Origin of the sequence: Vitiosangium sp. GDMCC 1.1324, assembly GCF_003044305.1 — a bacterium.
Taxonomy (GTDB): Bacteria; Myxococcota; Myxococcia; order Myxococcales; family Myxococcaceae; genus Archangium.
In genome coordinates this window covers 285,160-340,131 of the sequence record NZ_PZOX01000015.1, presented here as the reverse complement: position 1 = coordinate 340,131, position 54,972 = coordinate 285,160, and the positions used below count along the sequence as shown (strand labels likewise).

57 protein-coding genes (2 of these 57 cut by a window edge) are annotated in these 54,972 nt (G+C 67.8%); 30 read left to right on the top strand and 27 right to left on the bottom strand.

Translation table 11 applies throughout. The features are described 5' to 3' along the window. Positions 1-761 carry the start of a Na+/H+ antiporter gene (locus DAT35_RS36780; RefSeq protein ID WP_108073918.1) on the bottom strand. Its footprint begins 850 nt before the window's first position, so only the first 761 of its 1,611 coding nucleotides appear in the window; its start codon is at positions 759-761; the stop codon falls past the left edge of the window. Positions 762-1,362: 601 nt separating this feature from the next. On the opposite strand from DAT35_RS36780, the gene DAT35_RS36775 reads away from it, so the two are divergent. From DAT35_RS36775 to DAT35_RS36760, 4 genes are all read left to right on the top strand, one after another. After that, entirely contained in the window at positions 1,363-2,217 is an 855-nt protein-coding gene (locus tag DAT35_RS36775; RefSeq protein WP_108073917.1) for a hypothetical protein, read from the top strand. A gap of 30 nt (positions 2,218-2,247) precedes the next feature. Then, positions 2,248-3,528 carry a hypothetical protein gene (locus DAT35_RS36770; protein WP_108073916.1) on the top strand — a complete coding sequence of 427 codons (1,281 nt, stop codon included), beginning with the start codon at positions 2,248-2,250 and terminating at the stop codon, positions 3,526-3,528. An 86-nt stretch (positions 3,529-3,614) separates the two neighbouring features. Continuing rightward, the gene (locus DAT35_RS62185) at positions 3,615-5,585 is read left to right on the top strand and encodes a HEAT repeat domain-containing protein (RefSeq protein WP_108073915.1); all 1,971 of its coding nucleotides are present in this window, start codon (positions 3,615-3,617) and stop codon (positions 5,583-5,585) included. A 145-nt stretch (positions 5,586-5,730) separates the two neighbouring features. Beyond that, the gene (locus DAT35_RS36760) at positions 5,731-6,219 is read left to right on the top strand and encodes an SMI1/KNR4 family protein (RefSeq protein WP_108073914.1); all 489 of its coding nucleotides are present in this window, start codon (positions 5,731-5,733) and stop codon (positions 6,217-6,219) included. A gap of 411 nt (positions 6,220-6,630) precedes the next feature. On the opposite strand, the gene DAT35_RS36755 is transcribed toward DAT35_RS36760, so the two are convergent. Next, the gene (locus DAT35_RS36755; protein WP_108073913.1) at positions 6,631-7,236 is read right to left on the bottom strand and encodes an SRPBCC family protein; all 606 of its coding nucleotides are present in this window, start codon (positions 7,234-7,236) and stop codon (positions 6,631-6,633) included. 809 nt (positions 7,237-8,045) lie between these two features. Then, positions 8,046-8,663 (bottom strand): TIGR02265 family protein, encoded by a 618-nt coding sequence (locus DAT35_RS59420; protein ID WP_158502062.1) that lies wholly within the window; start codon positions 8,661-8,663, stop codon positions 8,046-8,048. Positions 8,664-9,672: 1,009 nt separating this feature from the next. Here DAT35_RS59420 and DAT35_RS58430 point away from each other — a divergent pair. Beyond that, on the top strand, positions 9,673-10,158 hold the full coding sequence (locus tag DAT35_RS58430; protein WP_158502061.1) for a hypothetical protein: 486 nt from the start codon (positions 9,673-9,675) through the stop codon (positions 10,156-10,158). Positions 10,159-10,310: 152 nt separating this feature from the next. On the opposite strand, the gene DAT35_RS58425 is transcribed toward DAT35_RS58430, so the two are convergent. Together DAT35_RS58425 and DAT35_RS59415 are read right to left on the bottom strand one after the other, a co-directional pair. Then, entirely contained in the window at positions 10,311-10,643 is a 333-nt protein-coding gene (locus DAT35_RS58425; protein ID WP_146210048.1) for a hypothetical protein, read from the bottom strand. Further along, complete coding sequence (locus DAT35_RS59415) at positions 10,640-10,810, bottom strand: hypothetical protein (RefSeq protein WP_158502060.1); 171 nt, start codon at positions 10,808-10,810, stop codon at positions 10,640-10,642. The genes DAT35_RS58425 and DAT35_RS59415 overlap by 4 nt, the downstream gene beginning before the upstream one ends. 96 nt (positions 10,811-10,906) lie before the next feature. Between DAT35_RS59415 and DAT35_RS36740 the strand changes: the two genes are divergently transcribed. The 5 genes from DAT35_RS36740 (at position 10,907) to DAT35_RS62490 (ending at position 14,091) form a co-directional block, all read left to right on the top strand. Then, complete coding sequence (locus DAT35_RS36740) at positions 10,907-11,590, top strand: isoprenylcysteine carboxylmethyltransferase family protein (RefSeq protein WP_199243098.1); 684 nt, start codon at positions 10,907-10,909, stop codon at positions 11,588-11,590. Positions 11,591-11,630: 40 nt separating this feature from the next. Continuing rightward, complete coding sequence (locus tag DAT35_RS36735) at positions 11,631-12,212, top strand: hypothetical protein (RefSeq protein ID WP_108073910.1); 582 nt, start codon at positions 11,631-11,633, stop codon at positions 12,210-12,212. Positions 12,213-12,541: 329 nt separating this feature from the next. Continuing rightward, positions 12,542-13,120 (top strand): aminotransferase class V-fold PLP-dependent enzyme, encoded by a 579-nt coding sequence (locus tag DAT35_RS61915; RefSeq protein ID WP_255415231.1) that lies wholly within the window; start codon positions 12,542-12,544, stop codon positions 13,118-13,120. After that, a complete protein-coding gene (gene serC / locus DAT35_RS61910) occupies positions 13,069-13,629 on the top strand; it encodes a 3-phosphoserine/phosphohydroxythreonine transaminase (protein WP_255415230.1) in 561 nt (186 codons plus the stop codon). Before DAT35_RS61915 ends, serC begins: the two co-directional genes overlap by 52 nt. A gap of 39 nt (positions 13,630-13,668) precedes the next feature. Further along, positions 13,669-14,091: a chorismate mutase gene (locus DAT35_RS62490; protein WP_199243097.1), complete on the top strand. Its 423-nt coding sequence runs from the start codon at positions 13,669-13,671 to the stop codon at positions 14,089-14,091. Positions 14,092-14,107: 16 nt separating this feature from the next. Here DAT35_RS62490 and DAT35_RS61225 read toward each other — a convergent pair whose 3' ends face one another. Beyond that, entirely contained in the window at positions 14,108-14,629 is a 522-nt protein-coding gene (locus tag DAT35_RS61225; RefSeq protein WP_233261940.1) for a transposase, read from the bottom strand. A gap of 16 nt (positions 14,630-14,645) precedes the next feature. On the opposite strand from DAT35_RS61225, the gene DAT35_RS36715 reads away from it, so the two are divergent. Beyond that, the gene (locus tag DAT35_RS36715) at positions 14,646-15,131 is read left to right on the top strand and encodes an SMI1/KNR4 family protein (protein WP_108073954.1); all 486 of its coding nucleotides are present in this window, start codon (positions 14,646-14,648) and stop codon (positions 15,129-15,131) included. Positions 15,132-15,276: 145 nt separating this feature from the next. On the opposite strand, the gene DAT35_RS36710 is transcribed toward DAT35_RS36715, so the two are convergent. The 3 genes from DAT35_RS36710 to DAT35_RS36700 all read right to left on the bottom strand — a co-directional run bounded on the left by DAT35_RS36710 (position 15,277) and on the right by DAT35_RS36700 (position 19,314). Then, on the bottom strand, positions 15,277-16,509 hold the full coding sequence (locus DAT35_RS36710) for an MFS transporter (protein WP_108073909.1): 1,233 nt from the start codon (positions 16,507-16,509) through the stop codon (positions 15,277-15,279). Between the two features lie 135 nt (positions 16,510-16,644). Next, positions 16,645-17,466, bottom strand: a complete 822-nt coding sequence (locus DAT35_RS36705) for an NAD(P)-dependent oxidoreductase (RefSeq protein WP_108073953.1) — start codon at positions 17,464-17,466, stop codon at positions 16,645-16,647. Between the two features lie 126 nt (positions 17,467-17,592). Further along, on the bottom strand, positions 17,593-19,314 hold the full coding sequence (locus tag DAT35_RS36700) for a glycoside hydrolase family 15 protein (RefSeq protein ID WP_108073908.1): 1,722 nt from the start codon (positions 19,312-19,314) through the stop codon (positions 17,593-17,595). A gap of 126 nt (positions 19,315-19,440) precedes the next feature. Here DAT35_RS36700 and DAT35_RS36695 point away from each other — a divergent pair, with 126 nt between their 5' ends. From DAT35_RS36695 to rimO, 7 genes are all read left to right on the top strand, one after another. Next, a complete protein-coding gene (locus tag DAT35_RS36695) occupies positions 19,441-19,746 on the top strand; it encodes a hypothetical protein (RefSeq protein WP_108073907.1) in 306 nt (101 codons plus the stop codon). 57 nt (positions 19,747-19,803) lie between these two features. Next, positions 19,804-20,004: a hypothetical protein gene (locus tag DAT35_RS36690; RefSeq protein WP_108073906.1), complete on the top strand. Its 201-nt coding sequence runs from the start codon at positions 19,804-19,806 to the stop codon at positions 20,002-20,004. A 21-nt stretch (positions 20,005-20,025) separates the two neighbouring features. Then, a complete protein-coding gene (locus tag DAT35_RS36685; RefSeq protein ID WP_233261935.1) occupies positions 20,026-20,454 on the top strand; it encodes a YbaN family protein in 429 nt (142 codons plus the stop codon). An 87-nt stretch (positions 20,455-20,541) separates the two neighbouring features. After that, on the top strand, positions 20,542-22,185 hold the full coding sequence (locus DAT35_RS36680; RefSeq protein WP_108073905.1) for a ribonuclease J: 1,644 nt from the start codon (positions 20,542-20,544) through the stop codon (positions 22,183-22,185). A gap of 17 nt (positions 22,186-22,202) precedes the next feature. Further along, positions 22,203-22,700, top strand: coding sequence for a YajQ family cyclic di-GMP-binding protein (locus DAT35_RS36675; RefSeq protein ID WP_108073904.1), 498 nt, complete (start codon positions 22,203-22,205; stop codon positions 22,698-22,700). 2 nt (positions 22,701-22,702) lie between these two features. Next, complete coding sequence (locus DAT35_RS36670) at positions 22,703-23,800, top strand: hypothetical protein (RefSeq protein ID WP_108073903.1); 1,098 nt, start codon at positions 22,703-22,705, stop codon at positions 23,798-23,800. A 41-nt stretch (positions 23,801-23,841) separates the two neighbouring features. Further along, on the top strand, positions 23,842-25,215 hold the full coding sequence (gene rimO / locus DAT35_RS36665) for a 30S ribosomal protein S12 methylthiotransferase RimO (protein ID WP_233261939.1): 1,374 nt from the start codon (positions 23,842-23,844) through the stop codon (positions 25,213-25,215). Positions 25,216-25,233: 18 nt separating this feature from the next. Here the strand turns inward: rimO and DAT35_RS36660 are convergent, their stop codons facing one another. The 7 genes from DAT35_RS36660 to rplU all read right to left on the bottom strand — a co-directional run bounded on the left by DAT35_RS36660 (position 25,234) and on the right by rplU (position 31,924). Continuing rightward, positions 25,234-26,685: a hypothetical protein gene (locus DAT35_RS36660; protein WP_146210047.1), complete on the bottom strand. Its 1,452-nt coding sequence runs from the start codon at positions 26,683-26,685 to the stop codon at positions 25,234-25,236. Positions 26,686-26,713: 28 nt separating this feature from the next. Further along, positions 26,714-28,159 (bottom strand): hypothetical protein, encoded by a 1,446-nt coding sequence (locus DAT35_RS36655; protein ID WP_108073901.1) that lies wholly within the window; start codon positions 28,157-28,159, stop codon positions 26,714-26,716. Positions 28,160-28,162: 3 nt separating this feature from the next. Next, positions 28,163-28,939, bottom strand: coding sequence for an outer membrane lipoprotein carrier protein LolA (locus DAT35_RS36650; protein WP_108073900.1), 777 nt, complete (start codon positions 28,937-28,939; stop codon positions 28,163-28,165). A 77-nt stretch (positions 28,940-29,016) separates the two neighbouring features. Then, the gene (locus DAT35_RS36645) at positions 29,017-29,706 is read right to left on the bottom strand and encodes an RNA methyltransferase (RefSeq protein ID WP_108073899.1); all 690 of its coding nucleotides are present in this window, start codon (positions 29,704-29,706) and stop codon (positions 29,017-29,019) included. 4 nt (positions 29,707-29,710) lie between these two features. Next, the gene (obgE, locus tag DAT35_RS36640) at positions 29,711-31,159 is read right to left on the bottom strand and encodes a GTPase ObgE (RefSeq protein WP_108073898.1); all 1,449 of its coding nucleotides are present in this window, start codon (positions 31,157-31,159) and stop codon (positions 29,711-29,713) included. 129 nt (positions 31,160-31,288) lie between these two features. Continuing rightward, positions 31,289-31,555 carry a 50S ribosomal protein L27 gene (gene rpmA, locus DAT35_RS36635; protein ID WP_108073897.1) on the bottom strand — a complete coding sequence of 89 codons (267 nt, stop codon included), beginning with the start codon at positions 31,553-31,555 and terminating at the stop codon, positions 31,289-31,291. Between the two features lie 60 nt (positions 31,556-31,615). Next, positions 31,616-31,924 (bottom strand): 50S ribosomal protein L21, encoded by a 309-nt coding sequence (gene rplU / locus DAT35_RS36630; protein ID WP_108073896.1) that lies wholly within the window; start codon positions 31,922-31,924, stop codon positions 31,616-31,618. A 278-nt stretch (positions 31,925-32,202) separates the two neighbouring features. Here rplU and DAT35_RS36625 point away from each other — a divergent pair, with 278 nt between their 5' ends. Beyond that, complete coding sequence (locus DAT35_RS36625) at positions 32,203-32,547, top strand: hypothetical protein (RefSeq protein WP_108073895.1); 345 nt, start codon at positions 32,203-32,205, stop codon at positions 32,545-32,547. An 81-nt stretch (positions 32,548-32,628) separates the two neighbouring features. Here DAT35_RS36625 and DAT35_RS36620 read toward each other — a convergent pair whose 3' ends face one another. Then, positions 32,629-33,030, bottom strand: a complete 402-nt coding sequence (locus DAT35_RS36620; RefSeq protein WP_108073894.1) for a hypothetical protein — start codon at positions 33,028-33,030, stop codon at positions 32,629-32,631. A 189-nt stretch (positions 33,031-33,219) separates the two neighbouring features. On the opposite strand from DAT35_RS36620, the gene DAT35_RS36615 reads away from it, so the two are divergent. Both DAT35_RS36615 and DAT35_RS36610 read left to right on the top strand, forming a co-directional pair. Next, positions 33,220-33,924, top strand: a complete 705-nt coding sequence (locus DAT35_RS36615) for a hypothetical protein (protein WP_108073893.1) — start codon at positions 33,220-33,222, stop codon at positions 33,922-33,924. 133 nt (positions 33,925-34,057) lie between these two features. After that, positions 34,058-34,705: a carbonic anhydrase gene (locus DAT35_RS36610; RefSeq protein ID WP_108073892.1), complete on the top strand. Its 648-nt coding sequence runs from the start codon at positions 34,058-34,060 to the stop codon at positions 34,703-34,705. Positions 34,706-34,728: 23 nt separating this feature from the next. On the opposite strand, the gene gatB is transcribed toward DAT35_RS36610, so the two are convergent. From gatB to DAT35_RS36590, 4 genes are read right to left on the bottom strand one after another with little or no spacing between them, the layout of a single operon-like run. After that, entirely contained in the window at positions 34,729-36,168 is a 1,440-nt protein-coding gene (gatB, locus tag DAT35_RS36605; protein ID WP_108073891.1) for an Asp-tRNA(Asn)/Glu-tRNA(Gln) amidotransferase subunit GatB, read from the bottom strand. Between the two features lie 19 nt (positions 36,169-36,187). Next, positions 36,188-37,648: an Asp-tRNA(Asn)/Glu-tRNA(Gln) amidotransferase subunit GatA gene (gene gatA / locus DAT35_RS36600; protein ID WP_108073890.1), complete on the bottom strand. Its 1,461-nt coding sequence runs from the start codon at positions 37,646-37,648 to the stop codon at positions 36,188-36,190. A gap of 4 nt (positions 37,649-37,652) precedes the next feature. After that, complete coding sequence (gene gatC, locus DAT35_RS36595; protein ID WP_108073889.1) at positions 37,653-37,940, bottom strand: Asp-tRNA(Asn)/Glu-tRNA(Gln) amidotransferase subunit GatC; 288 nt, start codon at positions 37,938-37,940, stop codon at positions 37,653-37,655. Between the two features lie 19 nt (positions 37,941-37,959). Further along, entirely contained in the window at positions 37,960-38,289 is a 330-nt protein-coding gene (locus DAT35_RS36590) for a zf-TFIIB domain-containing protein (protein ID WP_108073888.1), read from the bottom strand. Between the two features lie 182 nt (positions 38,290-38,471). Here DAT35_RS36590 and DAT35_RS36585 point away from each other — a divergent pair, with 182 nt between their 5' ends. The 3 genes from DAT35_RS36585 to DAT35_RS36575 all read left to right on the top strand — a co-directional run bounded on the left by DAT35_RS36585 (position 38,472) and on the right by DAT35_RS36575 (position 43,478). Continuing rightward, positions 38,472-41,567, top strand: coding sequence for a DNA translocase FtsK (locus tag DAT35_RS36585; RefSeq protein WP_108073887.1), 3,096 nt, complete (start codon positions 38,472-38,474; stop codon positions 41,565-41,567). 122 nt (positions 41,568-41,689) lie between these two features. Then, positions 41,690-41,983, top strand: a complete 294-nt coding sequence (locus tag DAT35_RS36580) for an antibiotic biosynthesis monooxygenase (RefSeq protein WP_233261934.1) — start codon at positions 41,690-41,692, stop codon at positions 41,981-41,983. A gap of 250 nt (positions 41,984-42,233) precedes the next feature. After that, positions 42,234-43,478 (top strand): class I SAM-dependent RNA methyltransferase, encoded by a 1,245-nt coding sequence (locus DAT35_RS36575; RefSeq protein WP_108073885.1) that lies wholly within the window; start codon positions 42,234-42,236, stop codon positions 43,476-43,478. On the opposite strand, the gene plsY is transcribed toward DAT35_RS36575, so the two are convergent. Together plsY and DAT35_RS36565 are read right to left on the bottom strand one after the other, a co-directional pair. Continuing rightward, positions 43,395-43,976 (bottom strand): glycerol-3-phosphate 1-O-acyltransferase PlsY, encoded by a 582-nt coding sequence (gene plsY, locus DAT35_RS36570; RefSeq protein WP_108073884.1) that lies wholly within the window; start codon positions 43,974-43,976, stop codon positions 43,395-43,397. The genes DAT35_RS36575 and plsY overlap by 84 nt on opposite strands. Positions 43,977-43,984: 8 nt before the next feature. Then, entirely contained in the window at positions 43,985-44,416 is a 432-nt protein-coding gene (locus DAT35_RS36565; RefSeq protein WP_108073883.1) for a DUF2752 domain-containing protein, read from the bottom strand. 67 nt (positions 44,417-44,483) lie between these two features. Here DAT35_RS36565 and DAT35_RS36560 point away from each other — a divergent pair, with 67 nt between their 5' ends. Together DAT35_RS36560 and DAT35_RS36555 are read left to right on the top strand one after the other, a co-directional pair. After that, entirely contained in the window at positions 44,484-45,050 is a 567-nt protein-coding gene (locus tag DAT35_RS36560) for a DUF4920 domain-containing protein (RefSeq protein WP_108073882.1), read from the top strand. A gap of 3 nt (positions 45,051-45,053) precedes the next feature. Further along, the gene (locus DAT35_RS36555; protein WP_108073881.1) at positions 45,054-45,653 is read left to right on the top strand and encodes a hypothetical protein; all 600 of its coding nucleotides are present in this window, start codon (positions 45,054-45,056) and stop codon (positions 45,651-45,653) included. Between the two features lie 30 nt (positions 45,654-45,683). On the opposite strand, the gene DAT35_RS36550 is transcribed toward DAT35_RS36555, so the two are convergent. From DAT35_RS36550 to DAT35_RS36535, 4 genes are all read right to left on the bottom strand, one after another. Next, positions 45,684-46,601: a hypothetical protein gene (locus DAT35_RS36550; protein WP_199243096.1), complete on the bottom strand. Its 918-nt coding sequence runs from the start codon at positions 46,599-46,601 to the stop codon at positions 45,684-45,686. 93 nt (positions 46,602-46,694) lie between these two features. Then, positions 46,695-48,230 carry a radical SAM protein gene (locus DAT35_RS36545; RefSeq protein ID WP_108073880.1) on the bottom strand — a complete coding sequence of 512 codons (1,536 nt, stop codon included), beginning with the start codon at positions 48,228-48,230 and terminating at the stop codon, positions 46,695-46,697. Positions 48,231-48,364: 134 nt separating this feature from the next. Continuing rightward, positions 48,365-49,228 carry a hypothetical protein gene (locus tag DAT35_RS36540; RefSeq protein WP_146210046.1) on the bottom strand — a complete coding sequence of 288 codons (864 nt, stop codon included), beginning with the start codon at positions 49,226-49,228 and terminating at the stop codon, positions 48,365-48,367. A gap of 29 nt (positions 49,229-49,257) precedes the next feature. Next, positions 49,258-52,497 carry a TonB-dependent receptor gene (locus DAT35_RS36535; protein ID WP_108073878.1) on the bottom strand — a complete coding sequence of 1,080 codons (3,240 nt, stop codon included), beginning with the start codon at positions 52,495-52,497 and terminating at the stop codon, positions 49,258-49,260. Positions 52,498-52,738: 241 nt separating this feature from the next. On the opposite strand from DAT35_RS36535, the gene DAT35_RS36530 reads away from it, so the two are divergent. The 4 genes from DAT35_RS36530 to DAT35_RS36515 form a co-directional block, all read left to right on the top strand. Next, positions 52,739-53,503 (top strand): energy transducer TonB, encoded by a 765-nt coding sequence (locus tag DAT35_RS36530; protein WP_108073877.1) that lies wholly within the window; start codon positions 52,739-52,741, stop codon positions 53,501-53,503. 69 nt (positions 53,504-53,572) lie between these two features. After that, positions 53,573-54,268 carry a MotA/TolQ/ExbB proton channel family protein gene (locus tag DAT35_RS36525; RefSeq protein ID WP_108073876.1) on the top strand — a complete coding sequence of 232 codons (696 nt, stop codon included), beginning with the start codon at positions 53,573-53,575 and terminating at the stop codon, positions 54,266-54,268. 105 nt (positions 54,269-54,373) lie between these two features. Beyond that, positions 54,374-54,799 carry a biopolymer transporter ExbD gene (locus DAT35_RS36520; protein ID WP_108073875.1) on the top strand — a complete coding sequence of 142 codons (426 nt, stop codon included), beginning with the start codon at positions 54,374-54,376 and terminating at the stop codon, positions 54,797-54,799. Positions 54,800-54,801: 2 nt separating this feature from the next. Next, a protein-coding gene (locus DAT35_RS36515; RefSeq protein ID WP_108073874.1) for a biopolymer transporter ExbD crosses the window boundary here: on the top strand, positions 54,802-54,972 show its beginning. Its footprint extends 336 nt past the window's final position; the window shows 171 of its 507 coding nt (coding positions 1-171); it begins with the start codon at positions 54,802-54,804; its stop codon lies beyond the right edge, outside the window.

The following is a 54,972-nucleotide window of genomic DNA, read 5'->3' as shown; positions in this document are numbered from 1 at the left end:
TTGCCGCACAGGAGGCCCGCCACCACCACCGCGATGACGCCCGAATAGTGGAAGTGCTCCGCCACCACGAAGGACCCGTACGCGGCGATGACCGTGAGGGTGATCTCCACCATGGCGTCCTCCACGCGGAGGATGACCTTGGACACCGCCCATCCCACCGCCGCGCCGATGAGGGCGCCCATGCCCGCCACCTTGATGAAGTCCATCACCGCGCCGCCCACGGTGAAGGTCTGGCCTCCGGCCACGCCCACCACCAGCGTGAAGAGCACCACGGAGGTGCCGTCATTGAGCAGGCTTTCGCCCTCCACCAGGATGGCCAGCCGCTTGGGCGCGCCCAGCGCCTTGAACAGGCCCACCACCGCGATGGGGTCCGTGGACACGATGAGCGACGCGAACACCATCGCGTGGATGAGACCGAAGCCCTCCAGCGCGTTCATCCCCCGCATCGCCGGGGACAACAACAGCGCCGTGAGCGCCATGGACGCCACCACGCCCGGAATCGCCATGGAGGTGATGGCCAGCTTGTTCTTCCAGAACTTGCGGAAGTCGACGTGGAAGGCCGCCTCGAACAGCAGGCCCGGCAGGATGACCGCGAACAGCAGCTCCTTCGTCAGGTGCGGCGGTTCGAAGGCATGCACGATGCCCAGGCCCAGGCCCGCCAGCACCAACGCCACCGTGTACGGGAACTTGAAGTAACGCGCCGCGATCGCCACCGCCGTCGCGATGGAGAAGAGCAGCACGAAGGCCAACTCGAAGTGCATGAATCCCCAGCCTCATTTGTGCTCAAAGATGCCGAGGATGCCATGCGCGCGGGGAGGTGGGGCAACCCCCTTTCGGAGGGAATGAGAGGGGACAGGCGGGCGTGGCATTTTGCCAGACTGTTTTCTCAAGGCTGGAGATGGAGCCGCGACAGGCGCGGGCCCTGCGCGCGCTTCTGGGTGCACTGTGGGGCGGTGGACGGCCGGACGCCGAGCAGGTGGGGGCGAGGGGCCGGATGCGGCACCCCGCACTCCAGGTACCTGGCGAAGTCCCGCTCCCTCCAAAATGTCTCCAGGATTGGAGGGGACTTCGAATCCCGTCGGGGGCACGAAAGCCGTGGCGCGCGCCCGGTAGCCACCTTCCGACGCTGGATTGCAAGGATTGCGATCCCCAGCCGCGAACGGCCGTGCAACTTTTGCATCTCCTGGCAAGACGAGGTGTGCCGGACGAGTCCACCCACGGGCCGCTCGGCGCATTACCCGGCGTTTCGGGCCCCATCCCTCTCTGTACATGCCCTCGTCCGCCCGCCACGGCATGTCCGGCACGCCTCGTGCTCTGGGGTGGCTCGGCTACTTCGCCAGAACAGACATACGAGGACAACACATGAAGCTGAAGAGAGTGATGAGGGATTGGCTTCAGCGGAGCGCCTGGGCGGGCGCCTCGCTGACGGTGGCGCTGGGGGCCGGGAGCGCCTCGGCCGCCATCACGGCTCCGACGTGCACCGAGCCCGAGCCGACGCTCCAGCAGTGCCTGGCCGACGGCTACCTGCGGAGTGTCTGCGGACAGTATTACGCGCAGCGGTGCAATGATCTCATCGAGGCCGCCTTCAACGAGGCCTGGGCGGCACTGACGGAGGAGCGGGTAGCGAAGCTGCCCGACGCGCTGGGTGGGGGCGTGTCCACCGTGCGCGTCTCGCACCACCAGGACCCGAGCACGATTCGCGTGGAGGGCGGCACCGGCACGTACGTGGGCACGGTGTTGAAGAACCAGCTGCTGCACCGCAAGGGCTTCACGAACCTGAACGACTCGGACCTGGCGCAGAACGCGCTGCTCACCCAGTGGAATACCAACGGTGAGCAGCTCACCTCCTGCGAGGAGTATGTCTACGAGAAGTACTACGACTACAGCCGCTTCGAGGATCGGCTCGGCCGCTACGGCACGGACTACCGCGCCATCTTCAACGCCGCGTATGCCTCGGACGGCATCGCCAACCGGGACCTGAGGGATCGCTCGGGCAACGTGCTGGGCTCTGTCTTCGGCAGCCAGGCCATCCCCAAGAACCTGTACTTCCTGGCCGAGCAGGGGCCGTACCCCGACGGCAGCTCTCCGTACCACATCAACCCGGAGCTGCTGGCGCTCGTCCCGACGGCGGGGCGCCAGTTCTACACGCCCACGTGGAGCTGGAACCAGCAGATGAGCAGCTCGCTCCAGGGCTACAACGACGACGAGCTCAACTAGCTCTTCGAGAAGCAGCAGCAGTTCGCCGACGTGGTCGAGCGCCGCAATGCCATCTGGGCCAGATACGAGAGTGAGCGGCAGACCCTGGACAGCACGGCCCTGCGGCAGCTCAGCGCGAGCGTGGCCGCGCAACTGCGCGGACTCGACATGGAAATCGAGGCGGGCCTGCAGGACGCCCAGGCGCAGGGCTGCCTCGGGCTGACCAGCGGCATGCGCTGCGACTGGTCCCCCGAGCGCTTCAAGGTGCTGATCGACGCGGAGATGGTCCCCCGCCGCGAGACGAACTTCCAGCGCTGCCTGGAAATCACCGGCAACGACTTCGGCGCGCAGAGCTTCGTGCGCAACGCCGGCCAGCTGGGGATCAGCGGTCTGGAGGGCGACTACACCACCGGTGCCCGCAAGCTCGATTCCTATATCGCCTCGTACAAGCGCTGGCTGGACGGCCAGCCCACCATCATGACGGCGTGGACACAGAAGATCCGCCGCTCGTTCAAGAAGAGCGATTCGGGCGGGTTCGGCGACTCGGACGCGGGTGCCAGCTACGAGTACGGGGCGGGCTGGGAGTTCAACGCCACCGCGTCGCATCTCGGCGTCTGCGAGGCCTTCGACTCGCACGCCAACGCCTACCTGCGCGCCAGGGCCCAGCTCTTCGGCTCCGACAATGAGATCTTCTACGCCAGCGGCGATGCGACGGCCCAGGACAAGAGCACCAACACCGGAGACGAGAACGTCGGCTACGCGGTGGTTCTGCGCGTGGTGGGTTCCGACATCTACAAGAGCAGCGGCAACTACCCGGCGACCTTCTCGTTCGCCAACTCCAAGAGCGCCAAGCAGGAGTTCCTCAAGGTCTCCATCCCCATCCCCATCATGGGCATCCCCATCACCGTGTCCGGAAGCATCATCGGCTCCGTCGGCATCAATGCCGGAGTCCATGGTGGGGTTTCTCCGGGGTGCAGGTTCACGCTCGGTTCGAACGTGATGCCCTGGGCGAAGGTGGATGCCGCCGTCGCGGTCGCGGTGGATGTCTGGTTCGCCTCCGCGGGCATCAGCGGCTCGCTCACCCTGATCGGTGCGGAGGTGCCGGTCAACGTGGAGCTGGCCGTCTTTCTCGATTCGTTGACGTCCCAGGTGATGTTCAAGTCGGACGCGGAGCTGGCAGTGACCCTGAGGGCGCTCGATGGCTCCATCAAGCTCTTCCTCGACGTCATCCTGCTGGACCCCGCGGAGGTGGTGCTCTTCGAGTTCACCGGGTCGAAGAGCACGATGAAGCTCGAGGAGCACAAGAAGGTGCCGCTGGGTCTGCTGCTCTGAGCCCGCGCTATCTCCATCCGCTCCGGGGTCCGTAATGGGCCCCGGGGCCGCTGTACCGCCCCCGTCTCGTCTCGAAGGAGTTGATCATGTTGAAGAGTACTCGTCTCCGCCTGGCGGGCGTCGTGGCCACTGTCGCCGCGCTGGCGCTGGGTTTCCTCCTCCGCCCGGACGCCGAGCTGGCTCCGGCCCCTGCTGTCCCCTCGACCGCGGACGCGCCTCGGGCCGCCGCCAGCGCCGTGCGTTCCTTCACGGTGCGGCCCTCCTGGTCCGTGGGCACACGCTACGTCTACACCTTGGAGTGGCGCACCGAGCAGCGCCTGCTGCCACCGCTGCCCGGCCGGGAGCAGGGCAAGGTCACCCCCATGGATGGCGCGAGGCGGCTGTCCGGGGACCTGGTCCTGCGCGCGCTGGGCCGCGACGGGGAGTCCTTCCTGCTGGGGGCCTCGCTGGAGAACCTGCGCGAGCCCATGCTGCGCATCTCCTCGCAGCCGGAGCCGGATGCTGCCTCGTTGACCGCGGCGCTCACCGGCCACGAGGCGCTGCTCGAGGTGGATGGGGCGGGCAACCTGCGCTCGCTGCGCTTTGCCCCGCAGGACCCGAGCGTCTTCAAACACCTCCTGCAGGAACTGCTCACGCTGGTGGAGCCCACGCTGCCGGTGGAGGAGGCCCAGCGGAGCGCCGGACGGTGGGAGGTACTCGAGAGCACATCGCAGGGCCAGGTGCGCTCCACCTACGAGGTGGAGGCGGACGATTCCCACGCCGTGCACCGGGGACGCTCGGCGTACACGCGGCTGTACGTGGTGCCCTCGGAGATGGAGCGCGCATCGCAGCAGCTCGAGTCCCAGGCCCGCTTCGCCTTCGCCGAGGCCGGGCACCTGTCCGGGGTGAGCCACCAGGAGCGCCTCGTCGTCCGGAACCAGAGCGGGGTGCTGCTGCTGGATTCGAAGGAGTTGCTGCGGCTGTCGCTGCGCGAGCTGGGCACCTTCACCCCGCCAGCGGATATGGGGTTGGCGGCGCACACGGAGGTGCGTCAGCCGGGCGTCATCACCGCCAGCGCGCAGCTCGAGCGCAAACTGTTGCAGCAGCGCGCTGGGGAGCTGACGGTGGAGCAGCTGGTGGCGGACCTCCTGAAGTACGGCGCCAGCGGCAACATGCCGGACAAGAACCGCTGGGTGTGGCGGGCCAGCGGGCGGCTGATGCTGGAGCCGGAGCGTTGCCGCGAGCTGGTGCCGGTGTTCGCGCGGCCGGAGCTGGGGGACGAGGGCAGGGCGCTGCTGATGGACGTGCTGGCCTCGGCGGGGAACGCGCAGGCGCAGGGGGTGATGCGCGAGTTGTTGGAGATGGATGTGGCGCGAGGAGGCAACCCCCAGGCGTATGAGCTACTGCTCCAGCGGCTGGGAATGGTGGAGGAGCCGACGACGGAGACGCTGGAGTCCCTGATGCAGTACCACGCGCGTGCGCGGGCGGAGCAGCGGGAGAACGTGCGCAACGCGAGCGCCTATGCGTTGGGCGCGGCGGGGGGCAACCTGGCGGCGGACGATGCGCGGGCGGGGGGCTACACGCGCATGCTGGTGGACGAGCTGGGGACGGCGCGCTCGGCGGGGGATCGCGAGACGTACCTGCGGGCGCTGGGCAACGCGGGCCGCGAGGAAGGCATGGCGGCGGTGTTGGCGCATGCGGCGGATCCCGAGGAGCCGGTGCGTGCGACGACGGCCGCGGCGCTGCGCAAGACGGACACGCCGGAGGCCACGGCGACATTGCTGCGGCTCGCCCGGGATTCCTCCCGCTCAGTGCAGTCCGAGGCGATCGTGGCGCTCCGGACGCATCGGTTGGACGCGGGAGCCCTGGTGGCGCTGCGGGACACGGTGGTGTCCGGCGGACTGCACTCGGGCGTCGAACCACTCCTGGTGGGGTTGCTCGCGGAGCAGCTGGAGGGCGGCCCCGCGGTTGCTCAGACGTTGCGGTTCCTGGCGAACGCGGTGCAGGACGATCCCTCGCTGCACACCCGTATCCTGGAGCTCCTGGCCCGCGCGGAGTCGCCGGCCCGGACGCACTGAGTGAACAGGACCAGAAGTACAGGAGGATGGGGGCCCTGTTGAAGGCGTGGGCGAGAGCGGAGGACAAGACGTACCCCGCCTGCTACAGAGGCCAATCGCCCTGGAATTCAGCAGGTCCCGACCTTCCGTACACGGACAACTGAGAATGGCCACGTCCATGAGGCGCCTGCTCGAAGAGGTCTCCCGCGACCACTTTCCGTATCCCCCCGCCACGCCCGAGGAAATCAACGAGTTCGAACAGCGAGTGGGCTGGCGATTGGATCCGAACCTTCGGGCTTTTTATCTGCATTGCAACGGGGCCGAGCTGTTCAAGCAGCGACCAGGTTGTCCCTACCGCATCCTTCCCTTGTCCGAGATCATCCGGGCGAGGGTGGCCATCTACGACGAAGACGACGACCAGTGGGGTCCAGCCTCGGTGTATGCGCTCTGCTATCTACAGGATGGCGACTACGTCGTGGTGGACATGAGTCGCCAGGAAGACGGCGGTTATCCCCTCATCGACGGGTGGCATGAAGCGTGGCCGGATCCAAAGCAGTGCAAACAGATCGCCACGTCCTTCTCGGAGTTCTTGGAAGCAGCCCTACGAAGTAGGGGACGCAAGTTCTGGTTGAAGCATCCAGCCCCCTCCACATAGGGGATGCCTTTCCGTCAGAGCAGCCGTCCTTCCCAGCGCCCCTCTCCTCCCTTCCACTCGGCTCCGCACACCTTCATCGAGCCAGGCAGTTTGAGCGTTCCCGCGCAGCGACCCCTGGATGTCCTCGGCCTCCACCGTAAGCATGGCGAAGGCGCAGAACAGCCGCTGCTCGCTCTGCCATAGCCTCGTGAGCTCCCGAGCCCACGGGTGCTGCTCATAGAAGCGTTTGACGGGTGGCCCGGAGCTTCCTCGGTAGAAGCGTCACTGCGTAGCAGGGAGGGCCCCCATTCCCCCTATCCCTTGCGGTGATGCCGGCACGGTCGGAGTTCGCGGAGGTGTTGTGAGCGAGCGGCCGACTCGTCGCTGAACAAATAGCCGGTGTGCGTCTCGCTGAGAATTCTTCCCGCACGCCTACTCTTCGGCGGCGGCTTTGTCGGCGTCAGCCTGAGCCGCGCCAGCGGCCGCTGTTGCTACCTGCTTGCCCTCGGCGACGGTCTTCAGCTGGGCGAGCCCTTTCTCGATGTCGGCGCCGAGCATGTTGTCCATGTCCATGAACATGCCGAAGGCTTTGCCTATGAAATTGTGGTTCCCATCCATCGACCACGTCACGAACGAGCCGGTCGGCGTACCCTCAAGGGTGAGCACACACCTTGCCGTGGACTCCATCGGCTCCACAAACTCGAGCTTCATGCCCACCTTCTGGCCAGGGATGCTCTCTTCGATCGTCATCTTGCCCTTGCCGACTTCCTTGCCGCTCCACGAATACGACTGACCGACGCCCGCCGCGGGGCCTTCGAAGGTCTTCTGCATGTTGGGCTCGAGCTTCTCCCACTGCGACCCGAAAAGGACCAAGACACCGGCAAACTGATGGAGGTCGTTGAGAACACCGAACACGAGATCGGCTGGAGCAGCGACCGCGAGCTTGCGCTCGACGTGATAGGCGGACGGCCGTGTGGCCGCCACCGCCACGAAAAGGACCAAGACACCCGCAACACCGATGAGAATTGTCCCGAGCATTGAAGCCCTCCGAGCGGCGTAACCATCACATCGCAGGGCCGGCGGTCAAGCGCGGGTGGGCGGGTAGAGGTGCTGGAAAGTCCGCGCGTGACGAACGCCTATGCGACGCGCTCCAAGGCCGGGATGACGTGATCGAGTTCAAGCGCCGGGGCCGACAGCGTTTGCGACAAAAACACCTCTTCGGCCCGAATCGGAAGTGAGCGCTCGAGGCGATGTGCTCGCGCGTTTCGGCCACCATAGATGACAACGAGCTCGCCGCCGGATCACGTCTCGTTGCGGGAGCGCACGTTTCTGGCGCTCCGGTCGTTTCGCCACCATCCCCGACCGCCCAGGCGACGCCATCGCCCGCCGAGTTCCTGCGCATGTTCATCGATAAGCTTCGGGAGACGGGACCGATACCGCCTTTCAAGCTCGATCAACACCAGATGGCTGTTCGCTGGGCGTACGGCGAGATTCAGTTGCGCGCTTCGTGCAAACTTTTTTGCAGAGCGCCTCCTGGCGAGCGCGGCCGATTCATGGAACAGCTGATGGACGGAGCACGATCCGCTTTCGAAGATCCGGAGTAGGGCCCGTGCGGCGCCGAGCCTGAGCGTCCGCGCGCAGCGCTCCCCACGGTCTCAACGCTTCTCACTGTCCAGCACCTTCATCTGCTGCTCCGGGTAACGCGTGCCGGCGATGGCCTCCGGCGGGAGGATGGCCTCGGTTGCGAGCATAGTGGGATGGACCTCCCGCTCGACGAGGGGCGGAGAGGCGATGCCCGCCCTGGGGCTCGGTCCATTATCGGGCGGGGGCACGGCCGTGCCGTGGGCTCATTCCCAGCTCAGCATGTATTCGCCGACGAGCGGCTCCGGCTCGCGGGAGCGCATCTGGAAGTTCTGCACCTTCGCGTTCTCGAAGACTGCCTGCAGCGCCCCCTCGGTGTACATGAGCGGCATGAAGTCGCGCTTGAGGATGAAGGTGGCGCTGTTCGGCCCCGTCCATCGTACCTCTCCTTGAAGGGTGCTGACCGACACGGAGAAGGCAGCCGGCAGCGCGGTGAGCAGCCGCTTGGGGCTTCCCTGGGCCACCACCAACATCGTCTTGCCGACGGCGGAGGCGAAGAAGTTCTTCGTCCCCTTGTAGCCCATGTGCCACAGCGTCTTCTCGAAGCCGCCGTACTTGTCGTGCAGCAGCTTCGCCGCCGTGTAGACCAGCGCGAGGTGCGCCCTGGAGGAGTAGCTGAAGAAGTCCACGAACTTCTTCTCTCCCGCCGCTTCCAGGCATTGCCGCATCGCGGTTTCGCTGCCCAGCTCTCGCACCACCTCCAGCACTCCGTTGAGGTACAGCCCGCGCGCGGTGTCCGCCGGTGTCAGCAACGCCATCCGCCGCCGCTGCTCCTCCTCGAATTCCGTGAGCGTCGCCCCGCGTGGGACGTCCGGGTTCTTCATGGATGGTGTTCCCCCTGTGGTCGGGCCTTCCTGGCCGGGCTCCACCATCCTCCTCCAGGCGGGCAGACGCGGACAAGCAGCCGCGCCCCGCTCACTCGGGAGCATAGGCGGAATGGGAGCCCTGTAGCGGGCGAGGGCCAGGGTAGTCGGCGCGGGCACGACCTGCCGACCCCGCTCAGTGGTAATCCCGGTTCGGGCACGACCACGGCTCGCGGGTTCGGGGTACTCCTCCCCGACGGGTTCGAATCCCGTCGGGGACAACCTGGGAAGCCCACCAATCTCAAGGGGTTGCTGGGCTTTTCTTTTGCCCCCGGTTCCGGGCCGCCCTCTAGAAAGAGTTAGAAGCGCAGCTGTCTGCAATCCGAGCTGGCCCGGACGGTGCGGCGACTCCGCTCGCGAAGCTCGCCGCCTGGTTCCGCCACCACCTCGCCTGCCTTCAGCGCAACGGCTCTCCGCGTTAGACTGCCCTACGGCCGGAATGAAGGGCGTGGCGGCGGAAGGGACGAAGAGCGACATGGCTGGGCGCTTCATCGTGGGGCCGGACGACATGGCGTGGCGTGTGCCCGCTGGCCCGGGGCTGCGCATGGACGTGCCTCACGAAGGAATCTGGCGGCGGAGGCCCTCCCTGCACTTCGAAGCCTCTTCGGAGCAGCGCGTCCGGCTGATGAGCCAGGGCCAGCCGTTGTTTTGGATGCGCATGCACAGACGGTGGTCTTGCTGTGGCTTCCTGCGGGGGGCCGTCCGTCCCCCCTTTCCCTGGGTACTTCCCCCCATTCAGGCCTCACGGGCGCGGGGCACGACCCAGGAAGCCGGTTCCCCAGGATGGTGGGAATCCTGGACACGACACTTCGCGCGCGAACTCGAGGACGCGGCCTCCACCATTCTCCATTCCGGCCGCTGGGCCATTCATCCAGTCGGGGTTGTTTCCGAGGAGGATGCTCAGGGCATTTCCCCTCCGAATGTTGGCTTTGGCTACGACCCGCAACCGGCCCACACCCTGATGTCCGTGATGCGCTTCGACCGCTTCTGGGTCGAGCGATGGAGCTGGAGCGGCCCGAGTGCCCACATCTGGCCCGAGGCGAAGATGGGGGCTGTGCTGGCCCTGCGGGAGCCCTCACGTCCTGACGCCAGTCGCGTGAAGGCGTGGCGAAAACACGCCCGGGATGGAACACTCCCCCCGGTGCTGTTGCTCTACATGGAGCTGCCCCAGAAATGGCTGGTCTTGGATGGCCATGATCGGCTCCAGGCCGCCTTGCTCGAAGGCATCACGCCGCCCTTGTTGGGCCTCTGGCCTGTCTTCACCAGGTCGGGCACGTTCGAGCACGAGGGCCCTGGGCAGCGCATTCCGCCACTGACCGTTACGCGAGCCTGGCCCATCCGGAGGTCCGACTGGCTGGCCAGTGTCCTGCGGTTCCAGCCGCGGCGGCCCAAGGGCGTAACCGCCGAGGACTGGGAGGGATTCATCGGAGAGCAGCCCTGGGAACGCGGTGATTAAAGAGCATCCCCGAGTAGATGGTGAGCCGGTACACGCCTGTCCAGGCCGCCCTCCCACGAGGGGCGCGGCAGGGGCCTGGGCCTGTTGGCTATGGCTTGAGCCTCAACACCACGCGACCTGGGGTGGCCCTCGCGCCGGCCCGATCAATTTAGTTACAACCCAAACTGCTTAGCCCACGCCCCCGGAATGCACACACCACCACCGCAGTCCATAACACCAGGTGGGCAGCTGATTCTTGGGTCGTTGATGCAGTAATCGGTCCTGTTCAAGCAGCGATCGCCAAAGAAGTTGCCGCAGGGCTTTGGGTCCGCGAGGCAGACGCCGACGCCGTCCTTGATTTCCTTTTCGCCGACACAGATTTCTTTCTTAAGGCATTTCTTGCCGGAGGAGCCGCCGCAGCGTCTTGGGGTGGTGTCTACCGGCTTGCCTTGAGGAGCAGCAGCGGCGAAGGCGGCGAAGGCAACGAGGAAGAAGGTCGCTTTCATTTTTTATCGTTTTCCTCAAGCTGGGGGGGCAGGCTAGAGACCGCCGCTGTGTGGCGCACGGGGCCTTCCCCCCCGAACTCCCCGGCGTCGATCAGCTCCGCGCAGTGCGTCGCCACGACGAGCCGCCCGGAGTGATCGGCAAGCAGCAGTTGTGTCTTCTTCAACATGGGCGCAGATTAGCTCACCCTGGTGAGGACCCTCGTGGATTGCGGGAGGACGGCGAGGCGGGTGATGGTCGCGTGGCTTCACTCCCGGGAGGTCTTATGGCCGAGCGGTCCTTGCGGTGGCGCGCCTTCGTGGGCCTGGCGCGGTTGGCCGGCGTGATGGCGCTGCTCGTCTTCGTGCCCGCCGGGACGGCGCGGTATGGGCGTGGCTGGGTGTTGCTGGGGGTGTTTTTGGGCGCCGCGCTCGCCGTCACCCTGCGCCTGCTGCGCAGCGACCGCGCCCTGCTCGAGCGCCGGTTGAAGTCCGGGCCCGCGGCCGAGTCTCGTCCCCTCCAGAAGCTCCTCCAGAGCCTCGCGAGCCTCGGCTTCGTGGGCGTGCTGGTGCTGCCCGCGCTCGACGTGCGCTGGCATGGGCCGCGCCTGCCGTGGGCGGTGTCGCTCGGGGGCGATGGCCTCGTGGCGCTCGGCTATTGGATCATCGCCCGGGTGTTCCAGGAGAACTCCTTCACCGCGGCGACCGTCGAGGTGGGCGCCGGGCAGACCGTGACGACGACCGGGCCCTACGCCGTCGTCCGCCACCCCATGTATTCGGGAGCGCTGGTGCTGTTGCTGGGCATTCCGCTAGCGCTCGGCTCGATGTGGGGGTGGTGGGCGACTCTGCTGGTGGCGCTGACGCTCGTGGGGCGGATCCTGGACGAGGAGAAGCTGCTCGTGCGCGACCTGCCCGGCTACGACGCCTACCGCCGCCAGACGCGTTCCCGGCTCATTCCCTACGTCTGGTAGGCACGGGGCTTCCGGCGTGGCGCGAGGGTAGGCTGGAGCCATGTCTTCCTCCGAATACGCTCTCGTGGTGAATGCCCTGCGCGCCCGCGTCCAGGCTGGGCTCTCGATGGACGAGTCGATCGTCGTCCTCCAGGAGCAGGGCGTGCCCATCGTGCCCTCCATGAAGGCAGTCATGGACCTGTTCGGCGTGTCCCTGGACGAGGCCAAGCAGCGCGTGGCCGGGCATCCCGTGTGGGCGGGAATGAGCAAAGCGAGCGAGCCGCTCCACGATGCGCTGGAGCTGTTGGCGGACGCGATGAAGGGCCGACCGTTCCGAAAGGCCCACCTCTACCGCGCCGCGGTCACCGCGCTCTTCCCGCTGCTCGGGCTCGAGCCCATCGCCGAGGACTGGTCGGGACTGGACGCCGTCCTGCCGTTGATCGAGCGCATGCGTCAGGACGGGGCGGTGGTGATGGTGAAGTGGGATGGCGAGCGCAAGGCGCCGGGGGATGCGCCGCCCTATACGGTCCTCGCGTCGGTGCCGGGGCGCGCGAACATGTCCTTCAGGGCCGACCTGCCCGTGCTCGAGGACGCGCTCGCCCGGGTCATCGTCGAGTACGCCGTGAAGGCCTGGAACCCCTGACCTGGCAGGTGCCTGGGGGGCAGCTCGGGCAGGTGCAGGTGGCGCAGAATGCGCCGGATGACTCTGTCCTGGGTGAGCTACGCCTGCACCCGCCTCCTTCCTCCGCACCTCGCTCGGGCAGGAGAAGACGTCCACTGCGCACGTCTTGCGCTGCTACCCCGCCCGCCCCAGCCTCCGGGCGCGCTGACTCTTCCGCACCTGACGCTGGTGCCTCCTCCTCGCCCGGCGCCGCCGCTGCGGAGAACAGCTGATATAACGGGGCCTGTGTCGTTTTCTCAGATTGATGCGACAATGATACGGCCCCGTTTTTTGTTTATAAGGATTTTGTTGTGACAAACATCTATAACTTCTCCGCCGGCCCAGCCGTTTTGCCCAAAGAAGTGCTGGCCCAGGCCGCCGCTGAAATGCTGGACTGGCATGGCAGCGGGATGTCCGTCATGGAAATGAGCCACCGCGGCCCGGAATTCATTTCGATTTACCGCCAGGCTGAACGTGACCTGCGCGACTTGCTGGCCGTGCCGGACAACTACAAGATTTTGTTCATGCAAGGCGGCGGCCTGTCGCAAAACGCTGTCATTCCGATGAACCTCGTCGGCAAGGAAGGCGCCACCATCGACTTCATTCAGACCGGTTCGTGGTCGTCGAAATCCATCAAGGAAGCGGCGCGCTATGCCAACGTCAACGTGGCCGCATCGGCCAAGGACAATGGCTACACGTTCGTGCCGCCGCAATCGGAATGGAAGCTGACGCCGGGCGCGTCGTACCTGCACCTGTGCACCAACGAAACCATCGACGGCGTGGAAATCAGCTTCGTGCCGGAAGTGCAGGGCAGCACCGATATCGTGGCGTGGCCGACATGTCGTCGCACATTTTGTCCCGCCCCGTCGACGTATCGAAATACGGCGTGATCTTCGGCGGCGCGCAAAAGAATATCGGCCCGGCCGGCGTCACGGTGGTCATCGTGCGCGACGACTTGATCGGCAAGGCGCTGCCATACTGCCCGTCCGCGTTCGACTTCAAGAACGTGGCGGACAACGAATCGATGTACAACACGCCGCCCACGTACGGCATCTACATTGCCGGCCTGGTGTTCCAGTGGCTCAAGCGCCAGGGCGGCGTGGCCGAGATGGAACGCCGCAACATTGAAAAAGCCAAGCTGCTATACGCGGCGCTCGACGCGGACGATTTTTACCAGAATCGTGTGCAACCAGAATACCGCTCGCGCATGAACGTACCGTTCTACCTGCGCAACGAAAGCAAGAATGAAGCATTCCTGGCCGGCGCCAAAGCGCGCGGCCTGCTGCAACTGAAGGGCCACAAGTCCGTCGGCGGTATGCGCGCATCGATCTATAACGCGATGCCACTCGAGGGTGTCCAAGCACTGGTCGATTACCTGAACGAATTTGCGGGCCGCTGATACGCAAGCAACAGCGCCTGTTTTCCCTTCCAGCAGCTCATGAATGACAAATTAAAACCGCTGCGCGAAAAGATCGATGCGATCGACGCGCAGAGCCTGCACCTGCTCAATGAGCGAGCCAAGGTTGCGCAAGAGGTGGGCCATGTGAAGACAGAGACCAACGCGCCCGTGTTGAGCATAGGCGGAATGGGAGCCCTGTTGCGGGCGAGGGCCGGGGTAGGTGGTCGTCCAGGAGGGCCGCGCGACACGCATTGGACGGTGCAGGAGGGCCCCGAGCAGGCCCGCCCTTCGCGCTCCTGCCCCCCCTCCCCTGCGCTGGCGACCGCTCTCCTTGGGCTCCGCCATAGAGTGCATCCCTCAGCCGTGCGTCACTCCCACAGCGCCTGCTGTGCTGGCCCCTGGCAGGTGCCTGGGGTGGGGGCAGCTCGGTCAGGTGCAGGTGGCGCAGAATGCGCCGGATGACTCTGCCCTGGATGAGCTACGCCAGCACCCGCCGCCTTCCTCCGCACCTCGGGCAGGAGAACACGTCCACTGCGCACGTCTTGCGCAGCAACCCCTCCCAATCCTGCCTCCGGGCGCGCTGACTCTTCCGCCACATGGCCCGAGCTGCCGCACCTGAAGCTGCTGCCTCCTCCTCTCCCGGCGCCGCCGCCGCGGAGAGCAGAAATGGCCGGACTCTCGCCTCCGGAGCAAACATGCCATGGATGCGGGTGAGGTTCGTCCTCGGTGGAGGCACCAGGCTGGCCAGCCGGCGGAGCAGCTCCAGCCCGGTGAAGAGCAGGTGCCTCGTGCCTTCCGGCAGCGGGCGCTTCATGCGCCAGGCGATGCGGCCATCCTCCGCTCGTGACAACCGCTCCTGTGCCAGCGCACCGCTTGCCCCGTAGCGGCCTGGCCGCTCCAGTCCTTGCCTGTCGTTCGCATGCAGGTGCGTATTGGCGTGCAGGGAGAATCCCCATGAATCCAGGATGGAGGGCGGTGCTGATGGTGCTGCGCACCCCATGCACGGACAACTGATAATGGCCACGTCCATGAGTCGCCTGCTCGAAGAGGTCTCCCGCGACCACTTTCCGTATCCCCCCGCTTCACCCGAGGAGCTCAAGGCGTTCGAGCAACGGGTCGGCTGGAGACTGGACCCGGACCTGCGGGCCTTCTACCTGCATTGCAACGGAGCAGAGCTGATCAAACAGCGACCGGATTGCCCCTACCGTATCCTCCCGCTGTCGGAGATCGTCCGAGCGCGTGTGGCGATCCGTGGTGAGGATGAAGACAAGTGGGGCCCGGCTTCGATGTACGTCCTTTGTTATTTGCAGGATGGCGACTATGTGATTCTCGATGTGAGCCGACAAGACAACGACCGCTATCCCCTCACGGATGGTTGGCACGAAGCCTGGCCGGACCCGAAGTATTGCGAGCAGATCGCCAGTTCCTTTTCGGAGTTCTTGGAGGAGGCGCTGCGAAGCAAGGGGCGCCAATATTGGCTGGCACGTCAGGCGGAGCGTTGAACCAGTCAGGCCCGCAGGGGCCGGCGTGCGCGATAAGGCCTACTTCGAGCCGCCCTCGAACTCGGCCATGGGTGGCTTCTTCGGGTGGCTCTACTACGCCACCCCCATCGAGCTGTTCGCCTACGCCACGGGCAACCCCTGACGCTCAGGCGGCACGCTCGCCAGCGGCAGGCGAGGCAAGTGCCTGCATGGCCGTCTCGGGAGCCCGGAAGGCAAGCAGGAGCGTCGCCAGGAGGAGCCCCATCATGAGCACGACCGCGCGCTGAAAATCGTGCTCCTGCGCCTTCACCAGCGGCATGACCACAACGACCACGACTCCGCCCGCGTTGCCGGCCAGCATGAGCAGGCTCGTCGCGGCTCCGGCGGAGCGGGCCCCCGCGATCTGCGCCGACATCTCGAGCAGGAGCGCATACGCCGGCATGAAGGCGAAGCCGTGCAGTCCGCCGAGTAGGAGCAGAGTGTCGAAGCTCTCCTGGGTGCAGAGCGGATAGAGGGTCAACAGCGCCGCCGCCGTGCACAGAATCAGGAACGGCTTGCGCCGCTTCACCCAGTCCGACAGCGCGGGGACGACCACCGCCCCCACGATGCCCCCGATGATGAGCGCGCCGCCCACAAGTCCCGCCTGTTCGGCGCCGATGCCGCGCGGCGCGAGGATCTGCTCGAGCCACGTGGTCAGTCCATTGAAGACACCGAGCCCGAGGAAGGATAGCAGGAGGAGCACGCGCAATGGGGAACTGCGGAGCAGGCCCCTACCTGACTCCTGGACCGGTTCGTCCGCGCCGGTGGCTCGCACCGCGTCGTTGGGGAACACGACCAGGAGGAAGAGCACCGCCGACACGCCGGTCACCGCGGCGAACACCGCCATCGTCGCGCGCAGCCCGACGGCGGCCTCGAGCGCGGGGGTCGCGGCCATACCGACCGCCATGCCGAGAAACATCCCCACGGTGCCCAGACCCGTCGCGATGGCGCCCTGCTCCTCGCTGAACCAGTCCGCCACCAGCTTGGAGATGCCGTTCACCACGTACGGCTGCGCGATGGCGATGCCGACCTGCCCCGCGAACAGGAACCAGAAACTGTGGTCGAAGATCCGCAGGCTCGCGAACAGCGCCATTCCCAGGGCGCCCAGCCCCACGGTGAAGCGGTAGCCGCGCGTGTCGGTCAGCGTCCCCGCGGGTATCGAGAAAAAGACGTAGAGGAGCGGGAAGACGAAGATGAGCGAGCCCGCCAGGAACTCCCCCACCCCATAGCGAGTCTGCACGAGTGAGAGCAGCGGCCCGAAGTTGAGCCAGAGCATCTGGCTGACGCCTACCACCAACGTGTAGGCGCCGAGGACTGCCCATCGCTTCGGTCTCTCGTAAGCGGTCGATGTACCAGACATGTGGAAGCCCTCCGCGAACCTGCTCGATTCTCCTTCCGGAAAGCCACCATGTCGAATCCAGGGGCGGGCCCCCCTCACCCCGCCTCACCGTCGGCGGGGAGGCGGGGACACGAAGCCCCGCTGCCCACGCGTACCTCAGTCGAGGAAGAAGTCCGGCAGCGGCTCCGTGCCAGGCTTCACCAGGTACTTCGCGAAGTCCGTCACTCCGGCCTCGCGCAGCAGGTCCTCGTCGATGAAGAAGTTGCCGGTACACGCGCGGCTGTCGCGGGTGAGGATGGCGTGGGCCGCGTCCGCCATGATCTCCGGGGTGCGGCTAGCCTGCATCATCTCCTCGCCGCCGAGCATGTTGACGGCCGCGGTGGCGATGACGGTGCGCGGCCAGAGCGCGTTGAAGGCCACGCCCCGGTCCCGGAACTCCTCGGCCATCCCGAGCACGCACATGCTCATGCCGTACTTGGCCATGGTGTAGGCCACGTGGTTCTGGAACCACTTCGCCTTCATGTTGAGCGGCGGCGAGAGCGTGAGGACGTGCGGGTTCTTCGCCTTCAGCAGCTCCGGCAGACACGCCTGCGTGGTGGCGTAGGTGCCGCGCACGTTGACCCCGAACATCAGGTCGAACTTCTTCATCGGCGTCTCCAGCGTGCCCGTCAGGCTGATGGCGCTGGCGTTGTTCACGAGGATGTCGATGCCGCCAAAGCGCTCCACCGCCTGCTTTACCGCGGACTGGAGCTGGTCCTCGAAGCGGATGTCCACCATCAGGGGCAGCGCCTTGCCGCCCGCCTTCTCGATCTCCTCGGCCGCCGAGTAGATGGTGCCGGGCAGCTTCGGATGGGGCTCGGCCGTCTTCGCGGCGATGACGACGTTGGCGCCGTCTCGCGCCGCGCGCTTCGCGATGGCCAGGCCGATGCCGCGGCTCGCGCCGGTGATGAACAGGGTCTTCCCCTTCAGCGTGTTCACAATGGGTCCTTTCTCCCGGGGCCCTCTCGGAGCCGCGGCCGGTTCGCTTCCTCCCGCCTGTGTGGAGCGGGCCATGCCCTTGCGTACTTCGTCCCGGCGGAGAGCGCCAGTGTCACGGGCGGCTGTTCATCGCCGCGAGGCCGCCATCTGACGGCGGGCGAAGCTCATGGCCGTGTGGACGAGCGCCACGTGGCTCGAGGTGTGGGGGAAGGCGCCCATCCCCCGCCGGCGCTGGGGGCTGTACTCCTCGGGCAGCAGGCCCACGTCGTTGCGCACCAGCAACAGCCGCTCGAAGAGCGTCTGGGCCTCCTCGCGCCTGCCGATGAGCTGCAGGCAGTCCGCCAGCCAGAAGCTGCACGGCAGGGAGATGCCGCTGTCGCGCGCACTGTCCCGCCGCACGAAGTCTCCTTCGCCCAGCTCTCGCTCGATGACCTCCACGGTGCCTCGCACCCGTGCGTCCTCCGGGGGCAGGAAGCCCACCAGGGGGATGCGCAACAACTGCGCGTCCAGCCCCCTGCCTCCGTACTCCTGGACGAAGGTGTTGCGATTTCCGTCGAAGCCCTCGCGGCACACCTCGGCGTGGATGTCCGCACGCAGCGCCTTCCAGCGCTCCACCGGTGCGTCCAGGCCGAAGCGCGCGGCACTCGCCAGCGTCCGGTCCACCGCCACCCAGGCCATCACCCCGGAGAGCGTGGTGGGACGGCCCTCGGGCGGGCGCTTCCAGGCGCCTTCCAGGTGCTCCAACAGGGCCTTCTGCAGCGACCACAGGTCTCCGCTCGGCGGCAGGCCCAGGCGCTCGGCCTCGTGGAAGCAGTCCATCACCTCGCCATGCGTCTCGAAGTGCAGCTTGCGCTCGGCCCGCCGGCCAATGCGCACCGGGGCGTGGCCTTCGTAGCCGGGCAGCCAGGGCAAGTCCTGTTCGGGGAGGCGGCGCTCGCCCGCCACGCCATACACCGTCTGCAACTCCTCCGGCTCTCCGGCCACCGCCAGCACCAGCCAGTCGCGCCAGGCGCGGGCCTCGTCCAGATAGCCCGCGTCCAGGAGGGCCTGGAGTGCCAGCGTCGCATCGCGCAGCCAGCAGTAGCGGGCATCTCCCCCGGCGCCTCCGGGCAGCGACGTGGTGGGCGCCGCCACAATGCCACCCGTGGGCGAGTACGTGAGGGCCTTGAGGGTGATGAGCGAGCGCTGGACGTGCTCGGACCAGGGCGTGGCGGCGGGGAGGCGCGAGGACCACTCCTTCCACCAGGCCTCGGTGTCGTCCGCGGCGGTGAGCCCGTCGATGGCTCGCGGCACGGGCTGGTTCGAGGGGAACCAGGAGAGCACGAAGGGCACGCGCTCCTTCGGGTTGACGGGGAAGTCCGCGGTGAGAACGGCCGAGCCTCGGCGCAGGGGGACCGGGGTGTGCAGCGCCACTCCGTCCGGGCCGGCCTTGGCGGCGACGTGGTTGTCGCCGAAGCGCAGCCAGGGCGTCCGGTCGCCATAGCCAAAGCGGACGGACAACTCCATGCGCATGGGGACGGTGCCCGAGAGGCCTTGCACCATGCGGACGACGTCGGGCTCGGAGCCGCGCGGGGGCATGCAGTCCACCACGCGTACGGAGCCGTAGTCCGTCTCGAAGTCCGTCTCCAGCACGAGCGAGCCGGGGCGGTAGCGGCGCGTCACCTTGCGGATGTTCCCCACCGGCGCGAGCAGCCACCGGCCGTGCGATGCATCCCCGAGCAGCGCGGCGAAGCACGCATCCGAATCGAAACGCGGCCAGCACAGCCAATCGATGGATCCGTCCTTGCCCACCAGGGCGGCACTCTGGGTATCACCGATGAGGGCGTAGTCTTCGAGCGGCAGGGGCATGCGCGGGGCTCCGCGGGCTGGAGACGGGCCGGAAGTGTAGGGTCACGAGCAGTGCGTCGTCACGCGATGCGGCCCGGAGCCGGGCGTGGTTTGACACACGCGCGCCCGTGATTAGCCTGAGCCGGAATGCCCGGCCCCCTGCATCGCATCGCTCGCTGGCTGAGGCTGGTGCTGGCGTTCCTCACGGTCGCCGGGGCCAGCGTGCCAGCGCATGCGCTCGCAGCCACCGAGGCCGCGGTCCCGACCTGGGTCGAGCGGTACGAGCCCGCGAGACAGCGCCCGGCGGTCGAGGCGCCCGTGTCCATCGGATGCGAGACCCCGGCCCGGCCGCGCGTCCACCCGCGCCCGGCATTCACGAGCCGCATCCGCGAGGCGAGCACCGCACCACCACCGCGCCGCCTCTTCCTCCTGCACCGAGCACTCCTGCACTGAGCCTTTCCGGGGACCCGTACCTGGAGAGTCATTCACGTTCAGCAGCAGGAGTACGCCATGACCTTGCTTCCCAAGGCTGTGTGCACGTTCGCGCGCACCAGCCTGCGTTTCGCCTTTCGTCTCATCCGCTTCCTCTTCCTCCTCGCACTGGTGGTCCTCCCCGCTCCCCTGACGGCGTGGGTGGTGGTCATCCTGGAGCCGCTCCGGCGCAACGTGCCGGCCGAGGTCTTCCGGCAGGAGCATCTGCCCCCGAAGTGACAGGAGGGGTATACATGCGGGGTGCCGACCGAACCGCCGCTGGAGCAGAATCCCCCGAGCGTCGATGAGAACTGGAGCCCGCGCTTCCGGCTCCTCTTCCTGACGCTCGGGTTCATCTGTGTGGGGCTGGGCGTACTCGGCGCGTTCCTGCCGCTGCTGCCGACGACGCCCTTCCTGCTCGTGGCGCTGTGGGCGTTCTCGCGCAGCTCGCGCCGCTTCCATCACTGGCTGTACACGCACCCGCGCTTCGGGCCCCGGCTCCAGGAGTGGGAGCAGTACGGCACCGTGCCGGTGAAGGTGAAGCTGACGTCCCTCTCGGCGATGACGGTGAGCTTCCTGATCATGGCCTTCGTCATGCGAGTGAAGTGGCACGTGCTCGCCATGGCCGGCTCGGTGATGCTCATCGGCGCGGTGTACGTGCTCAGCCGACCCAGCCGTCCGCCCCAGTAGCCCCCCCGGTATCCCCGCCTTCCAGGGAGCGGGGCTCCGTGCGATTCCTGAGGTCGTCCGCCCCCCCGTGCCCATATATGTAGGAACATGCTCCACGTCATTCCACTCGGAGGTCTCGGTGAGATTGGCCTCAACGCCATGGTCATCGCCTGCCGGGGGGAGATGCTCCTCATCGACTGCGGGCTGATGTTCCCGCCCATTGGCACCCTGGGCGTGGACATCATCGTCCCGGACTTCACCTACCTCCGGCAGAACGCCTCGCTGCTCAAGGGAATCGTCCTCACACACGGCCACGAGGACCACGTCGGCGCCCTGCCCTTCCTGCTCAACGAGCTCCCCGTCCCCGTCTACGGGACGCGCTTCACGCTCGGCATGGTGCGCAACCGGCTCGAGGAGCTGGGCGTGGAGGCGAACCTGCGGGAGATAGAGCCGCGCCACCCCTTCCCCGTGGGCACCCAGTTCACCGTGGAGGCCTGCCGCGTCACGCACACGGTGCCGGACGCCGTGAGCTACATCATCCGCACGCCCGAGGGCCCCCTCGTCCACACGGGTGACTTCAAGCTGGATCCGAACCCCATCGACGGCCTGCGCACCGACCTGGAGCGCTGGGGCGAGCTGGGCGACGAGGGCGTGCTCTGCCTGCTGTCGGACTCCACCAACTCCGAGCGCACCCACGAGACGGGCAGCGAGAGCGAGGTGGCGCAGACCTTCGACCGGCTCTTCCGGGACGTGCCCGGCCGCATCGTGGTGAGCATGTTCGCGTCCAACACGCACCGCGTCCACCACGTGCTGGACCTGGCCCGGACGCTGGAGCGCAAGGTGGTGACGATGGGGCGCAGCATGGCGCGCAACATCGAGATGGCCCGCGAGCTGGGCTACCTCCCCAGCGTCACCGATGCCCTCTTCGTCCCGCTGGAGGACGCCGCCGCCCTCCCCCCCGAGCGCCTGATGGTGCTCGCCACCGGCTCCCAGGCCGAGCCCCGCGCCGGCCTCGCCCAGCTCGCCGCCGGTGAAGGCCCCCTGCGCCTGGGCCCCGGGGACCTGGTCGTCCTCAGCTCCCGGGCCATCCCCGGCAACGAGCGCGCGGTGTCGGGCCTCATCGACCAGCTGCTGTGGCGAGGGGCCCGCGTCGTCTACCCGGACGTGGAGCCCGGCGTGCACGTGTCCGGTCACGCCAGCCAGCCCCAGCAGCGGCGCGTGTTGGAGCTGGTGCGCCCGCGCAACTTCGTCCCCATCCACGGCGAGCTGCACCACCTGCACCGGCACCTCGACACCGCGAAGGAGTCCGGACTCACCCCCGAGCAACTGCTGCTCGCCCAGGACGGAGACCTGCTCGTCTTCGAGGAAGGCCGGGGCCGCTTCGGCGGCAGCGTCCCCACTGGCCGCCTCTACCGCGACCGCTTCGGCGACGGGATGGTGACGCCGGAGATCCTCCAGGAGCGTACCCGGCTGGCCGAGACGGGCCTGATCATGGCCGCCCTCGTCATCGACCGGGCGAGCCTGTCCCTCCTGTCGGGGCCACATCTCACCGGCCAGGGACTGAACCTGGACGAACAGGTGCTGCTGTCCCGGGTGGCCGATGACGCCCGGGCCTTCTTCCTGGAGATGTCCCCCCAGCTCCGAGGGGACGATGCCCGGGCCCGGGAGGAGCTGGCGAGAGCCGTGCGCCGGGCATTCAAGCTGTATACATCCAAGCGGCCCGTGGTGGTGCCGATGGTCATCAAGGTGTGATAAGGGCGCGAACTGCCATGCCTTCCTTCGATGTCGTCTCGAAAATCGACCTTGCCGAGCTGGACAACGCGGTCAACCAGACCAAGAAGGAGATCTCCACCCGCTACGACTTCCAGGGAGTCAACGGGGATGTCGTCCTGGCTCCGGACAAGACCTCCATCACGGTGAAGGCCAACAGTGAGGACAAGGTCCAGGCCGCCAAGGAAGTCCTTCTGAGCAAGCTGGCCAAGCGCGGCATCTCGCTGCTGGCGCTGGAGTACGAGCCCATCGAGAAGACGGGCCTGTCCAACGTGAAGCAGCTCATCAAGCTGCAGCAGGGCATCCCGGTGGAGAAGTCCAAGGAGCTCGTGAAGCTGCTCAAGGACTCGAAGATGAAGGTCCAGGGCTCCATCCAGGGCGACCAGCTCCGGGTGACGGGCAAGAACAAGGATGACCTCCAGGCCGCCATGGCCCTCTTCCGCAAGGAAGCGGACCGGCTGAGCCTCGACATGCAGTTCACCAACTTCCGGGACTAGCCGTGCGCTCACTCGTCGTCTCCGCCGCCCTCGCGGCGCTCATTTCGGGGGCCGCCTCCGCCCAGGAGCAGGAGAACCCCCCCGCCGCGAAACCCCGTCCGGTGAAGGTCATCCCGTCGCTCGCCCGCGCGCCGAAGCTCGACGGGAACCTCAAGGACTTTCCCGCCACGCTCACCATCAAGCCGCCGGCCTCGATGGACGCGAGCGCCTCGTTCACCGCCCGCGTCGGCTGGCGCAAGGACATCCTCTACGTGGGGGTGGAGACCACGGGAGATCAGCTCCAGGCGGGAGACCTGGTGACGCTCTCCCTCTTCTTCCCGGACGCCGGGCCCACCGCCACGGGCAACGTGTTCCGCTTCGCCTTCGACGGCAAGCGCGCCTCGCCGCCGGAGAGCGGCACCTCCGAGTTCGCCCAGAAGCAGTTGGAGGCGGGCGTGCAGCACAAGGACAACACCCTGGCGCTCGAGGTGGCCATCCCCGCCCGGGCCTTCCCGCGCTTCCCCGCCGAGGAGCCACTCGTCCTCGACCTGTGCGTCACCTACGACAACGTGTCCAACTGCAAGGGCGGCGGCATGGTGGGCGAGGCGCTCCGGCTGCCGGATGAGTTCCGCAAGGGCCTCAAGCTCAAGCCGACGGCGGGCGTGATGGGGCTCGAGGCGCAGCCGGACGGTTGGTTGGGCTATGGCGTGCTCCACTACCCGGACTGGGTGGAGGCGAACGAGCCCCTGACGCATGACCTGCTCAAGGGCCTGGTGGCGCCCAAGGCGGTGGAGGCGGAGGCGGCAGGGGTGAATGTCCCGGAGACGCTCTCGCTGCCCAACGGGAAGACCCTGCTGGTGGTGTTGTCGGGGGAGACCCCCTACACCAACCAGGGCACGTGCGATGCGGACAAGGAATTGCGCCTCGGCCTCTACCTGGTGAAGGGGAAGACGGCGCAGCGGGTGCTCGAGTGGCCGGCCGCCACGTGTGCGCTGGGACGAGCCACCTCGGTGGTGCTAGACGAAGAGGGCGCGTTGAGCATCGGTTACTCGAACGGCCCGACCATCAACTTTGCTTGGAGTGGAGACCACTTCGAGCGCACCGAACTCGGAAAGCGGTAAGAGCTGTGCAGACTCCCCCTGACACGAAGAACCTCTACATGATGACCCTCGGCTGCCCGAAGAACCGGGTGGACTCCGAGGTGATGCTCGGCACCCTGAAGCAGCGGGGTTATGCACTGGTGCAGGACCCCGCCGAGGCCCAGGTCATCGTCGTCAATACCTGTGCCTTCATCGGGCCCGCCAAGCAGGAGTCCGTGGACTCCATCCTGGAGATGGCCGAGTTCAAGAAATCGGGGGCGTGCAGCACGCTCGTCGTCACCGGCTGCCTGTCGCAGCGTTATGGCGCGGAGCTCTCCAAGGAGATGCCCGAGGTGGACCACTTCCTGGGCACGGGCGCCTACGCGCAGATCGGCGACCTGCTCGCCGCCGAGGCCAGCCCGCGCCAGGTGATTCCGGACCCGGACTACATCCACGACGCGAAGACGCCGCGCGAGAACTCGATGCCGTCGTACACGGCATACCTGAAGATCTCCGAGGGCTGTGACAACGCGTGTGCCTTCTGCATCATCCCCACGCTGCGCGGTGGCCAGCGCTCGCGCCCCATCGCGGACATCGTCGCCGAGGCCCAGCGCCTGGCCGAGCAGGGCGTGCAGGAGCTGAACCTGGTGGCGCAGGACCTGACGGCCTACGGGCATGATCTGCCGGGCAAGCCGAAGCTCCATGATCTGCTGCGCGAGCTGGTGAAGGTGGACGTGCGGTGGATCCGCCTGCACTACGCCTACCCGCGTGTGTTCACCGACGAGCTCATCGAGCTGATGGCGACGGAGAAGAAGATCGCCCGGTACCTGGACATGCCGCTGCAGCACGCGAGCGACAAGCTGCTGCTGTCGATGAAGCGGGGCCGGGACTCGAAGTTCCTCAAGGAGCTGCTGACGAAGCTGCGCGCCCGGGTGCCGGGGCTGGTGATGCGCACGTCGATGATCGTCGGCCTGCCGGGAGAGACGGAGGAGGACTTCGAGCAGCTCAAGGAGTTCGTGAAGGAGCAGCGCTTCGAGCGGCTCGGGGTGTTCCAGTACTCGGACGAGGAAGGCACGGCGGCGTACGACTACGAGAACAAGGTGCCGAAGCAGACCATCGAGCGGCGCTGGCGCGAGGTGATGGCCATCCAGAAGCGCATCAACCGCGAGCAGAACAAGAAGCTGGTGGGGCAGCGGATTGAGGTGCTGGTGGAGGGCCCGAGCGAGGAGTCCGAGCACCTGCTGGTGGGCCGCCACGAGGGCCAGGCGCCGGAGATCGACGGTCTGGTCTACATCAACGACGGCCTGGCGTACCCGGGCGAGTTCGTCACCGTGGAGGTGACGGAGGCGCACGACTACGACCTGGTGGCCAAGGTGGTCGAGCGCCCCAACCCGAAGGACCGCGTGCTCAAGCCGCGCGAGTCCATCCCGATGCCCGTGATTCCGTCGGCGCGCTGACGCCGTCGCGGCAGTGACTCAGCGCCGCTCCAGGCGGCGCCACGAGCCCGCGCGCCCGGTCTCCACGAAGGCCGAGAAGGTTCCGGGCAGCGGACCCTCCCCGTACACGAGCAGCGAGCTGAAGGGGGCGAGTTGCTCGGCGGAGCCACCGTCCAGGGTCTGAGGCAGCGCGTGACCCGGACGGAAGCGCACCGGCAGATGGTCCCCATCGGCGAAGAAGTGGTGCCCCACCCCGCCCTGGGTGGCCGTCCACCACTGGCCGAGGTGCTCCAGGTAGACGAGCCGGCTGCCAGGGGCCCGGTTCCCGATGAGTGAGACGTAGCCGTGCACTCCGGGCGGCGGAGGGCTCGCCACGAGCGTCCCGAGACCTTCTACCTGCTGCTTGAAGCGCCAGTGGAAGCGGGCCGTCTCGGCCAGCGAGGCAACCACCACGAGCAGCAGCAGGGCCCGCAGGGGCCGGGCGATGCGCGCCGGGTCCACCAACACGAGGGCGATGACACCCGCGAGGACGGGCAGGCGTACGTGGATGAGCCAGGCGCCAGAGAGCGCCTTGGGAGTCGCCAGGAACAGAACCCCCAGCGCCACGAAGAGCACCCAGGGAGCGCGCGGCTCCTCGCGCCGGTTGCGCACGTACGCGACCACGAAGACGAGCGTGACGAGCAGCGGGCCCACGACGGCGAGCAGTCCCTCGGGGCGGTAGTTGCGCAGGAGCCAGTTGAAGTGGGAGCCCCAGCCGTAGTCCGTGGGCGCGGCGTTGCCGGGAGTGAAGGCCCTCGACGCGAGCGACACGATGCGCGCCGCGCAGAGGCTCAGCGGGAGCGCGAGGCCCGCCGCCGCGAGTCCCACCGCCCGCCGCCGTGGAGCCGAGGTGAGCGCGAGCGCCGCCACGCCGACACAAAGGGCACCGAAGGCGACGAGGTGCGAGAGCATCGTCGCGGTGGACAGGAGCGCGAGGCCCACCATCGCGCCCACCGCGCGCCCGGAGGTGCGCAGCGCGTGCAGGTAGAGCGCCAGCGAGAACAGGGCGAGCGGCAGGGAGAAGAAGCTCGGGAGGAAGCCGTACCAGTAGGAGATGTTGAAGGCGAGCGGGAGCCCGAGCACCACCGTCCACGCGGGCCGCCGCAAGACGCGGGCGAGCGCCAGGTGGGACAGGGGAAAGAGCATCAGCCCCGTCCAGGCCGCCAGACGCGCGGCGAAGGCGCCATTCGTGAGCAACGTCACTGGCAGGAAGAACCAGATGGGCAGCCCGTAGCCGAGCGGGAGGTGCGCCTCGTAGTAGGCGGACACCGCCGGCTCTCCCCGGACGAGCCCCGCGAGTGTCTGCATCTGGGCCGCGTGGGCGGGCAGATCCACCGATGGAGGGATGCCGCTCACGCACCAGGCGGCGAAGCTCCCCCAGGCGACCAGGAGGACGACGAGCTTCCAGGGCTCTCGCGGGGAGACGGGTGCAGCCAACGGCTCTCGGGACATGTTCCGAGCCCCTTATACCGCCGTTCCGTTACTTCGGGTCCTCGGGCTCCTTCTCGCGCTCCTTCTTCGTCGGCGGCTGCGGCGTGTTGCTCCGCCGGGGCACGGCCACCTCCCCCAGCGGTGTCGGCTGGCACTCGCAGACCGTGCGCCGGGTGCTCGCCTGGTGCACGGAGATGCAGGCGTTGGGGCACTCCTGAAGCTGCCCTTCCTCGAACAGGGCCAGCGCGTACCCCCGCACCGATTTCAGGGCCTCACTGCACTCGGGCATCGCCTGCGCCAGCCTCGGCCACGGCACCAGGTGCTGGGTCGTCACTCCCCGGCTCGTGGGGGCGAACGAGAAGGATACCTGGCAATCCAACGTCAGCGGCTTGCCGTCCTCCCCGAGTGGCTCCAGGTGCACCCGCCCTCCCTCGGGCAAGTCCCGGAACACCGCTCCCGTGACGGCCGTGCGCCCATCCGCTCCCCGCCGCACGTGCAGCCCGAAGCAGGACTCCTCGCGCAGTTCCTCCGGATTCTGGGAGCCGGGACGCGCGCAGCGCTGGCGGCCCTCGATGACCTGCACGCGAGGCCGGCGCAGCACCAACGTGTCTCCCTGCACATCCACCGTGGTGCGGAAACGCCCCCAGACATCCGGCCCCAGCCGGCCCAGCGTGGTCGGGTTCCTCCACCCCACCCCGGCCTCCAGCACCAGCGGCTTCACCCCCACGTCCGAGGCCACCTCCACCGCGTCCACCAGGTAGGCCCTCGGAGGCAGGTTGGCGGTCACCTCCAAGGGCTGGAAGCCCTGCGCCTCCGCGGCACCCACGGCGATCCGCGAGAAGGGCTCGCGCGTCCCCAGTACGAAGGGTCCCGTGAGGGCCGACTCGCCCTGCGTCACCCGCGCCGCCAGCAGCGGCCAGTCGCCCACCGGATCCCTGGAGAGCTCGAGCCGGTGCACCTCCTCGGCCGCATCAGCCCCGGGAGCGGAGGCCTCGGCCAGGTACTCCGCGCGGGGACGGGACTTCTCGAAAGTGACTTCGCGGCGCAGCGGGTCCACCGTGAAGGCATAGGGGGCCAGCACATCCGCCCCCAGCGTCACCGCGCAGGTACGTTCATCGGTGAGCCCCATGCCCCGAGGCCCCAGCGGAACACTCCCCACGCGCAGTCCAGTCAGGCGCACCAGCGGCCAGTCCCGCAGACCTCCGGGCCCGGCGTAGACGTCCGGCACGCGCGCCGAGCCCACCACGGGCGGAGGGGGCTTCTTCTCATCCCAGCAGCCCGAGGACACCGCGGAGAGCGGCCGGGCAACGTCCAGCACCACCGGCACCGGACGACCATTGAAGCGGCCCTCCACCACGAGCCGCAGGTTGGGCGAGGGCAGCAGCGGCAGCGTCTGGCCCACGAGGCTGCCGGGAACCTCGGGCGCGGAGGGGCCAGGCCCCCGGTGACACCCGGCGAGCAGCAGCAACAGGGCCCCGAGACGCGCGCTCCGCACGGGCTACTTCCGCATCTTGGTGAAGTCGTCGATGCGGGTGCCCTCGGGCGGGTTGATCTTGAACCGGTCCGCGTCGATGCCCACGTTCGTCTTCAGGTTCAAGAAGGCGATGGCGTTCTCGCTGCCGTCCGGATCCACCACCGTGCTCTTCAGCACCTGCGCCGTCTTGGGGTCCACCTCGAGGCGCACCTGGCGGAAGCGCGGCTCGTTCTTCAGCGGATCCAACACCAGCAGCGTGCCCTTGCAGTCCTTGCACTCGCCCTTGGTGATGGAGAACTCGTCGGCCAGCTTCCCCTGTCCGAAGAGGAACGTCACCGAGGCCGACAGCTGGCTGGTGTCGATGCGGCCCACGCTGAGCGTCTGCGCCTCCGGGTCGTACGCGTACACCTTCTCGCCGGCGAGCACGAAGGTGCGCTTGGAGGGCTTCTCGTACTCCCAGCGCATCAGGCCCGGCTTCTTGTAGATGACCGTGCCCGTCGAGCTCTGCGTGCGCCGCAGGGCCTTGTACTTGTAGTCCTGCTTGAAGTCGGCGGTGAAGTCCTGGGTCTTCGCGTAGAAGGCCTGCATGCGGTCCACGAGGTCCTTCACCTCCGGGGCGATCTTCTTCTCGGGGGCCTTGGGAGCCTCAGCGGTCTTCGGCGCTTCCGCCTTGGGCGCAGCGGCGGGAGCAGGGGCCTGCTGGGCGGGCGCCTGGGCGACCACCTGGTGGGCAACGGTGGTGGGCACCGGAGCAATCACCGGCGCGGCGAGCAGGGTCACGAGCAGCTTCTCGAGGTACATGGCTTGCGCTCTCTCCAGGCGGGCGAGCGGCCCGCGGTTCCAACTGTACCTACAGACGAGCCCCCCTGGCCCGGCATTCAAGGCTTGGGAGAGGCCGGCTTCTTGAAGATACGCCGCCGTTGTTTCACAGCGAGCACATAGAAGCGGTCGCGCAGCTCCTGGGCCTCGGCCTCGGTGAGGTCACCCACACGTCCGAGGTGCTCCTCGCGCCAGGAGATCGCCCGGGTGATGCAGGCGGAAGCAGCGGCGGAGATGTTCAGACTCTGACTGAAGCCGCGCATGGGAATCCAGAAAGTGCCGTCCGAGCCCGCCAGCACCTCCTGACTGACGCCCTCGCGCTCGTTGCCGAAGATGAGAGCGATCTTCGAATCGAAGCGCAGCGAGTAGAGGCTGGTGGCGTCCTCGCGGATGGCCGAAGCGTACAGGGAGAAACCGCGCGACTTGAGGTGGGCGCGGCACGAGGCGAAGTCCTTGTAGAGCTTCACGTCGAGCCACTTGTCGCATCCCTGGGCCACCCGCGAGTTGGGCATGAAGGGCGCTTCCGGGTTGACGATGACGTGTACCTCCTGGAGGCCATTGGCCTCGCAGGTGCGGAGCACGGCGGCCATGTTGAAGCTGTCCTCCAGCCGATCGAGCACGATGGTGAAGGTGCGCGTGCGGTGGGAGATGACCTTGTCGATCTTCTCCTTGCGCACATCGAGCAGGAGGGACTCCGGGTCGATCGGAGCCTTCTCGAGCTTCTCGTAACGGGGACCGCCACCAGCCATCGCGTCAGAACCTCCGGGCCCGCTTCGGAGCGGCCTTCTTCGCGGCCGTTCCGCGCGTCGGGGCCTTCTTCGCGGGAGCCTTCTTCGTCACGGCCTTGCGCGCCGGGGCCTTCTTCGCGGGAGCCTTCTTCGCCGCCGTGCGCACGGGAGCCTTCTTCGCCGCCCCCTTCTTCACCGCGGCCTTCTTGGCGGGAGCCTTCTTCGCAGCGGCCTTCTTGGCGGGAGCCTTCTTCGCAACAGCCGCGGCCTTCTTGGCGGGAGCCTTCTTCGCAGCGGCCTTCTTGGCGGGAGCCTTCTTCGCGGGGGCCTTCTTCTCCTCCGCCTTCTTCGCCACCGGCTGCTTCACCGCGGCCTGCTTCTCGGGAGCCTCGCGAGCAGGGCGCTCGGCGGTGGCGGCCTTCTTCTCCGCCCGGGGCTTCGGCGGCGGCTCCACGTGCAGCTTGTCCGTCTTGCCGGTGAAGAGCACCTCGGCCACCGCGTCCAGCAGCGGCTGCATGCCCAGACCCGTGGCGCACGAAACAGGGAACACGGCGATGCCGCGCTTGCGCATCTCCTCCGTCACCTGCTCAAGCCGCTCCTGCGCGTGCGGCAGATCCAGCTTGTTGGCGGCCACCACCTGGGGCTTGCGCGACAGCTCCTCGCTGTACTTGCGCAGCTCCTCGTTGAGGACATCGAAGTCGTGCAGTGGATCACGCCCCTCGCCCTCGGCGCCCATGTCCAGCAGGTGGATGAGCACCTTGCAGCGCTCCACGTGCCGCAGGAACTGGAGCCCCAGTCCCACGCCCTCGCTGGCGCCCTCGATGAGGCCGGGGATGTCCGCCATCACAAAGGACAGGCCGTCCTTGTACTGGACCAGGCCCAGGTTGGGCACGAGCGTGGTGAACGGATAGTCCGCGATCTTCGGCCGCGCCCGGCTCACGATGGAGATGAGCGTGCTCTTGCCCGCGTTGGGGAAGCCCAGCAGCCCCACGTCCGCCAGCAGCTTCAACTCCAGCCGCAGGTTGCGCTCCTCGCCCTTGGTGCCGTCCTGGGCGAAGCGCGGCGTCTGCCGGGTGGAGGTGGCGAAGTTCATGTTGCCCAGGCCGCCCCGGCCGCCCTTGCACACCACCATGCGCTCGCCGGCCGTGTTCAGGTCCGCCAGCACCTCCTCGGTGTCGGCGTCGCGGATGAGTGTGCCCACAGGCACCTTGAGGAGCAGATCCTCCGACGAGCGGCCATTGCAGTCGCTGCCCAGGCCGCCCTCACCGTTCTTCGCCCGGTGGTGCTGCTGATAGCGGTAGTCCAGCAGCGTGGTGAGCTGTGGGTCGGCCTCGAAGATGACCGAGCCCCCGTCTCCCCCATCGCCACCGCTCGGACCGCCGCGATCGACGTACTTCTCCCGGCGGAAGGCCACGGCTCCGTTGCCCCCGTCTCCGGCCTTCACGTGGATGCGGACTTCATCGACGAATTTCATGCAGACCCCAGAAATGCGGAACGGGCCGCCTCCTCGTCCAGCGCCCGAAGGCGTGTGGACCGGGAGCGACCCGCTCGCGAAGCAAACAGGGACCCGCTACGGCCGGGCCCCTTTCAGACGACGCCCAGACTAGGCGCTCGCCTGGGCCGGATAGACGGAGACCTTCTTGCGGTCCCGTCCCTGCCGCTCGTACTTCACCACCCCGTCCACCGTGGAGTAGAGGGTGTAGTCACGACCGAGCTTCACGTTGGCGCCCGGGTGGATGACCGTGCCGAGCTGCCGCACGAGAATGCTCCCCGCGCTCACGGTCTCGCCCGCGAACACCTTCACGCCGCGGTACTGCGGATTGGAATCGCGACCGTTGCGCGAAGAACCCTGTCCCTTTTTATGAGCCATGACACCGATTCCTGATGCTGCCGGCGCGCCGCTCGGCGCTCCGGGAAGTTGTGACCCGGACTAGCCGGAGATGGAGGTCACCTTGACCTCGGTGTAGGGCTGACGGTGGCCACGGCGGCGCGTCCAGCCCTCCTTCTCCTTGCGGAAGTGCAGCACCTTGCGGTGCTTGTCCTGGGCGAGAATCTTGCCCACGACCTTGGCGCCCGACACGGTCGGCCGCCCCACCTTCGGGCTGTCGCTCCCACCGAGCATCAGGACATCATTGAAGGTCACCTCGGCGCCGACGTCGCCCGAGACCTTCTCGATCCGGAGCACGTCGCCCTCGGCCACGCGGTACTGCTTCCCGCCCGTGCGAATGACTGCGTACATCGTAGAACCCCTGAGTTTGTTCCGGGTTGATTCAACCCGTGAAAGGCCGGCGTGCATTTCGGACGGGAAACCCGTCCTACGATGCAAAGGGCGCTCGATCTACGGGAGAAGGCCAGGGGAGTCAAGGCGGATGGAGGGTCCGGCGCACATACTGCATTCCCCCGACACCCCTCCCCCTCTCCGGCTGCCCGCCTGTGGACAGGGAGAGCGCCTCGCCACGCCCGGCCGCCTGCCCGGCGGGTAGCATGGAGGCCTCCCTCATACACGGAGGACCCCCAATGCGGAAGTCCGGATGGATGCTCGCCCCCCTGGCGGCGGCGGTCGCGGTCCTCGGCGGGTGCCGGAGCACGGCCTGCGAGGATCTGGCGAAGGCCTACGCCGAGGTGGCCCGCAAGTCCCAGCCCTGCCTGGAGCACGCCCCCCTCCCCCCCTTCGATCCCACCCGGTGCGAGCAGAACCTCCAGCAGTGCGGGGGGGAGGACCTGGATCAGATCGACGCGCAGATCGAGTGCTACCGGGCCCTCGGCACCTGCGATCCCGGGCAGAAAGCGTCGTTCCTCCAGGGCATCACCCACTGCGACAGCCACGTCCTCAGCAACACCTGTGAGGCGGCCATCTTCTAGGCCGGGGCGCTGCGACCGTGGCCATCAAAGCGAAACCCAGCCCCGGAAGGAGGCTGGGTTCCTGAACACCGGCTGCGAGAACTAGCGGGCGATGCTGTAGTTGACGGCCTGGCGCGGCATGCCGCTGGAGAAGACCGCGCCCCCGCAGGCATCACTCAGCTTGCCCGCCGCGGTGAAGAAGCAGCCCAGAAGGGCCCCGCTGTACGGATCCGGGTTGCTCGGGGTGCACTCCGGAAGGTCACGGAAACAGTCGGCGAGATCCCGAAGCGTGTCCTCGTCATCCTCCGTGCATTTCTCAATCGACTGCTTGCACTGGTTGATATCGGCCTCTTCCGGCGCCTCACCAGACGTATCGCAAGCCGCGCCCTTATCCGCGGCCACCTCGAGGCCATCCTTGAGATCTTCACACACCGAGCCCTTGCAGCCCGTCATCACGAAGGAAGCCACCGACACCACGCACAACACCCGCGTCCACTTCTTCATCTTGTTGAACCCCTCTTTTCGGTAGGGAACGACTTCACCTGCGACACGAATCCTAGGGACTGTCACCCCGGACGCCACGGAACTCTGTTGCAGCGCCAACCAGAGAGACTGACTGTTCGAGGTCTGACTGTTCAATTGAATTCGAGACACCATCGCGGGCATCCGTCCAGACCCTGAAGCGCACCGGCCATGTCACTCCCCGCCCTCTTCATCGTCCGGAGCCTGCTCCTGCCTGGAGGACTCATCGCGGCCTTTCGTGCGCTCGAGGCCAGCAACCCCTCGCCGCCAGCCCCACCCGAGCCCGCCACCGCGGTCACCAGACCTTCGTCGCTCCCGCGTCCGGGCAGCCTCGACCTCCGCATCGCGGGTGGAGCCGCGTTCCTCCCGCCCTCCGTCGAGGCGGGTGCCAGCGCGGAGCTCGGCGTGCTCCCGATCGGCTCCGGGACACTCTCCGCCGGCGCGGAGCTGAGCATCAATCAGTGCCTGCTCGCGTGCTCGGCGACGGACCTCTTCTCCCAGCGGGAGGTGTCGAACCGGGACCTCTACGTCCTCGGCCGCGTGGGCTACCACTTCGCCCTGCCGGTCCGGAACAAGCGCACGGTGGACCTCTCCGGATTCCTGCTCGCGGGCATGATGGAGGCGCACACCACCGTCACCGCCCCGGATGAGCGCTACGAGGGGCGTGGGCGTGGCCCGGCCTTCGGGCTGGGAATGGGCGGGAACTACTTCCTCTCGCCCCGCTTCTTCGTGGGTGGCGAGGCCCGGCTGCGCTTCGGTGCCGGCTCCTACACCTTCACCGTCAGCCGGGGGTCACCTGCCTTCACCCGCGAGGACCACCACTGGGTCCGCCCCGGGCTCGGCACCGTCATCTTCGCGGGGGTGCGGCTGTTCTGAAGCACCGCCTCCGAAAACCCGGGGGCCCTTCCCAGCCCCGCCCGCCCGTGAGTAGGGTGCCCGCCGCCGCACGCCACCGCGTGTCCGGCCGGTGCGGGATGAGCCGCACCGCGTCATCCGCGGGCCCCCGACCGTGACTCCGTACGAGCAGATCTTCCAGAACAACCGCCGCTGGGCCGAGGAGCAGCTCCGCACCGACCCCGAGTTCTTCACCCGGCTCGCGATCGAGCAGCGCCCGGACTTCCTCTACATCGGTTGTTCGGACAGCCGCGTACCGGCCAATCAGATCATGGGCCTGGCGCCCGGTGACGTGTTCGTGCACCGCAACGTCGCCAACCTGGTCAACAACGTCGACCTGAACGTGATGTCGTCCATCAACTACGGCGTCCGGCACCTCGACGTGAAGCACATCATCGTGTGTGGCCACTACGGGTGCGGCGGCGTGCGAGCGGCCATGCAGCCCAAGGACCTGGGCATCCTCAACCCCTGGCTGCGCAACATCCGCGACGTCTACCGCCTGCACAAGGCCGAGCTGGACGCCATCAAGGACGAGGCCCAGCGCTACGACCGGCTCGTGGAGCTCAACGTCACCGAGCAGTACATCAACGTCATCAAGACGGCCGCAGTGCAGCAGTCCTTCCTGGCTCGCGGATTCCCCACGGTGCACGCCATGGTGTTCGATCTGCGCACCGGGCTCCTCAAGGATCTGAAGCTCGACTTCCGCGAGACGCTGCGCAACATCCAGGAGGTGTATGACCTCACGGGCACCGTCTGGCGCTGAGACGGGCTCAGCGCCCCGGGTGACTACTCGCCCAGCTTCTTCTTGAGCAGCTCGTTCACCAGCGCCGGGTTGCCCTTGCCCTTCATCGCCTTCATCACCTGGCCCACGAAGAAGCCGTAGATCTGCTTCTTGCCCGCCCGGTACTTCTCCACCTCGCCGGCGTTCTTCGCGAGCACCTCGTCCACCACCGCCTCGATGGCGCCCGTGTCGCTCACCTGCGCCAGGCCCTTCTCCGCGATGATGGCCTCCGGGTCCTTCCCCGTGCGGAACATCTCCCCGAACACGTCCTTGCCCGCGTTCGCCGAGATGCTCCCCTTCTCCACCGCCGCCAGCAGGTTCGCGAACTGCACCGTGGAGAAGCGCAGCGTGGTGACGCTCCCGCCCTCGTCCTTCAGCAGCCGCAGCAGCTCCCCGAGGAACCAGTTCGACAGCCGCTTGTACTCCTTGAAGTGCTGCGCCACCGCCTCGAAGTAGTCCGCCAGCGGGCGCTCGGCGCACAGGATGCGCGCGTCGTACTCCGGCAGCCCGTACTGGCTCGTGAAGCGCGTCACCTTCGCCCGAGGCAGCTCCGGCAGCGTCTTGCCGACTTCGTCGATCCGCGCGTCCGTCACGTGCAGCGGCGGCAGATCCGGCTCCGGGAAGTAGCGGTAGTCGTGCGCCTCCTCCTTCGAGCGCATCGAGCGCGTCACGCCCTTGTTCGGGTCGTACAGCCGCGTCTCCTGGTCCACCTTCCCGCCCGACTCGATGACGTCCACCTGCCGGGAGATTTCATACTCGATGGCCTGCTTCACGAACCGGAACGAGTTGATGTTCTTCAGCTCCACCCGCTGGCCATACGCCGTAGCACCCTTGCGCATCACCGACACGTTGGCGTCACAGCGGAACGAGCCCTCCTCCATGTTCCCGTCGTTCACCCCGATGTACACCAGCACGTCCCGCAGCGCCTTGAGGTAGTCCACCGCCTCGTCCGCGCTGCGCAGGTCCGGCTCGCTGACGATCTCCAGCAGCGGCACGCCCGCCCGGTTCAGATCCACCAGGCTCTCCGTCGCCGAGGCGTCGTGCACGCTCTTGCCCGCGTCCTCCTCCATGTGGATGCGGCGGATGCGCACCACCTTCTCGCCCTCGGGCGTGTCGATGGAGAGCTGGCCCCACTCGCAGATGGGCTGGTCGAACTGGGTGATCTGATAGCCCTTGGGCAGGTCCGGATAGAAGTAGTTCTTCCGGCTCCACACGCTCGTCTTCTTGACGGTGCACCCGAGCGCCAGTCCCGTGCGGATGGCGAACTCCACCACGCGCTCGTTGAGCACCGGCAGCACCCCAGGCAGGCCCAGGCATACCGGACAGGTGTTGTGGTTGGGCTCCGCGCCGAACTCGGTGGAACAGCCGCAGAAGATCTTCGTGTGCGTCAGTTGCTGGGCATGGACCTCGAGCCCGATGACCGGCTGGAAATCGCTCAGGGACATGGCGTCTCCGGAAGTCTCTCTAGATGGGGGCTTGGCGGCGGATGTAGTCGTGCTCGCGCTCGAAGGCCCGGCCGATGCGCAACAGCTTTGCCTCGTCGAACGGACGGCCCATGAGCTGCAAGCCGATGGGCAGGCCCGACTTCGTGAAACCGCAGGGCAGCGACAGGCCGGGCAGTCCCGCCAGGTTGCACGGCAGCGTGCACACGTCCATGAGGTACATGGACAGCGGGTCGTTCACCTTCTCGCCCAGCTTGAAGGCCGGCACCGGCGAGGTCGGCGTCACCACCGCGTCCACCTGGGTGAAGGCCTTCGTGAAGTCCTCGCGGATGAGCGTCCGCACCTTCTGCGCCTTCAGGTAGTAGGCGTCGTAGTAGCCCGCCGATAGCGCGTAGGTGCCCAGCATGATGCGGCGCTTCACCTCGGGGCCGAAGCCCTGGTCTCGAGACAGGCCGTACATCTCCTTGAGCCCCTTGGCCTCGCGCGCCCGGAAGCCGTAGCGCACGCCGTCGTAGCGGGCCAGGTTGCTCGAGGCCTCCGCCGGGGCGATGAGGTAGTACGCCGCCAGCGCGTACTTCGTGTGCGGCAGCGAGATGTCCACCAACGTGGCGCCCAGCCGCTCGTATTCCTTCAGCGCCGTGCGCACCGCGGACTCCACCTCGGGGTCCATCCCCTCGACGAAGTACTCGCGCGGCACACCCAGCTTCAGCCCCGCCACCCCGTGCTCCAGGTCCGCCCGGTAGTCCGGCACGTCCGCCGGCGCCGAGGTGGAGTCCAGCGGATCATGCCGCGCCAGCACCTGCAGCAGCGCCGCCACGTCTCCCACCGTGCGCCCCATGGGGCCCGGTGCGTCCAGCGACGAGGCATAGGCGATGACGCCGTAGCGCGACACGCGCCCGTAGGTGGGCTTGAGGCCCACGGTGTTGGTGAGCGCCGCCGGCTGACGGATGGAACCACCCGTGTCCGTGCCCAGCGTACCGAACACCTCGCGCGCCGCCAGCGCCGCCGCCGAGCCTCCCGAGGAGCCTCCCGGCGTGCGCGTCAGGTCCCACGGGTTGTGGCAGGGGCCATAGGCGCTCGACTCGTTGGACGAGCCCATCGCGAACTCGTCCTGGTTGAGCTTGCCCACAATCGGCAGGCCCGCTTCCTTCAACAGCCGCACGGTGGTCGCGTCGTACGGCGGAATGAAGCCCTGGAGGATGCGCGAGGCGCACGTGGTCTCCACTCCCTCCGTGAGGAAGATGTCCTTCACGGCCACCGGCACGCCATCCAGCGGCCCGAGTGGGTTGCCGGCCTTGCGGCGTGCATCACTGGCCTCGGCGGCCGCCAGCGCTCCGTGCTCGTCCAGCCGCAGGAAGGCCTTCACCTTCCCGTCCACCTGGGCGATGCGCGCCAGACATGCCTGCGTCGCCTCCACGGAAGAGGTCTCCCGCGAGGCCAGCTTCGCCGCCAGCTCCAGCAGGGTGAGGTCGGTCAGCTGCATGGCGTCACTCCAGGATCTTCGGGACGGCGAAGCTGGTGCCCACCTTGGCCGGCGCGTTGGCCAGCGCCTTCTCCGGAGGCAGCGAGGGCCGCGTCACGTCCTCGCGCAACAGCGAGGACGCGAGCGTGGCGTGCGAGGTCGGCTCCACCCCGCTCACGTCGAGCTCCTGGAGCTGCGCCACCGCGTCGAGGATGGCGGACAGCTGCCCGGCGTAGCGCTCCTCCTCCTCGGACGAGAGCGACAAACGGGCCAGGGTGGCCACATGGCGGACCTGCTCGACGGTGAGCTTCATGGACCGGACCTCTCGCGGACTACTTGTTCTTGAAGAGGTTGAGGACGGCGCCCATCCACTTGCCGTCCTTCTCGTGCGCCATCTGCTTCTGGAGCCGATCCAGCTCGCCCGCGTCCAGGAAGATGCCGTGACAGTTGAAGCAGGTGTCGATCTCGACATCTCCCCGCTTCAGCGCCTGGAGGTCCATGCCGCACTTGGGGCACTTCATGTAGTGCAGCTTCTTGAGCTCCTCGCGCTGCTGGGCGGCCATCGACTGGGACTGCTGGATGGCGAGCTTGCGCTTCTTCTCGATCTCCTCCCGCGCGAAGTACTCCTCTTCGGTCGACGACGGCTTGTCCACGGTGGACATGATGTAGGTCTCCTTTCTTGCGACTCGGCGCCGGCAACATACATGCTCCGCCACCGGCTGGTGCTTCAAAGTAGTAGCGCCGTGTACCTCTGGACTGCCCGCCGGAAAATTGACCGCCCCCCCTCCCTCCCTACACTCCGCAATCGGCTGCTACAGCCCGCTACGGGGAGTGTGAGGAAGTCATGGCGGAACGGAACGCCAGAGCAGAGAAGACGGTCCTTTCGCGACAGGACATCGCCACGCGCCGCAAGGCGCTCGCGGAGAAGAAGGCCAGGAAGGGAGGAGGCGATGCGGGGCCCGGCCAACGGGCGCTCGTGGGCCTGTTCCTGATGGCAGCCTCGGTGCTGTCCCTCGTCTCGGTGGCTACCTTCAGTGCGAAGGACCGCAAGGGACCGGGCTTCGAGAACGCCGTGGGGCCCATGGGCCACCTCATCGCCGAGGGCCTGCGAGGAATGCTCGGGGTGTGGGCCTATCTGCTCCCGCTCTGTGGCGTCTACGCCGCCATGGTCGTCTTCGTGGGCAGCCGGGAGCGGCGCCGCTGGCCGCAGCTGGTGGCCTTCGTGCTGCTGACGCTCAGCGGCGCGGTGCTGGCCCAGCTCTTCATCGGCAACCAGCCCGGCCAGGCCCACCCGCCCGGGGGCTTCGTGGGCGCCACGCTCGGCGGCATGCTGGTGGGACTCTTCTCCACCGTCGGCACCATCATCCTGGTGACGACCGTGTGCGCCGCCGCGCTCATCGTCGGCACCCAGTACACCTTCCTCAAGCTGTGCTCGCTGGCGTGGGCCGGGGCGTGCGTGCTCGGCCGGCGCATCCAGGAGAACGCCCTCGCCTTCTGGGAGCAGCAGAAGGTGAACTACAAGGAGCGCCAGGAGCGCGTCGCGAAGGAGAAGGAGGAGGAGGACGCCTTCTTCGCGCAGATTGAAGAGGAGGAAGCGGAGCTGGAGGAGGCCGAGCGGCTGGCCGCTGATGCCGAGGCCGCCGAGGCGGAGGCCATGGCCGAGGAGGCCGTGCGCCTGGCCCGCCAGGAGGAGAAGGAGCGCGCCGTCGCGGCGAAGCAGGCCGCCAAGGATGCCCGCGAGGCCTCGAAGCAGGCAGCCCGCGAGGCCAAGGAGAAGAAGTCCGTCGAGGCTCCCGCCGCCGCCGCGCTCGCGCCCGGAGCGGATCCGGTGTGGGCGTCCTTCCTGGCGCCCTCGCCCGCCGCCAACGCGGTGCCCCAGCAGCCTCCCGCCGACGCCGCCAAGGGCAAGCGCGGCAAGACGCCGAACATCGTCACCGGTCCGGCTCCGTCCTCGGAGACGGCCGCCGCTCCGGCCCAGGAGCCCGTGGTGGCCCCTCCCGTGGCCGCCGCTCCAGCGCCAGCCGCTCAGGCTCCGGCCTCGCCCGCGGCCATCGTGCCCGCTCCGCCCTCCGCGCTGGCGGCCCGCATGCCGCTCATCGTGGAGCCCAAGGCCCCGCCCAAGCCCACCGCCGTCATCAAGAAGAAGGACCAGGAGCAGTTCCAGTTCGTGGGCGGCCGCACCAGCTTCTCGCTGCCCCCGCTGGACGTGCTGGAGATTGAAAAGAAGGAGCGCTCGGCGCTCGACAAGGAGGCCTTCCTCACCACGGCGGAGAAGCTGCGCGCCAAGCTGGCCGACTTCGGCATCTCCGGCGAGGTGGTGGAGATCCGCCCCGGCCCCGTGGTCACCATGTACGAGTTCCTCCCGGGACCCGGCATCAAGGTGAGCAAGATCGCCGCGCTCCAAGACGACCTGGCCATGGCCATGGAGGCCATGCGGGTGCGCATCGTGGCGCCCATCCCCGGCAAGGGCGTGGTGGGCATCGAGGTGCCCAACCGCGACCGTGAGACCGTCTACCTCAAGGAGATCGCCGAGCAGGACGTCTTCCAGAAGTCCGCCAGCAGGCTGACCATGTGCGTGGGCAAGGACATCGAGGGCATGCCGTATGTCTTCGACCTGGCCAAGGCGCCCCACCTGCTCATCGCGGGTACCACCGGCTCGGGCAAGTCCGTGGCGGTGAACTCGATGATCATGAGCATCCTCCTGAAGTCCACGCCGGAGGAGGTCCGCTTCATCATGGTGGACCCGAAGATGCTCGAGCTCTCCGTCTACGAGGGGATTCCGCACCTGCTGCTGCCCGTGGTGACCGACCCCAAGAAGGCGGCGCTCGCGCTGCGCTGGGCCGTGGAGGAGATGGAGCGGCGCTACCAGATGCTGTCCGAGGCGGGCGTGCGCAACATCGCCGGCTTCAACAAGTTCGTGGAGACGCAGGACGCGGAGAAGGCCAACGCGAAGCCCGCCGAGGAGTCCGCGAAGAAGGCCGCGCCGAAGAAGCCCAAGAAGGTGCTCGTGGTGGACGTGGCCACTCCGGAGGACGCCATCATCGAGGAGCCCGCCTCCGCCAGCGCCAGCACGGGCCCCGGAGTCGCCGCGCCCAGGGACGACGTGGAGGACCTGCGCGAGGCCCTGCCCGAGCCCGAGGAGGCTCCCGAGCCCGCCCAGGCCGCGGACGAGGACGACGACGGGATGTCCGATGCCGTGGATGCCGCGCTCGAGGCCGCCGCGGAGTCGGACTCGTCCCGGGAGGAGAAGAGGGAGTGGAAGAAGCTGCCCTACATCGTGGTCATCATCGATGAGCTGGCGGACCTGATGATGGTGGCCAGCCGCGAGGTGGAGACGTATGTGGCGCGCCTGGCGCAGATGGCTCGCGCGGCCGGCATCCACCTGATGGTGGCCACGCAGCGCCCGTCCACGGACGTCGTCACGGGCATCATCAAGGCCAACTTCCCCACGCGCATCAGCTTCATGCTGCGCTCGAAGCCGGACTCGATGACGATTCTGGGCACGGTGGGCGCCGAGGCCCTGCTGGGTATGGGCGACATGCTCATCATGCCGCCCACGAGCGCGCACCTGCAGCGCGTGCACGGCGCCTTCGTTTCGGAGAACGAAATCAAGAAGGCGGTGGACCACCTCAAGTCGCAGGGCAAGCCCGTCTACGACGAGTCCATCCTCAAGCCGCGCGACGAGGAGGGCGAGGGCGGCGGTGGCGAGGAGGACGAGCTGTCCGACGAGCTGTATGACCAGGCACTCGCGACGGTGAGCGAGATGCGGGCCGTGTCCATCTCGATGCTCCAGCGCAAGATGCGCATCGGCTACAACCGCGCGGCGCGAATGATCGAGCGCATGGAGCGCGACGGCGTGGTGGGCCCGGCGGACGGGGCCAAGCCGCGCGAGGTGCTCATCCGCGGCGTGGGAGAGATGCCTGGGGCCGGAGCCGCGTGAACCCCTGTCTCTCCCGGTGAGCGGAGAGGGTGCGGCGCCAGTGGTACAGGAGGGCCCTGAGATGACAGGGGCCCGCTGAGGCGCCCACCCGTGAGGCGGGAAACAAGCCCCGCCCGAGACCGTTGCTTCCCACGATGCTCGTCACCATCAATCGATTCCGGACCTCCGCCGAGAACGCCGAGCGCCTGGAGGCCTCCTTCCGGGAGCGCTCGCGCAAGGTGGACCAGTACGAGGGTTTTCTCGGGCTGGAGGTGATGCGCTCCTTCGAGCCCGAGCCCGAGTTCCTGCTGGTGACGCGCTGGAGGGATCGCGAGTACCTGAAGGCCTACTTCCAGTCGGAGGACTTCAAGGCGACCCGGGCGGCCAGCGCTCAACAGGACGCCATCTTCAGCATGTACGAGGTGGTGGCGCAGTGAGCCGCTGGCCCGGCGCGAGGCCATCCGCACGCGGTGAGCCGACTCAGGGCGTGGCGCTCCCGCTACCCGGTGACGGGACGTGGGTCCGCGCCTCCCTGTTCGGGGGCCGTCCAGGAGGCCAGAGCCACCAGCGCCTGGCGGGACCTCCTCTCCAGCATGTGCGCGGAGGTGGAGCAGTGGGCACCTTCTGAAGACCCGGTGGCTTTCCGGGTTCCCACCGGGCCTCCATCCGTATAAGGCGAGCCCTCCCATGGCTGAACGTCTCGCCCTTTTCGCCACCACCGCCCGCGGTACCGAGGACCTCCTGGCCGAGGAGCTCAAGGAGCTCGGCGCGCGCCGGATCCGCCAGGACCGGGGTGGAGTGCGCTTCATGGCCTCGCTCGACGAGGCGCTGAAGGTATGCCTCTGGTCGCGCATCGCCATGCGCGTGCTCTACCCGCTGGGTGAGTTCGAGGCCCGTGGCGCCGAGGGCCTGTACGAGGCCGTGGCCAGCGTCCCGTGGGAGGAGCACCTCACGCCGGAGACCACGTTCGCGGTGGAGGCCACGCTCAAGGACAGCGAGCACAGCCACACCGGCTTCGTGGCGCTGAAGGTGAAGGACGCGGTGGTGGACCGGATGCGCGACAAGCGGGGCGCCCGGCCGGACGTGGACACCCGGAATCCGGACGTGGGCGTGGTGGCCCACCTGGTACGCGAGCGGCTGTCGCTCTCGCTGGACCTGTGTGGCGAGCCCCTGCACCGCCGGGGCTACCGGGTGCGCCCCACGCCGGCCCCGTTGAAGGAGACACTGGCGGCGGCCCTGCTGCGCGCGGCGGGCTACACGGGCGAAGAGGCACTGGTGGACCCCATGTGCGGCTCGGGCACCCTCCTCATTGAGGGCGGCCTCATCGCCCGCAGACGCGCGCCTGGAATCGCCCGGAGCTTCGCGGTGGAGAAGTGGCCGCACCTGGGCGCGCGTGCACGGGAGTTGCTCGAGGACCTGCGCGCGGATGCCCGCCGCAACGAGCGCAAGGTGGACGTCCCGCTGCTTGGCTTCGACAAGGATCCGGAGGCGCTGGAGGCGGCGCGGCGCAACGTGAAGGCGGCGAAGCTGGCGGAGGAGATCCTCATCGAGGAAGGCGACGCGACGAAGCTCCCGCCCCTCCCAGCCTCCGGCGGCCTGCTCATCACCAATCCCCCCTACGGAGATCGGCTGGGCTCGGGCGGCCAGAAGGGAATGAAGAGCTTCTACTTCAAGCTGGGCGAGACCCTGCGTCAGCCGGGCTGGCGCGTATGGGTGCTCTCGGGCAACCCGGCCTTCGAGAGCGCCTTCCATGCGCGGCCCCGGAACAAGCGCGACCTGTGGAACGGCCCCATCGCCTGCACGCTGCTCGGCTACCCGGCGGTGCCGGTGCCCGGGGCGGCGGAGGGCTCAGAAGCGCCGCTCGGTGCGCCGCAGCAGCCGCTGGATGTTGCTGCGGTGCGTCCAGAGGATGAGCGCGAAGAGCAGGGCTGAGAGCCACGCGTACTCGGGAGCCTGAGCGGTGAGGGAGGCGATGACGACGGCCGTCACCCCACCCGCGAGGGAGCCGATGGAGCTGACGCGCCAGGCCGCCACGAGCCCGGCGTAGACGAGCGCCCCGGAGAGGGCGGCCAGCGGCGCGAGCACGACGAGCACCCCGAGCGCGGTGGCCACGCCCTTGCCGCCCTGCAGCTTGAGCCACACGGGGTAGACGTGGCCGAGGAAGGCGGCGAGCCCCACCGCCGCATGCACCCGGGGGGCATCGGGCATGAGCCACTGGGCGAGGACCACGGCCAGGGCGCCCTTGAGGGCATCCAGCAGCAGCACCACCGCGCCGAGCTTCTTGCCGGCCACGCGAGTGACGTTGGTGGCGCCAATGTTGCCGCTACCGCTCTGGCGGACATCCACGCCGCGCAGCCAGCGGGTGAGCAGCACACCGAAGGGCACGGAGCCGGCCAGGTAGCCGAGCAGGAGGAGGGCGGCGGCGTGCACGGAGGGCCCTAGGAGAGCAGATAGGGGAACTTCGCCTTCACCACCACCCAGGCGTAGTTGATGAGGACGAGGGCGGCGGCGGCGATGCGGACCCGGTGCCACTCGGTGGGGGTGAGCTCGAGCTGGGGGATGGGCATGGCGAAGACGAGGTGAAGCACCGTCACCACGACCATGAGGGCGAAGAAGAGGGCGGCCACCGTCCCGAGCGGATTGGCGTCCCAGGCTCCGGCGAGGTTGAAGTGGGCCACCCGGTCCGCCACCCGCGTCAGTCCGCAGCCGAGACAGGGCCAGCCCGTCGTTTGCCGCAGGGCACACCCCCAGAAGGGGATGAGCCTCGCCACGGGGATGTAGCGGGCGATGAGCAGCCCGACGAGGCCCACGAGACCGAGCGCGTCGGAGAGACCCAAGGTGCGATTGGGCTTGGGGAGGGTGACCTTCACGTTGGGTAGTGTAACCGGGATGGCGGGCTCCTTGCCCGGACAAAGGCTTCGGGCTATCGGTGGAAGGATGAAGACCTCCCGCACCGTCCTCCTGACGCTGTTTGCCCTTCCCTTCGTGGCGCTCGCCGAGGCCCCGACCACGCAGAAGCCCGCCGCGAAACCCGCCGCGGCTCCCGCCAAGGCCGGAGAGGTCCAGGCGGATTGCCCCCACCCGCCGCCGCCCGCGGATGCGAAGCCCGCCTCGGGCTGGACGCTGACGCGCGGCGAGCCGCTGAAGGGGGCTCCGGCGGTGACGCTCGCCGAGCTGCTGGCGAAGCCGCAGACCCACGACGGCAAGACGGTGCGCGTGGAGGGCCAGGTGCGCAAGGCCTGTCAGAAGAAGGGGTGCTGGATGGAGCTCGCCGAGGGCCAGAAGGGCGCCGGGGTGCGGGTGACGTTCAAGGACTACGGCTTCTTCGTGCCGCTGGACTCGGCGGGCTCGTCGGCGCGGGTAGAGGGGCTGGTAAAGGTATCGGAGCTGAGCGAGGACATGGCGAAGCACTACGAGGCCGAGGGCGCCATCGTCCCGCGCGGCAGTGACGGCAAGCCGCGCGAGGTGCAGCTGGTGGCGACGGGCGTGGAGCTGCGCCGCTGAGCGATGGCACGCGGCTTCAGCATGAGGGGCGTGATGGGCGCGGCCGACCGGGCCGTGCAATACGCCCGGAACTGGTTGCTGGCGACCGAGCCCGGCTCCCGCGTCCATGACGTGCAGGAGGACCCGCGCTTCCAACACCGCGGGGTGGACCTGCTGTGGGAGCTGCCCTCGGGAGAGGTGCGCGGCATCGAGGTGAAGGGCGACCGGCAGCCGCGCCGCCGGCGCTACTTCTTCGAGCTGGTGTCCAACCTGGAGCGGGACACCCCGGGCTGCTTCCTCTACAGCGGCGCGGACCTGCTGGTGTACGTGTTCCTGGCGCAGGGGGAGCTGCACGTGCTGCCGCTGAAGGCGGTGCGCGAGTGGTTCCTGCCGAGGGCGAAGTCCTACGAGCTGCGGCACACCTTCACGCAGACGGGAGCCATCCGCTACACGACAGTGGGAGCGGTGGTCCCGGTGAAGGACGTGCAGGAGGCGGTGCCCGAGGTGAAGTTCATCCCCCTGCCCCGTCGGGGGCAGACGGCCGGGGAGACCCCCTCCGCGGACGAGCTGCCTCCCGGGCCCCAGGAGGCCCGGGAGAAAGCCGAGGACGACGTCCCCTACTGAGCCCCTTCCCTCGCAAGAGGGGTCAGAGGCTCAGTGGTGGTGATGCTGACGACGGTGGCCCGGGTGGGCCTCGTCGTGGGCCTTCTCGACACGAGCGCGGTCCTGGGCGATGGCCGCGAGCGAGGTGCTATCGCCGAGCTGCTTGTAGGCGTGCTCCAGGCGGGCGACGATGTCCAGCGCGAGGTGCCAGTCCTGGGTGCGCTCGGCCTCCTCGAGGAGGGGGCGGCCCACGGCTGCGACCTTGTCGTTGGCCCCGAGGTGCAGCAGGCCGTCCACGGCGAGCACGCGGGAGATCGGCGCGCGCGCACCATCCGTGGCCACCTTCTGCAGATCCTCGAGCGCCGCATCCCGCTCACCGCGGGCGGCGCGGATGATGGGCTTGGAGACCCCCCGGCGATCGGGCAGGAGGAACTCCTCCACATCGGCGAAGGCCTCGGCGTGCTGGGGATGGCCGGCCTTGGCGAGCATCTCCGCGAGGTCGTCGAAGGCCCGGGCGGCGCGCTCGTCGAACACGCGCAGGGCCTCCTGCATGAAGCCCACCTCGGGCTCGCCCTTGTCATTGACGGGCACGCGCTTGCGCACCTCGCTCATGCGCTGGAAGGAGGAGTCCACGGGGGCCTGCTGCGAGCCCTGGAGCAGCTGCCCGAGGGCGCCCATGAGCTGGGCGAGGCTCTCGGAGAGCTCGTACGGGGCGAGCCGATCGGACAGCCAGCGCCGCCACAGTTCCCCGGCGGCAGCATAGGGGTAGGGAGCGAACTGACCGGTGCCCTTCCACTGGGGCATCCAGCCCTCGGCGATGCCGGAGGGGTACTTCTTCTCGGCGAGCTGGCGGAAGTCCGCCTCGCTCACCTGGACGCCGTAGTGCCCGAGCGTCCCGATGATGGCCTCCGTCGAGTAGTCCTTCAGCCCCTTGCGCTGCCACGCCTTGTCCACGCGATCCGTGCTCACTGCGGCTGCAAGCCTCCTGGCGCCAGGAAGCGGCGCGTGCGGCCTTCTAGCAGAGAGCAGGCGGCCTGGGGCAAGGACTGGCCGCGCCAGGTGTCAGACGTAGGGCTGAGCCACGTTCGCCACGGTGGGCCACTGGGTGGGCCGGCGGCGCCCGTCCTCCACGCGACGGGCCAGGTAGGGCTGACAGTCGCGCTCCTGGAAGGCGCGCTTGAAGGCCGCGAAGTTGCCTCCAGCCTTCCAGGCGTCCATGGCGGCCAGACCCGCCTCGGGGCCACACTGGGCCAGCATGTACTCCACCCAGGCCCAGCGGGCCGAGGTGGGCCGCACCTCGGCGCGTCCCTTGAGACCCCGCCGCAGCCGCTCCAGCCGGCCCTCCACCTCGCGGATGCCGGCGAAGGGGGCTCCGTCCAGGGGGGTGTTGCGCTTGGCCACGAAGGGCGCCACGCCCAGCGCCACGGGGAGGATCTTCGACAGCTCCACGGTGAAGCGCGCCAGCTCGTCGACGTCGGCGTCTTCCTCCAGGGGCAGGCCCACGACGTTGTACACCTTGAGCTGCCGCATCCCCGCCGTCCGGGCGAAGTGGGCCGCGCGGATGATCTGCTCCTCCGAGTGCTTGCGATCCACCAGGTCCCGCATGCGCTGCGAGGCCCCGTCCGCCGCCACGGTGAGGTTGGTGGCGCCCCCGCGCCGCAACTGGTCCACCAGTTCCTGGGTGAGCCGGTCGGCGCGCAGCGAGGACACGCCCACCTCCCGGCCGGAGTCCACGATTGTACGCAGCAGCTCGACGATGCGTGGATGGTCCGTCACGGCCGCGCCTACCAGTCCCACGCGCCGGGCGTGATCGGGGATGAGCGACAACACCCGCTCGGGCGGCACGGTGCGCATGCCCCCGTTGGTGGTGCGCCGCATGACGCAGTAGTGGCACCCACGCGAGCAGCCCCGCTCCGGCTCGATGAGGAACATCGAGCGCAGCTCCGTATGCGGGGTGACGATCGCCGAGCGCGCCGGCAGCCGTTCGTCCAGAGCCTTGGCGACGTGGTAGCGCTTGCCCCCTCGTCCGGCCACCCGGAAGCCGGGGATGGCCGCCAGGTGCGTGAGGAGCGCGTCCTTGTCCATGGACGCCGCGGCCTCCAGCAGCACGTGGATGAGATCCTCGGCCTCGCCCTGCACGAGCACGTCCACGAAGGGCTCGAGCGGATCCGGATTGGAGAAGGTGAGCGGCCCGCCGGCCACCACCAGGGGATGGCGCTCGTCCCGCTCCTCCTTGAGGAGGGGAATGCCGGCCAGGTCCAGCATGGAGAAGAGCCCGGTCAGCTCCAGCTCGTACGCCACCGAGAAGGCCAGCATGTGGAAGCTGGAAACGGGAGCCTGCGACTCGAAGGAGAAGAGGGGCGTGCGCGTGCGGCGGAACGCCTCCACGTCATCGGGCAGGAAGGCGCGCTCGGCGGTGGCCTCGGGGTGGGCGTGGATCTCCCGGTACATGGCCTGGTAGCCGAGCGAGCTCATCCCCACGTGGTAGGGGCTGGGATAGCAGAGGGCCACCCGGTAGGGCGCCTCCTTGCGGAGCGTGCCCTGCTCATCCGCCAACAAGGCCTGGACGCGTTCGACGAGTGAGTACCGACCCTCCATGCACCTTCCCGGGAAGCCTCAGAATGGGGTTCAACCGTGCATAAACACCGCGGCCCCGGGCTGCCACTCCCGCGTGGGGGAGAAGCAACCGGGGCCGCGATTCACTTCAGCTCAGCCTCGAAGAGGCCTGGCCCTTAATTGAAGGACGGGACGTCGCCGGCCGGCACGCAGCCGCCCTCGCCGTCCGGACCGATGTCGGCCACGCAGACCGCCTTGAAGTCCGGGTTGAGGCCCGAGCCCTCGCCGCAGCTCTCCGCCGGCTTGGTGGAGCCGGGGACGCACGGCACCTGAGGCCACAGAGCGAGCATGGTGTACTCGGCCGTGCAGCCAGTGCCGTCCGAGTAGGTGAACTCACCCTTCGCCTGGGTACCCGGCGCCTTCGCGGCCGAGAACACCTGCACCTTGGTGTACTTGTAGGTGATGGTCTCCGCGGGCACGAGCTCCTCACCCGTGTCCTGGTGGGTGACCGCCGAAGCGCTCACCGTGGCGTCCCGCCCGAAGCCCTCGGCCAGGCACAGGCCGCTGGCGTCCGGCTCCTCCGCCAGGGTCGCAGGCCCAGTGCTGGCAGCCTCCTTGGCGGTGATCTTCTTACCGGAGGCGTCCGTGCCCGTGACCAGATCCGGGTCCGCGCGCTCGACCGTCTTGTCCTTCATCACCGGCTCGCCCTTGTCATCCACCTTGGGCGTGCCGTCAGCGTTCTTGACCTGGACCTGGTACGTGTACTCGAACCGCGACGCAGTCCCAGTCGGCCGGATGACCAGCTGGTTGGTGGGGTTGGTGAGCGGATCCTTCACGTACTTCCAGAAGCCGATCGCCTCACCCTTCAGCTTGCCGCACGACTTGGCAGCATCGGCGGCGGTCTTCGGGGTGTACACGGCCTGCCAGGGGGTATCGGAGTCCTGGACCTGGCACCCGGGAGAGGGCTGATCGAAAGCGCACCCGGAAATGACGCCGGCAGCGCCGATGATGGCTACCGCAGTTGCAATACGCTTGCTCATTTCTTGAAATCCCAATCCGGCTGGAGGTCTTAGAACGTGTACTTCAGTCCGAGGCGGATCTGCCGCGGGGCCTGGTACTGGGTCGGGTTCTTGTAGTTCAGGTTGAGCTCGGCCTCGGTCAGCTTGGTCTTGCCATCCGACTTGGTGACCTGATCCGGCGTGAGCGCACCGTTCGCCTTGCCGCCATCGATCGGCAGCACGGCCTGGTTGGTGTAGATCTGATCAACCTGGGTGACACCCTGGAAGTTGAACAGGTTGAACACGTCCAGGCTGAGCGACACAACGTTCGACTTGGAGATCCGGTAGTTCACACCGATGTTGCTGTCGATGTTGTGGATCCACGGGGTCCGGCCCATGCTGCCGCGGTTGACGATGAACGCCTCGCTCGGACCGTAGGTCGGGTGGGCACCGATGGCGCTGATGGGCGTACCGGAGCTGCCGCGGTACGACAGACCGATGCTCGCGGTCAGGTCGTTGGTGAGGTTGAACTCCTTGGCGCCGAAGAGCTTGACGGCGTGGGTCTTGTCGTACGGCAGCAGACCCGAGCGGTTCTTCAGCAGGGAGATCAGGTCGAAGTCCGAGAGGATGTTCGGATCGAGCTGGGAGTTCTCCGGACGGAACAGACCGGGGTAGTTACCCTCGAGGCGGGACCAGGTGTAGCTCGCCTGGGCCAACCAGCCGTCGCTGAAGGTGCGGTTGAGGAACACCGACACCGCGTCGTAGTTACGCACCGGCTTGGGGAACTCCTTGGCGAAGCCCTCGCCCGGGTTACCCAGGAAGTACGTGTTGCCGTCGTCGCGGCTCATGTCCTCGATGACCGAGTTCATGCTCCGGTGGGTGTAGGACGCGCCCAGGCGGATGTTGGCCAGCAGTTCGTACTCAGCGCCGAAGAGGAGCTCGTCCGAGGACTGGGCCTTGATGTTGGGATCCACCGGCGACCGGTCCACCTTGCCACCCTCGTGGGTGAAGCTCGGGTTGAGCTCGGTGGGCGAGTGGGCCTGCAGGAGGTTGCCCTCCTGGTTGTTCGCATCCGGGTTGGACGAATCGACGAGGCACTGCGTCTGGCCCTCGGTCGTGTCGAGGGTGGCCGGATCGCACTTGCCAACGCCCGGCGCGCGGTAGGCGACGTAGCGGCGCTCACCCGGGAACTGGCGGTCCAGCAGGTTGAGAGGCACCTGCTCGTAGTACCGGGCGAAGTTGGCGTACACCTTCATGCGGCCGTTGGCCATCGGGTCAACGATCACACCCAGGCGCGGGGAGATCTGGTTGGCCAGCGCGAAGGCCAGGGTGCTGTCGGCGCCGTACAGCCACTGGGTGTCATACCGCACGCCCACGTTGAGCGTCACCCGGTTGGCGATCGTCCAGCTGTCCTGGACGAAGCCACCCGCCGTGGTGCTCGTGGTGGAGGACTTCTGCAGGAACTCCGACACTGCGCTGTCCGGACCATCCTGGTAGCCGTAGCGGCGGTAGTCCTGCCAGTACGAGCCGTCGGTCGCCTCACGCAGGTACACGCGGCCGGAGAGGGCCTTGGTCTGGTTGTAGCCCAGCAGCTCCACGTCCGCGCCCGCCTTGAGCACGTGGCTGCCCAGGGCGTTGAGCAGGTACGTGGCCTTGGCGTTCATCTGGAGACGATCCAGACTGCCCTCGCTGATGAAGCCCGGACCGCCCGAGAAGTAGTTCGTCGTCGGGCAGGCCACCGTACCGGCCGGGGTGTCCTTCGCACCCTCATTGCACACAGCCGACAGATCCACGTTCTGGAACGTCTCGTAGTACCCGATGGGGCGCCGCGCGCGGTACTGAACCAGAGCCAGACCCGCCAGACCGTCCTTGCTGCCCAGCGCGGAGCCGTCCGACGGCAGCGTGGAGACCACCTGGTGGAACCAGCCGACGTTCGCGTCGACCAGGACCTTCTTCTCCGCGAAGGCACCGGCGTACTTCAGGGCCACCGACGTGGAGCTCGCCACTTCCTGGGTATTGGCGAAGGCGCCGCTGTTGGGATCGCCGTTGACCGTAGCCGGCAGACCACCCGTCTGCGGATCGATCGAGAACACGCCCTTGCCACCGGACACGCTCGGGGTGCCCGCGATGGACACCGACACGTTGTGATCCGGGTTGAGCAGGTAGGTCAGCTTGCCCATGTACTGCAGGCTCTGGCCCTGGACCTCGAAGTTCCGCTGAGTGCCTTCGATGGTGCTGTACTTGGGGAAGCCGTTGGAGTCCAGGATCCTCCTGGCCAGGATCCTGTCGTCCGGGGTGCCCGTCACGCCGTCCGCACCCGGGCCGGCCGTGTAGGTCTCGGTCTCGAAGCGGTTGAGGCTGCGCGTGTGGGTGTAGTGGCTGTAGGACGGAGCCACACCGGCGAAGAACCAGAGCTTGTCCTTGATGATCGGACCGCCCAGGGTCGCGCCGACGTCACCCATGATGTCCAGCGAGTTGTTGCCGCTGACCACCGACTGGGCGCTGACCACCGCCTTGCGGGGACCCTCGAAGACGCCCGGAGTCACGGTGCCGTACACGGAGCCGTGGAACTCGTTGGAGCCGGACTTCGTCACCGCGTTGAGCACGCCGCCGGTGGAGCGGCCGTACTCCGGCATGTAACCGCCGGTGATGATGTTGACGTCCTGCACGAACTCCACGCTCAGCGGGCTGGCGTTGATACCGAAGGCGGGGTCGTTCGTGGACAGACCGTCCACCACGTAGCCGTTCTCAGGAGACGTGGTGCCGTTGATGGACACGCCGTACGTGTCGGCCTGCGCGCCAGGGGCGAGCTCGGCGAGGCTCTCGAAGGAGCGGGTCGCGCCGGACTTGCCACCAGGACGGTTCACCGCGATGCGCTTGATGAAGTCCTGATCGACGTTGACGCCCGTGCTGGTCGAGCCCACGTCGATGGTCGGAGGCGCGCCAACGATGGAGATCTCCTCCGACATGGCCTCCGGCAGCAGCTCCACGTTCACGCGGATGGTGCGGTCCAGACGCAGCTGCACGTCCGAGCGCGAGAACGGCCTGAACGCTTCCTTGTCGAACCGCAGGGTGTAGACACCCGGAGGCAGCTGCGGAATACGATATTGACCCTGGGCGTCCGTCACCACGACCTGCTCGCCCTGAAGGTTGGGCGAAGTAGCCGTGACGACCACGTCCGGAATGGGCTTCTTGGTTTCGGCGCTAACGATGGTACCGACGATGACGCTATCGGCGTACGCCGCGGTTCCGTACGACAGACCCGCGACCACGACCACTCCAGTTGCCCGGAGCATCCGTCTTACTTGCATGCTGGGAACCCCTCCAAGGTGGGCTTGCACTGCAACTAAAATGGTCCGGGAAAATACTTGAGGTCTACCAGTTGTCAATATGCCGTTGCTTTTTGGCAACTACTGGGGCATTGCGCGATCACGCAGGTGACCATCCAGGGTGGGGTCCCTTGCACCCTTCCCCGGTTTTTGTAATGTAGCGCGCCTTTTGCGATCCGGGCGGGACGTGGTGGGAGTCCACCGGAGTAGAGGAGCGTAGCGCATGTTCGACTCTGTCCTTGACCGCGGGCAAGGCCCCAAGTCACGCGTTGGCGTGGGGGCTTTCATTTCGGTCGCCCTTCACGTCGGCCTCTTCGCTGGTTCAATCTGGCTCTCCACGCGTCCTCCCAAGGAGAAGGAGAAGGATGTGGAGGTGACCTTCAAGCAGGCCATGGCGCCTCCGACGATGGCCGCCGCGCCGCCGCCGCCTCCGCCCCCTCCTCCAGCCAAGAAGAAGAGCAACCCCACCAAGAAGCCGGTGGTGAAGAAGCCGGACGTCATCGTCCAGCCCAAGGAGGTTCCCCAGGAGAAGCCGCCCGAGGTGGAGCCTGATCCGAACGCCGCGGAAGAGGAGGAGACGAGCGAGGAGGAGGTCGAGGGAGGTGTCGAGGGAGGAGTGGCCGGCGGTGTGATTGGCGGAGTGGTCGGCGGAGTGGTCGGCGGAGTGCTGGGTGGGCAGGTGGGCAGCACCGGAACGGACGTGCTCCCGTTCGGCGCGGGAATGACCCGCCCCGAGAAGCTTTCTGGTCCTGCGCCTCAGTACACCCGCGAGGCCCTCGAGGCGCGCGTCCAGGGACTGATGATCGTCAAGTGCGTCATCACCACCGAGGGAGCAGTCGAGCGGTGCCGCATCATCAAGCCGCTGCCTCACATGGAGCAGGCCGTGTTGGACTCGCTGTATGCTCAGCGCTACAAGCCCGTGACGTTCCAGGGCCGGCCCGTCCAGGTCGACTACACCTTCAACATCCGTCTGAGCCTGCCCCACTAGTCAGAAGGGCTCCGGCCCCTGTCGTAATCGCCGTACTCCACCCGCGCTCGAGGAGGAGCGCATTTCCTCATGGAAACTTCTGCTACTGACTTTTCGCTTATTGGTATCTGGCACCACACGGGCCCGTTCGCCCGCGGCATCATCTTCGCCCTGGCGATCATGTCCATCTCGTCTCTGGTCGTGATGGCCGAGCGCATCGTGGTCTTCCGTAAGACGCGCAAGGACTCGCGCAATTTCGCCGCCAAGATGGGCGCCATCCTGGCCAAGGGCGATCTGCAGCAGGCCGCCAACACGAACATGGGCAAGGAGATCGGCCACCTGGGCCGCGTCATCGGGTCGGGCCTGACGGCGTACCGCATCAGCCCGTCCGACAAGGACGTGGCGGTGGAGTCGGTGGCGCGCGCGCTGGAGCGTCAGGCGCAGCGCGAGGTGCAGAGCCTCAAGCGCGGTCTGGGTGTGCTGGCCACGGTGGGCTCCACGGCCCCGTTCGTGGGTCTGCTCGGCACCACGATGGGTATCGTCAACGCCTTCCAGCTCATGGCGCAGGCGGGCTCCGGCGGTCTGGGCACCATCTCCGCCGGTATCGCCGAGGCGCTCATCACCACGGCCTTCGGTCTGCTGGTGGCCATCCCCGCCGTTATGGCCTACAACTTCCTGAGCGGCTGGGTGGACTCGCGCTCGGTGGACATCTCCGAGTCGTCCAACGAGTTCCTCGACGTGGTCGCGCGCAACCTGGGTGGTGGCTCGCAGGCCCCACAGGGCTAGTCACACCACGAGAGCTCCCAGCCCGCCTCCTCGTGCGACGGGTCTCCTGGACATGGGAGACCCCACGTGGGGCGGGCGCTCTCATCTCTGGCAACAGGTGCGCGCATGGGAATGTCCGTAGGTGGCCCCCAGGGGGGCCCGAAGAGCGAGATCAACGTCACGCCGCTGGTGGACGTGGTGCTGGTGCTCCTCATCATCTTCATGGTCATCACGCCCATGCTCCAGCGTGGGAAGTCCGTCACCTTGCCCAAGGCGGCCAAGGTGGAGGGCCAAAAGGAAGGCGAGACGGATCCGGATCCGGTCATCCTCTCCGTCACCGCGGACAAGAAGATGTTCGTGGAGCAGGACGAGTACGACGCGGCGGCGCTGGAGGCCAAGCTGAAGGACACGCTTGCCTACCTGCCCAACAAGAAGATCCTCCTCAAGGGTGACAGCGCCCTCACCGTGGGCGACGTGCGCCAGGTGATGGAGGTCACCCGCAAGGCGAAGGCCAAGAAGATCTTCCTTGGCGTCGAGGAGCAGAAGAACTAGCCATGGCCACGTCACGCAAGTTCGTCAAGCCCACGACTCCTCCCAACTCGGATATCAACGTCACGCCGCTGGTGGACGTGGTGCTGGTGCTCCTCATCATCTTCATGGTCGTCACGCCGCTCCTCGAGAAGGACATCGAGGTGCGCATTCCGGAGACGGAAGACGTGCCGGCC

Coding starts and splice junctions, on each gene's coding strand:
- DAT35_RS36775 (WP_108073917.1), top strand. CDS start 1,363: ATGAAGCTGAAGAGAGTGATGAGGGATTGGCTTCAGCGGAGCGCCTGG.
- DAT35_RS62185 (WP_108073915.1), top strand. CDS start 3,615: ATGTTGAAGAGTACTCGTCTCCGCCTGGCGGGCGTCGTGGCCACTGTC.
- DAT35_RS36760 (WP_108073914.1), top strand. CDS start 5,731: ATGGCCACGTCCATGAGGCGCCTGCTCGAAGAGGTCTCCCGCGACCAC.
- DAT35_RS36755 (WP_108073913.1), bottom strand. CDS start 7,236: ATGCTCGGGACAATTCTCATCGGTGTTGCGGGTGTCTTGGTCCTTTTC.
- DAT35_RS59420 (WP_158502062.1), bottom strand. CDS start 8,663: ATGAAGAACCCGGACGTCCCACGCGGGGCGACGCTCACGGAATTCGAG.
- DAT35_RS58430 (WP_158502061.1), top strand. CDS start 9,673: ATGCGCTTCGACCGCTTCTGGGTCGAGCGATGGAGCTGGAGCGGCCCG.
- DAT35_RS58425 (WP_146210048.1), bottom strand. CDS start 10,643: ATGAAAGCGACCTTCTTCCTCGTTGCCTTCGCCGCCTTCGCCGCTGCT.
- DAT35_RS59415 (WP_158502060.1), bottom strand. CDS start 10,810: ATGTTGAAGAAGACACAACTGCTGCTTGCCGATCACTCCGGGCGGCTC.
- DAT35_RS36740 (WP_199243098.1), top strand. CDS start 10,907: ATGGCCGAGCGGTCCTTGCGGTGGCGCGCCTTCGTGGGCCTGGCGCGG.
- DAT35_RS36735 (WP_108073910.1), top strand. CDS start 11,631: ATGTCTTCCTCCGAATACGCTCTCGTGGTGAATGCCCTGCGCGCCCGC.
- serC (WP_255415230.1), top strand. CDS start 13,069: ATGTCGTCGCACATTTTGTCCCGCCCCGTCGACGTATCGAAATACGGC.
- DAT35_RS62490 (WP_199243097.1), top strand. CDS start 13,669: ATGAATGACAAATTAAAACCGCTGCGCGAAAAGATCGATGCGATCGAC.
- DAT35_RS61225 (WP_233261940.1), bottom strand. CDS start 14,629: ATGGGGTGCGCAGCACCATCAGCACCGCCCTCCATCCTGGATTCATGG.
- DAT35_RS36715 (WP_108073954.1), top strand. CDS start 14,646: ATGGCCACGTCCATGAGTCGCCTGCTCGAAGAGGTCTCCCGCGACCAC.
- DAT35_RS36710 (WP_108073909.1), bottom strand. CDS start 16,509: ATGTCTGGTACATCGACCGCTTACGAGAGACCGAAGCGATGGGCAGTC.
- DAT35_RS36700 (WP_108073908.1), bottom strand. CDS start 19,314: ATGCCCCTGCCGCTCGAAGACTACGCCCTCATCGGTGATACCCAGAGT.
- DAT35_RS36695 (WP_108073907.1), top strand. CDS start 19,441: ATGCCCGGCCCCCTGCATCGCATCGCTCGCTGGCTGAGGCTGGTGCTG.
- DAT35_RS36690 (WP_108073906.1), top strand. CDS start 19,804: ATGACCTTGCTTCCCAAGGCTGTGTGCACGTTCGCGCGCACCAGCCTG.
- DAT35_RS36680 (WP_108073905.1), top strand. CDS start 20,542: ATGCTCCACGTCATTCCACTCGGAGGTCTCGGTGAGATTGGCCTCAAC.
- DAT35_RS36675 (WP_108073904.1), top strand. CDS start 22,203: ATGCCTTCCTTCGATGTCGTCTCGAAAATCGACCTTGCCGAGCTGGAC.
- rimO (WP_233261939.1), top strand. CDS start 23,842: ATGACCCTCGGCTGCCCGAAGAACCGGGTGGACTCCGAGGTGATGCTC.
- DAT35_RS36660 (WP_146210047.1), bottom strand. CDS start 26,685: ATGTCCCGAGAGCCGTTGGCTGCACCCGTCTCCCCGCGAGAGCCCTGG.
- DAT35_RS36650 (WP_108073900.1), bottom strand. CDS start 28,939: ATGTACCTCGAGAAGCTGCTCGTGACCCTGCTCGCCGCGCCGGTGATT.
- DAT35_RS36645 (WP_108073899.1), bottom strand. CDS start 29,706: ATGGCTGGTGGCGGTCCCCGTTACGAGAAGCTCGAGAAGGCTCCGATC.
- obgE (WP_108073898.1), bottom strand. CDS start 31,159: ATGAAATTCGTCGATGAAGTCCGCATCCACGTGAAGGCCGGAGACGGG.
- rpmA (WP_108073897.1), bottom strand. CDS start 31,555: ATGGCTCATAAAAAGGGACAGGGTTCTTCGCGCAACGGTCGCGATTCC.
- rplU (WP_108073896.1), bottom strand. CDS start 31,924: ATGTACGCAGTCATTCGCACGGGCGGGAAGCAGTACCGCGTGGCCGAG.
- DAT35_RS36625 (WP_108073895.1), top strand. CDS start 32,203: ATGCGGAAGTCCGGATGGATGCTCGCCCCCCTGGCGGCGGCGGTCGCG.
- DAT35_RS36620 (WP_108073894.1), bottom strand. CDS start 33,030: ATGAAGAAGTGGACGCGGGTGTTGTGCGTGGTGTCGGTGGCTTCCTTC.
- DAT35_RS36615 (WP_108073893.1), top strand. CDS start 33,220: ATGTCACTCCCCGCCCTCTTCATCGTCCGGAGCCTGCTCCTGCCTGGA.
- gatB (WP_108073891.1), bottom strand. CDS start 36,168: ATGTCCCTGAGCGATTTCCAGCCGGTCATCGGGCTCGAGGTCCATGCC.
- gatA (WP_108073890.1), bottom strand. CDS start 37,648: ATGCAGCTGACCGACCTCACCCTGCTGGAGCTGGCGGCGAAGCTGGCC.
- gatC (WP_108073889.1), bottom strand. CDS start 37,940: ATGAAGCTCACCGTCGAGCAGGTCCGCCATGTGGCCACCCTGGCCCGT.
- DAT35_RS36590 (WP_108073888.1), bottom strand. CDS start 38,289: ATGTCCACCGTGGACAAGCCGTCGTCGACCGAAGAGGAGTACTTCGCG.
- DAT35_RS36585 (WP_108073887.1), top strand. CDS start 38,472: ATGGCGGAACGGAACGCCAGAGCAGAGAAGACGGTCCTTTCGCGACAG.
- DAT35_RS36575 (WP_108073885.1), top strand. CDS start 42,234: ATGGCTGAACGTCTCGCCCTTTTCGCCACCACCGCCCGCGGTACCGAG.
- DAT35_RS36560 (WP_108073882.1), top strand. CDS start 44,484: ATGAAGACCTCCCGCACCGTCCTCCTGACGCTGTTTGCCCTTCCCTTC.
- DAT35_RS36555 (WP_108073881.1), top strand. CDS start 45,054: ATGGCACGCGGCTTCAGCATGAGGGGCGTGATGGGCGCGGCCGACCGG.
- DAT35_RS36545 (WP_108073880.1), bottom strand. CDS start 48,230: ATGGAGGGTCGGTACTCACTCGTCGAACGCGTCCAGGCCTTGTTGGCG.
- DAT35_RS36540 (WP_146210046.1), bottom strand. CDS start 49,228: ATGAGCAAGCGTATTGCAACTGCGGTAGCCATCATCGGCGCTGCCGGC.
- DAT35_RS36535 (WP_108073878.1), bottom strand. CDS start 52,497: ATGCAAGTAAGACGGATGCTCCGGGCAACTGGAGTGGTCGTGGTCGCG.
- DAT35_RS36530 (WP_108073877.1), top strand. CDS start 52,739: ATGTTCGACTCTGTCCTTGACCGCGGGCAAGGCCCCAAGTCACGCGTT.
- DAT35_RS36525 (WP_108073876.1), top strand. CDS start 53,573: ATGGAAACTTCTGCTACTGACTTTTCGCTTATTGGTATCTGGCACCAC.
- DAT35_RS36520 (WP_108073875.1), top strand. CDS start 54,374: ATGGGAATGTCCGTAGGTGGCCCCCAGGGGGGCCCGAAGAGCGAGATC.